This is a genomic window from Methanoregula sp., from assembly GCF_023227875.1.
Lineage (GTDB): Archaea > Halobacteriota > Methanomicrobia > Methanomicrobiales > Methanospirillaceae > Methanoregula.
Genome location: NZ_JALOCH010000006.1, coordinates 111168 through 168353 on the forward strand (window position 1 = coordinate 111168; position 57186 = coordinate 168353).

A 57186-nucleotide genomic window follows, 5' to 3' on the forward strand; every position below is an offset into this window, starting at 1 on the left:
GTATCCAGAGCACCGTCCATTTTTCTGATTTAATTGAGCTCTCCAGGTTTTCCTGGTGCCGCATCACCGAGATGATCTTCCCCATCCATTTGCTCCAGAAGAAGAGGGTTGCCGAACCCCCGAATGCAAGGATGATGATGAAGATGAGGCCGAAGGGTGCCTGGATGAAGGCCTCGATCGCCGCCCACTTGGAGATGATCATACCAAACGGCGCAAGGAACATGCCGGCCATGCCGATGAACATCATGATGGCGAGCTTCGGCATACGCTCGATCAGCCCGCCCATGTCCTCGATGTCCCTGCTGCCGATACGGTGCTCCACGGTCCCGACACAGAGGAAGAGGAGCGACTTGGCTATCGCGTGGAATATGATCAGGAGAATCGCCACCCACATCAGGTTATAGGTCCCCACGCCTGCACAGGCAACGACAAGCCCGAGGTTCGCGATGGTGGAATAGGCCAGTACCTTCTTGGCATTGCTCTGGGATATTGCCATGCAGGAGGTGAGAAGGAACGTCACGCCACCGACCATGGCTATCATCATGCCCTCGGTAGTGCCGGTCAGCACCGGGGCGAAACGCACGATGATGTACACCCCTGCCTTGACCATGGTGCTGGAGTGCAGCAGTGCCGAGACCGGCGTGGGGGCAACCATTGCGCCTACAAGCCATGACGAGAATGGCATCTGGGCGGCTTTCGTGAGACCGGCAAAACAAATGAGCACGGCGGGAACTATGGCAACTGCATATCCCGAGTTGATCAGGGCACCAAGGTCAAGCAGCCTGCCGGACGGGTCTATGGTCGTAATATAGATGAGTGCTGCAACAAAAGCCACCCCGCCCAGCATGTTCATGGCGAGTGCAAGGAATGCATTATTGGTGGCTTCTGCCGTCTGGGAATACCCGATCAGGATGAACGAACAGAATGTAGTGATCTCCCAGAAGAAGAGGATCCACATCAGGTTGTTGGAAAATACCAGCCCGAACATGGCGGAGAGGAAGACAAACATCCAAAAAAAGAACATCCCGCGGCGGTCTGCGATATCCTTGTGGTGCTCGTGATAGGTCTCCATGTACCCCAGGGCATAGACACAGATCAGGCTCCCGATGATCCCGATGATCAGTGCCATGATGATCGAGAACTGGTCGAAGAAGAGGTTGTTCGGCAGTTCGACGATGGTGTGACCGTACGTGGCCTCAAACCAGAGGAGCAGGGCCGCCTGGATCAGGACCAGAATGACAACAGAATATTTCCTGTGCCGGAGACCCAGCCAGAGCAGGTAGACCGCAATCACCAGTTCGATGACCAGCATGGCGAGATCAAAGATCCTGCCCGAGATAGTATACGTGATCAGGCCCTTGTCAAAACCGGCAACAAGAAGATACAGCGATACCACCCCGATGGCAAGTGCGGAGATTTTCACAATCCAGCTGCGTTCAACGCTTTTTTTGGCAAAAAGCAGGAAGACTGCAGCTATTAACGGAAAAAGGATCAGATATATCAATAACTGAACAATTTGCACCAGATACCCTCCCTCTCTGAATATGGGAATTTTTCATTATTAATCATATTGAATTGTGCCCAGGTTCCCATGATCAGGTAAGAAAAAAGAGATTATTGTCCGGGACAACAAAGGCAGGATTGATGCCAAAATGTCATAATTCCCGTTATGCGGGACTGGATTCCGCCGTGGTGCAGGCGGGGTTATAAGATAAAAGTTTAATGTTTCAAAAATGCACTAATGATCTCTTAGGATGGGTTGCATACGTGTGCGGGGCGATCCCGGAAGCATAGAGTGCCCTCCTTTGGGTCATTTGAGCAGGTCTCTGCTGATGCCAATAAAACATGCCTGTAGTGTCTCGTAAGTATCCGGACGGGTCTCGTATCTCTGGTTCTGCGGTTAACAACAGGACCATGGATCCCCGGGAAGGATTCTTCTGACACCGCAGGGAGGTCATGGAATGATCGATCAAGTATTACTCATCGTAATTGCAATATGCATCATCGCTCTGGCTCTTGCCGCGATTCTGACGCGTAACCTCCTCTCTCAGGATCAGGGTACGCCAAAGATGCGCGAGGTCGCGGATGCGATCCGGGTGGGTGCGGAAGCATTCATCAAACGCCAGTACTCGACTATCGCCCTGCTGACCATTGTGTTTGCCGTGGTGATTTTTGCAGTGTATTATCTCACCAACCAGCAGCCGCTTGCCCTGGCAACGGCGCTTTCCTTCATCGTTGGTGCAACCTGCAGTGCCGTCGCTGGTGTTGTCGCCATGTGGATTGCCGTCAGGACCAACATCCGAACGGCAGCAGCAGCCCAGACCAGCGACGGGAAGGCACTTGACTTCTCGTTCCGCGGCGGGGCCATTTCCGGCCTGATCATCACCTCGATGTCGCTCCTCGGTGTCTCGCTGACGTACATCGCGCTCGGTGCAGACCCGACGCACACCCCGTTCGTTATCATCGGGTTCGGTTTCGGTGCCTCGTTCGTGGCACTCTTTGCCCAGCTCGGTGGCGGTATCTACACCAAGGCCGCCGATGTCGGTGCAGACCTTGTGGGCAAGGTTGAGGCCGGTATTCCCGAGGACGATGTCCGGAACCCGGCCACTATCGCTGACCTCGTCGGTGACAACGTTGGTGATTGTGCCGGCCGTGGCGCTGATCTCTTCGAGTCCACCGCAGCCGAGAACATCGGTGCGATGATCCTCGGTGTTGCGCTCTTCCCGATCTTCGGTGTTTACGGTATCCTCTTCCCGATCGTCATGTGTTCCCTCGGGCTCCTTGCGAGCATGATCGGTATCCTCTCTGTCAAGGGTAAAGACGGTGCCGACCCGATGGACGCCATGAACCGCGGGTATTACATCACCGCGATCATCTCCGCGATCTTCCTGTATTTCGGGGTCCAGTGGCTCCTTGGGGCAACCGCCGGATGGATCTGGTTCTTCTTTGCAGGTCTCGTTGGTATTGCACTCTCGGTTGCCTTCCTCAGGGTCACCCTCTACTACACTGACCACCACTACCGGCCGGTCCAGGAGATCGCTGACGCCTCCGAGACAGGAGCAGCAACCAACATCATTACCGGTTTCTCGGTCGGTCTCGAGACCACCGCGATCCCCGCAGTCCTCATCGGCATCTCCCTCCTGCTCTCCTACTGGCTCGGTTCCATGAGCGGTATCCCGAGTGGCGGCCTCTATGGTACTGCCGTTGCAACCATCGGTATGCTGATGGTCTGTGCCTACGTCCTCACGATGGACACGTTCGGCCCGATCGCCGACAATGCCGGCGGTATTGTCGAGATGAGCCAGGCACCTGACGAAGTCAGGAACCGCATGGACAAGCTCGATGCAGCCGGTAACACCACGAAGGCACTCACCAAGGGATATGCCATTGGCAGTGCATCCCTTGCGGTATTCCTGCTCTTCAACGCCTACATGGCCGACATTGCCAAGCTCACCGGCAAGGCATTCGATGTCGTCAACCTTGCAAGCGTCCCGGTTTTCGTCGGGGCACTTCTCGGCGCGATGCTCGTCTTCCTCTTTGCGAGCCTCGCCATCCGTGCAGTCTCCAAGACCGCACAGTCCGTGATCAGTGCAGTCCGCATCCAGTTCAAGGACCCCGCCATCATGGCAGGCACCAAGAAGCCAGACTATGCAGCGGTCATCGACATCACGACCCAGGGTGCCTTAAAGAACATGGTCCTCCCCGGCATTCTTGTGATCGGGTTCCCGATCGTCATCGGTGTCACCATGAAGTACGAGGCCCTTGCCGGCTTCCTCATGGTCGCGACCATCACCGGCATCCTCCTTGCACTCATCCTCAACAACTCAGGTGGTGCATGGGACAATGCCAAGAAATACATCGAGACCGGTGCCCACGGAGGCAAGAAGAGCGAGGCCCACAAGGCAGCCGTTGTCGGCGACACGCTCGGCGACCCGTTCAAGGACACCGCCGGCCCGTCGCTCCACGTGCTCATCAAGCTCCTCGCGACCCTGACGCTCGTGCTTGCGCCGCTCTTCATCTAAAATACTTTTTTTATTTCACGGCCGGGAGACCGGACAGCCATTTATCGTCCAACATCGGATACTATTCATGGATCCGGAGGAGCATTTTCTCATCATCAGCGCGGGAGACAGTATCCACAAAACCTACCCTGCGGTTCTTGAGGGACTCCGGACCGTCACGCACACGATTGTCTTTGCAGAAAAGGAAGTCTACACCAATTCAGCCCGTGACGATACCCGGAAAAGAATGTGGAAGTGCGCAATCCGCAACGCGGTAGATGAGGTGAATGCCATCTCCATTGCCCGCAATATCTCCTGTGCACTGGTCACGATCAATGCGGCAACGTTCGACGCAATCCGCGACCCGGTCCTCGGGATATTCAGCGATCATCCCGATGCACGGTACTCGTTCGACATCTCCGCCGGGCCAAAACGGCTCTCGCTGGGACTCTTCTCAATGGCGCTCTGGGTGGAGGGGGACTGTTATTATGCATTCGGGAGCTCAAAGGCAAGGAGGGTCCCGCTCCCGACCCTTCCCATAAAATACCTGCCAACGAATCCGCACAACCTCGTGATCCTCACCATCCTCTTCCGGGGACTGGAGCAGGGAAAGAAAACAAGTACCCTGGTACCGGAAACTACGCTGTTTAACGAGACCAGGGCCTGGCAGATCCCGGTCCGCAATGTAGATGAGGAGCCGGCCGGACATGAGCTTCGCCCTGAGGAATTTTCCCGCCTGGTATCAGTACTCGTTGGATGGAACCTTATCCGGGAGGGGACCGATCCGGCCCATGGACAGGATAAGTTCTACAGCATCACCCCGGATGGCGAACTGGCACTCATCGTCTATTCAGCCCGGATAAAAAAGCGGGGTGTCGAAAGTACCCCCGGCCTCACGTAACATTCTGAAGGGAGAGCAGATCGCACGACATCAGGTTATAAAAAACGTGATTACTGCTCTTTGAGGTTCTGCTCATCCTCAGCAATCCATTTCTTCAGTTTCCGGATACCTTCTTCAATATCCCTGATCCGGGCTTCGGTTTCCGTGAGCTGGATCTTTGCCTTTGCGGCCTTCACAGGATCGTTACAGGTGGCGAGAAAGGTGCGGATATGATCCCTGCCTATCTGGAAATTCTCCAGGGCACCCGCAGCTTTGTGCAGCCGCTCATAATTGGCTTCAAGATTCTTCCGGGCACGGAATTTTGTTCCCGTCTGCTGCCTCGGCTTTACCGCTTTTACCGATTCCCATGCCGCATCATGGATTTTGCGGATCGCCTGGATCCTGTCAAAACAGGCTTTCTTGTGCTTTGCAATCATCGCGTGCTTGAATCTCCCGAGCGTGTCACCGGCATTTTTAAGCGCCTGCCCGCGTTCTACCAGTTCGTGGATGCCCGGGACACCGGGCGGGAGTTCTGCCAGATCCGTGAACTTTTGGATCTCATCGAGGTGCTGCTGTGACAGGGTTTCGAGTGTCCCGTACCCGACTTTCTGTTTCTCCTTCACTTCCCCGCAGAGAGTATTGAACTGTTTCCAGAGCAGGTCCCGGTCACTCTTTGCGAGCGGTTTAAGCTCTTTGAATAACGCGGTGATCTGTTTTGCCTTGTTCCAGAAATCCTGGTATTTGGTTACGATCGGGCGGTCTTCCCGGATCGGGTTGGTTAACGACACCAGGGTTTTGATCTCCCGGTCCAGGTGTTCTGCGTTGGCATGGGCGTTTTTAAGCCAGGGATCATCTTCAGATTTCATAAAAAATTCCAATTGTTGTCAGGCTTGTGGATTATGGTGTCTGTATCTGCCCTAGTGGTAATAAAAGGGTATCCGTCCCCTGATCTCCCTTGTAGTACATCCCATGGGATCAGGGGATGGTTTCAGATCGGGAGTGTTGTTACCCGGCCAATACCGGTCAGGTAATTTCTTTCAGGTTAACAGAGACATCGTTTGCAATCCGGGAGTAACGCTTTGGGTTCTCCTCAAACTGCTTCTTGCACCAGTTGCAGCAGAAATAGTATTTCTGGTTCTTGTGCACTGCCGTGAATTTTGCATCCTCTTCATCAACGATTGCCAGACAGACGGGGTCGGTTGCCATAAAAACTCCTTGTACCAGATTCAGCGCCAGTTCCAGATATTCCCTTGCACTTGTAACGGCACCAACCATTATCCCGTTCCATGATACAGGGGTATGTATACATGCCTCCCATTATTCGCGAAGACTGTCCCTGCCCGAATACTGCCTGCAGCCGCCACACGCTCTGCGATGAATGCGAGGCATCCCGTGCTGAATCGGGGGGGCTGCCATTCTGCAGGAGGCCGAAACGATCCCTCTTGGGACGGATCCGGAAGATGCTCGCGGGTGGCAGCAGGTAATTCTCTTTTTTTCTCAACCCGGCTGATTCTGAACAGGAGAGAGGCGGATATCAGCGGTCCTGCGCGTGACCGGTCTTCCTGTATATCCCCATTGGGATATGGATCTCGAACCGGGCGCCCCTCCCGAATTCACCGGTCTCCCGGATCGAGAGACCGGTGATACCGAGCACTTCCTGCACCAGGAAAAGACCAAGGCCGGTATGCTTCCCGATACCTTTCCGGAAGATCCGTTCCTTGTCGTCGGGAGCGATCCCATCCCCGTCGTCATCAACAGTGATGACCAGACATTCCGGTGTTTCGGTTCCGCTCACCGCTATCCGGGTAACTTTTCCGCCATGCATTTCCGCATTTTCAAACAGGTTCAAAAAAACGGTTCTCAACAGGGGATCCGCGTATACTTCCCATGTTTCGAGATGAGGGTCAATGGACACATTGGTAAAGCCGTCATCCATACAGACTGTTGTGACGGCCGCATGCAGGTTCTGCCACCGGGGTTTCTGTACGCCGATGTCCTGATACTGCTGGGTGAACGAGATCTGGCCCCGGATCACGTCACTTGACTGTATCGCTTTGCTGATGAGCCGGCGCTGGTCCGGGTTCGCAATTTCCAGTTCGAGAAGCCCGAGAGACCCCTGGAGCACGGTCAGCTGGTTGAGGATGTCGTGTCGTGTGATATTCGAGAGCAGATTGAGTTTCTTATTCGATTCGTCCAGGGCCTGTTCCACGCGCTTGCGGTCGGTGATATCCCTGCCCACCGACTGGTATTCGATGATCTTCCCGGTACGGTCGAAGATCGCACGGTCGCTCCAGTGCTGCCACCGCACTTCTCCGGAGGGCATGATGATCCGGTGGTCGATCGCGGCCACGGGATTTGCCGGGGACAACTGCGAGAGCTGTTCTTCCATCAGGGGGATATCCTCCGGCGGCAGCACTACCGTGTGCGGTTTTCCGATGCAGTCCCGGTCCAGGTTGAAATACCGGCAGTATGCATCGTTCACGAACGTGAGTTTTCCTTCCGGGGAGAAACGACAGATGAACTCGGTCTGGTCCTCCACTACACTACGGTACCGCTCTTCGCTCCGGATCAGGTCCAGCTGACTTTTCGAGAGCTCGTCGTAGTTCTGGCGGAGCTCTTCCTCCGTGGCGGTCAACTGCTCATAGGCAGAATGCAGTTCGGTCTGGCTGTTTCCCAGTTCTTCGTAGTTCTGGCGGAGCTCTTCTTCCGTTGCCGTCAGTTGTTCGTACGCCACATTCAGTTCTTCGTACGCGAGTTTCAGCTTCTCTTCTGCATTCTTCTGCCGGGTCGTATCCCTGCCCACCGACTGGTATTCGATGATCTTCCCGGTACGGTCGAAGATCGCACGGTCGCTCCAGTGCTGCCACTGCACTTCTCCGGAGGGCATGATGATCCGGTGGTCGATCGCGGCCACGGGATTTGCCGGGGACAACTGCGAGAGCTGTTCTTCCATCAGGGGGATATCCTCCGGTGGCAGCACTACCGTGTGCGGTTTTCCGATGCAGTCTTCCCGGTCCAGGTTGAAATACCGGCAGTATGCATCGTTCACGAACGTGAGTTTTCCTTCCGGGGAGAAACGACAGATGAACTCGGTCTGGTCCTCCACTACACTACGGTACCGCTCTTCGCTCCGGATCAGGTCCAGCTGACTTTTCGAGAGCTCGTCGTAGTTCTGGCGGAGCTCTTCCTCCGTGGCGGTCAACTGTTCGTACGCCACATTCAGCTCATCATGCGCCTGGACCAGTTTCTCCTCGGTTTCCTTGCGCAGGGTGATGTCCCGGACCGACTCAATGGCACCGACAACTTTTCCGGCGGCATCATAGATCGGGGAGGCCGTATGCCAGAAATACGCGCCGTTACCATTACGGAGCGGGGGGCGGTACATCTCGGCGATGAGTTTGTCACCGTTCCTTTTCAGGTTCGGGAATTCTTTTTCAGGTTCTTCATCCGCACGGATAATGTAGTCCGCAAGGCCGGGGCGCCTCTCTTCATATAACGGGAGTGAGTGGGAGAAGTCGCCGGTACCGATCACTGCATCAGGAGGGACGCCGGTCAATTCTTCCATCATCCGGTTCCAGACAATGATCCTGCCCTTCAGGTCAATGGCAAAGGTCGCATCCGGGAGGAAATCGATCAGGTCCGAGAGCTGCTTTTTAGAGTCCTTCAATTCTCCCTGGACTCGCCGCCGTTCAATGGCGGTCCGGATCTTATAATCCAGTTCTGCAAACTGGGATTTTGGCTCGCCGCCTTTCTGGAGGTAGAAATCAGCGCCACTGTTTAAGGCTTCAATGACGATCTCTTCCCGTCCCCGCCCGGTGAAGAGGATAAACGGGAGGTCCTTGAAGTGCTGGCGTATATGCCGGAGAAACTGTATCCCATCAATCTCAGACATCTGGTAATCGGATATGATGGCATCATAGGTCTGCTGCCGGATTTTTTCGATTGCTTCCCCTGCCGATGCAGCAGTATCCACAGAAAAGTGCCCGGTCTTACCCAGATAGATCCTGCCGATATCGAGAAGGGCAGGATCATCATCAACATATAACACGGAATACATATGGTTCCAGAAATTTGGCATAAGGTTCGATGTTAATAAATAAATGTCAACCGATCTGAGTTTCACCTGCACCAGATCCGACGGTCCCGACTATGGCACACGGCATGCCTCGGGGAGATACCGATGAGTCGTAAACAGGAGCCTGGGGGGATGCTTATTTTCAAGCAAGGTACAGTGAAAATATTTGAGTGGAGTCTGCCGAAAAAAATTCAGGCAGGGGCTGAGGAGGTGCCTGAATTTTTTCAGGCAAGGTCCGGTTTATAATTTTTGAGCAGGATCTGGCTAAAATTATTCACGCAGGGTCCAAGCTGTTGCCTGCTCCATGAGTCCCCGCTCTGCTTCTGCTGCGAGAACTATAGTGCTATCCTTCTTTCGCGGGATCCCGATGATGGCTGTTATCTTCATGATCGTATCCGTCTCCGATTCCCGGGTATTCCGGTTCACTGCCATGTGACCACAAGCGGCTTCCTGCGAGGGATCCCGTAGATCTTGTATTGCGGATTGCCGAACATCATCGCATACGCAGACTTCCGTCCTGCGGGAATACCTATCTCCCTCTGGAGCGGTTCATACAGGGTGGCTGCCATCGCAACAAATCCTGCCCAGCAGGTGCCGATCCCAAAGGCCGGAGCAGCGACATCGAAGTGCGTCATGGCGATGATGGCGTCGGTCTGCGCAACCGGGTTGCCCTCCGGGATGGTCGCAATGAGGATATGCGGGGCACCGCGGCAGATGACATCGTTTCCGCGTTCCCAGGACCCGATCAGCACCGGGATATACCCGCTCATCGGGTGATTCGAGCCAATGAGGGTCTTCATCCACTCGATGGTCAGCCCGGCAATCTTCTTCACCTTCTTCGGATCGTGGACCACGACCCATTCCACCGGCTGCCCGTTGCCACCTGTTGCAGCGTACCGGGCAATATCGAGAACTTCGAGAATCTTCTCTTTTGGGACCAGATCCTTTGTGTAACGCCGCACGGAGCGCCGTTTTCTCAGGAAATACACCATTTCCTCCGGTGTGATAGTTCCCGCACTGGTAGGCAGGGCCATCCTCTCATCCGGGCGTTCGTTCAGGAGGAGCGCCTGTGACGGGCAATAGACCTCGCAATGCCCGCACCGGATGCATATGTTGGCTTTTGCCTCCGGCACGTTTGGCAGGGTGTTCTCATCGGCAGGGTCAATGAGCCCCATTGTACAGACATTCGAACAGATCCCGCACCGGGTGCAGAGGTCCTGGTCAACAAGTATCGTAGTCATGGTTATCATCCTCATTTCTTTTTCTTCGTCATCCTCTCATCGGCCTTTGCTGGTTTCTGTACAGGGAGCGGGTACCGGTCCAGGTGCGTGAGGAGTAGTGCCATGGTCTCTCCCAGATTCTTTGCGCGGCCCATGCCCTCCTCGTCCATCCCGACATCGCCGATATCCCGCCCCATCCCGATAACGGGGAGGCCGGCTACGATCATCTCGTTTGCCAGGAAGAAGTGGAGCATGGTGTCCGCGGTCCGGCTGGCCCCGGCACGCCGTACGGCGACTGTTGCGTTCCCGATCTTGTTCTTAAAGAGGAGCCCATTGGCAAACGAGACAAACCCGGCACGGTCGATGAGCGCTTTCATCTCGGAGGTGACATCAAGGAAGTAGACCGGGGACCCAAAGATGATCCCATCCGCGTTGCTCATCTTCTCAATACAGGTGTTCACGAGGTCATCATCGATAATACATTTTTTATCACGGTTCCCGAAGCACTTCATGCAGGCCGTGCAGCCATAGATCTTCTTTCCACCTAACTGGATCGTCTCGGTCTTTATCCCAACCTTTTCCAGTTCTTTGAGAACGGTCCGGATCAGGACGGCCGTGTTGCCATCTTTTCTCGGGCTCCCGTTGATGGCGAGGACGTTTGTCATGATTTCACTCCTGTTTCAGCTTCTTTCCGGCACTCCATGCATCACCGGCATACTTGCCGAGAGTCCAGTAGCGGTTGTCGGGCATGGTCAGGAAGAGCGGGTCGATCTCGGGGAAATCCGGTTTTCCATCCTTGATCACTCTGCCATCAGCATAGGCCCCGACAATCTCGCCGATATAGAGGCCGTGTGTCGGGAGGGACACGGTCTGGACAAGCCGGCATTCAAGGGTGACCGGGCATTCCGTAATCATTGGTGCTGTCTTCAGCGAACCGTAAAAGACGTTAAAGACCTTCGATTTGTCGGTCTTCTCACCAGAGACGAGCCCGCAGTAATCGGTCTTTTCGAGGAGATCCGATGAGGGGATGTTCACCGAGAACGTCTTAGCCGTTGTCATCCCTTTCGGGGTATAATGGTTGTTCGCAATTCCACAGGCAATCATAGGTGGGTTTCCATTCACCCGGGCACACCAGCCCACGGCCATGAAGTTATCCTTTCCGTTTACCTGCGTCCCGACAAGGACAACGGGCATAGGGATGAAAAAGTTGTTTCCAATCTGTTGTTTTTCCATTTTTACTTCAAGCTCCTTTCGCTCAGGTGCCGGAACAGAAAACCATAAGCAGGAGGAATACATACGATTCTTCTGCAAGAGTAATCTGAACCATTAGATTAAAATCCGCCTTAACTGAATATATAGGGACTACAGTTAATTTGGTAACATACTTTCATCGAGGTAACCATAATGTACACGAGGAACGGGAAGAGCTACCACTGCCCGGTCGAGGCGGCGCTGGATGTCATTGGCGGGAAGTGGAAGCCGCTCATCCTCTGGGCGCTGGGGAACAATGTGCTCCGGTTCAACGAGCTGCAGAAGGGGCTGCCGGGAGTGAACACCAAGATGCTGACCAAGCAGCTACGCGAGCTGGAGGAGGACGGGATAATTACAAGAAAGGTATATGCTGAGGTGCCACCCCGGGTCGAATATACCATCACCGATTTCGGAAAGACCCTCATCCCCATCCTGCAGGCTCTCTGCGACTGGGGGGCGGAGTATCTCGGGGTAAACGGGACGGAAGCCTCCCGGTGCCATACGAAGAAGGCCACAAAGAAGAAATAACCAAATCCCATCAAGCTGTTCTTTTTGTATCATCCAGTCCGTGCAGCAACACGAATCACATTCACTCCCTGCACGCCGCATCCCTTATCCCCAATTCCCGCGTACCATTTTTCATGGACCCGGTTATTTCCCAAATCCGGCAGGAACTGGCGGCGCAGGCAGATCCCGATATACAAAAGACCTCAAAGCGGTTTTTTAAGGAAGATATCGTGTGTTACGGCATGAAGACGGCGACCGTGATCGCGATTGCCAAAAAGTACTGGAAAGAGATCAAAGGCCGCCCAAAACCAAAGATCTTCACCCTCTGCGAGGAGCTGTACCAGTCGGGATACATGGAGGAATCATTTATCGTTTCCGAATGGGCCCATGCCCTCTCAGGGAAGTACGAGAGGGAGGACCTCGCGATCTTTCAGCGCTGGATCGATACCTACATCACCAACTGGGCGTCCTGCGACGGGTTCTGCAACCACACGATGGGGGATTTCATCGAACAATATCCGGAATATATCGATGAACTGAAGCGCTGGACGCAGTCGAAGAACCGCTGGATGCGCCGGGCCGCAGCAGTATCACTCATTGTACCGGCAAAACACGGGAAGTTCCTGGAAGAATCCATGGAGATTGCCAGCCTGCTTTTGACGGATAAGGACGACATGGTGCAGAAAGGTTATGGCTGGCTCTTAAAGGAGGCGAGCCGGAAGCACACGGACGAGGTCTTCACCTATGTCATGAAGAACAAGAGGCAGATGCCCCGGACAGCGCTGCGGTATGCAATCGAGAAGATGCCAAAGGATCTCAAGGCAGAAGCAATGAAGAAGGACTGGTAGAAAAATAATAGTTATGGTTAACCGGTGAGGAGGTATTGTCAGGGAGATACATCCACACGAAGACCGCGATCACGGCCCCGAAATGATCTGGGCAAAAGTTCCCAGTAATTTAGCAAGGTACTTTTTCAGATCACTCATCCAAACCGCCCGATATCCGTTGGATCCTTCGGATGTGTGGTTATCAGCTTCTGGGTTTATACAGGTATTGTGAATCCTGACCTTGCACGACAAGTAGGATAACTGCGAGAAAAACCGCAATTATCACCATATTTAACTGAACGGGCTGCCTACGTTGAGCTATGGAAATCACCGCATGGAGAGGGCTGGCCATTCTCGTGCTACTCGTGCTTGGAGTGGTCCTCGCAGGGTGTACCGGCAACTCCGGAACATCTGGTGGGCAGGCCCTGCCCGCCGCTAGTCACTCGCCGTCCACCTCACCCGCTGCACCAGTAACTGGTTTACCGTTATTAGAGAGCGATGCCAGTATTATCGATGCCAACAACAAGTTCTCATCAGACCTGTACCGCCAGCTGGCAGCGAATCCCGCATCATCAGGATCCAATATCTTCTTCTCGCCATTCTCCATTTCATCCGCCCTCGCGATCACGTACGAAGGGGCACGCGGAAAAACAGCTGACGAGATCCGGTCGGTCTTTTACTTTCCTGTAAATGAAACCGTACGGAGACAGGGTTTTTCACGAATAAATGGCTATCTCAACCAGCACGATAGCGGGTATACGCTAAGCACGGCAAATGCCCTCTGGGCCGAGAAAAGCTACGCGTTCCTTCCGGAGTATATCAGTACTGCCGGGACATATTACTCGGCCAATACAACGAACCTTGACTTCATCAGCCAGCCCGAGGTTTCCCGTATCACCATCAACCACTGGGTAGAAGAGAGAACCGCCAACAAGATCCGCGACCTTTTGCCCGCTGATTCCATCGATCCGCTGACCCGGCTCGTGATCACAAACGCGGTCTATTTCAAGGGAACATGGATGAAACAATTCGATGCGAACAAAACACAGGACGCAGAGTTTGAGGTCTCAACAGGTAAAACCGTCACGGTCAGAATGATGCAGCGGACAGATGAAGGGGCCCTGTATTCCTATGCCTCAACCAAAGATCTCCAGATGCTTGAAATGCCCTACACCCATTCCAACGGCAAGGGGCTTTCTATGGTCATCCTTCTGCCTGCGATGAACAACATGTCAGTTGCGGAACAGTACCTAGATCCTGAGAAACTCTCCACACTGGAACAGTCGGCATCATCGCAGCGCGTGATGGTGTACTTCCCGAAGTTCAAACTGGAGACCGAATACCGGTTGCCAAAAGTACTCTCTGCAATGGGGATGCCTACCGCCTTTTCCGATACTGCTGATTTCTCCGGGATGGATGGCAGGAAGGATCTCGTTATCAGTGAGGTTATCCACAAGGCATACGTGGATGTGAACGAAGAGGGCACGGAAGCCGCCGCAGCAACCGCCGTGGTAATGAAGCGGGCAATGGCGCCCCAGAACCAACAGGAAATTCCTGTATTCAGAGCAGACCATCCGTTCATCTTCCTGATCCGGGATAATGATTCCGGAGCGATTCTCTTTGCCGGTCGTGTTGTCAACCCGGCAGGATCATAGAAGGAGAAAAGGGCATATTAGCCCTCTCTTTTTTATTCGGAGACGCCGGCAGGTTCGCAGCAGGTTTCAGGGAATCTCTGAAGAGCGCAATCGCACCAGGCTGATGAGGTCTTCCAGGCTCCGGCACCGGTTGATCTCTTCAGAAGAGGCGAGCATCAGCAGGTCCTTCCCGGTCTGGACAAGTATTGCGGGGAATGAGATGAGGCCGGCCCCGATCTCCGACACAAATTCATTCCGGTTCAGGAACCGGGCCGGTATGCCGAGTTCCCTGACAAACCGTTTCCAGTCTTTCTTCATACCTATTGGACTGTTCGTTATCGCCGTAAGGTTGCAAAATTGTTTTGCGTGAGACGTGCCGGATTTTAAGGAGTAGTCCTTCATCCCTGGCAATACGCCGCTGTCGGCATTATATACGAAAAGGAGGGTCTTCCCGTATGACATGGTTAGTGCAGTTCTCTCTCCCGGCATATATTTTGAGAGGATGGCAGGAGTTCAGGTAATCGGGAAGTATTGTCGAAAAGGAGGTTTTTCAGCTACACCCGGTCCAGCCGCAGTGTTTGCAGATCCCCTTGTTGCATCCTTCCCCAAAGTCCAGCGGTTCCCCGCACTCGGGACAGGGATTTTTCGTTCCCACCTCGCGGATATCCCAGTCCTTTAATGTAGTAATGCTCTGGTTCTTTGCCGAGAGTTCGATACAGCGCCCGACAACATCCGCACAGGAATGCCCTTCTGACGAAGGGTTCTTGATGGCCACAACACAGTTGACCTTTGCGAACTGTTTCACGAATTTCGTGAAGGGGACGCCGTTCTGGAGGCCGGTACTGATTGCCCGGCCAAGGGCGCTGCTGTTCGCTTCGCAGCCTCCGCTCCCGACCGTCCTGATGAAGACCTCCATCGGTTTACCATCAAGGAGATTGACGGTTACATACAGGCGGCAGCAGCCAGACTGGCACAGGTACGTCCGCCCCGAGAGCTCCCGGGGCCGGTCGATCGAGAGTGCCGGGATCTTCTCCGGCACGTTCCTGCCGGCAGCGACTGCGGAGGTGGGGGCTGTCGCGGAATCTTTCTCCTTCAGGGCAAGGACTACATCTTCGCGGCTGCCGGTCCGGTAGATTGTAATTCCCTTTAGTTTCAGGGACCAGGCCATGAGAAGCGCTTCCGCACAGTCCTCTTTTGTTGCGGATGATGGCATGTTGATGGTCTTGCTGATGGAGGCGTGGACATGCTTCTGGAACGCGGCCTGCATCAGGATATGGTCCTTCCAGCTGATGTCAAGCGCAGTCCTGCAGAGCACCCGGAAATCTTCGGGAAGCCAGAGAAGGTCCTGGACCGTCCCGGTTTCATGGACATGGGTGATCACTTCTTCGGTCTTTGTTTCAAGCTCGTTCCCTGCAAGACCCCTCTTTGAAAGAGTGGTTACAAGCCGGTCGCGGAAGACCGGGTTCACGATGACAAACGTCTTGCCCACGGTGTTCTTCCGGGTGTAGGCAAACGAGAAAATCGGCTCGATCCCGCTCGAACATCCTGCGAGGAGGGAGATCGTGCCGGTGGGGGCGATGGTTGTCATCGCTGCGTTCCTGACCGGGAACTCCTTCCAGATGCTGCCCTCCCATGCCGGGAACGGGCCGAGCTTTTCTGCACGCTGCCGTGATTCTTCAATGGCAGTATCGGTGACGAACTGCATGACCCGCTCGCACCAGGCACGGCCCTCCGGAGCGTCGTACGCAAGCCCGGCCATGAGCAGGGCGTCGTGGACGCCCATCAGCCCGAGGCCGATCTTCCGGGTCCTCTTTGTCGCTTCCCTGATCTGCGGGATCGGGAAGACATTCTTATCGATGACAAGGTCGAGGAAACGCGTGGCCAGGCGGGCTGTCTCCTGTAATTTCTTCTCGTCAAGCACACCCTGATGCATGCAGGCCGCGAGGTTGATGCTCCCGAGCACGCAGCTCTCAAAGGGGAAGAGGGGCTGTTCGCCGCAGGGATTGGTGGTGTCGATCTCGCCAAGTTGCGGTGTCGGGTTTTTACGGTTGATCTCATCAAAGAAGAGGATGCCCGGCTCCCCGTTCTTCCAGATCCCTTCGACAATTGCGGCCCATATCCTACCTACCGTCACCTGATCTCCGGTATGGGGATGGGTAAGCCAGACCGTTTCGAACTGTTTTTTGGAGACGAGGTCCATGAACCGGTCATTGACCATCACGGATATGTTGAAATTGGCAAACTCGCCTTCTTTTGTCTTTGCGGTGATGAACGGGAGGATGTCAGGATGCCAGACATTGAGGATCCCCATGTTTGCCCCGCGCCTGCGGCCCCCCTGCTTGATGACCTCGGTTGCGGCATTGAAAACCCGCATGAACGAGACCGGCCCTGACGCCACACCCTCGGTTGACTGGACCGGTGAGCCCTCAGGCCGGAGAGGGGAGAAATTATACCCGGTCCCTCCTCCGGTCTTATGGATGATCGCCCCTTGCTTCATCGCATCGAATATCCCGTCAATGGAATCGGAGACCGGCAGCGTGAAGCAGGCAGAGAGCTGGCCGAGTTCGGTGCCGGCGTTCATCAGCGTTGGGGAGTTTGGGAGGAAACGCAACGAGTGCATGGCCTCAAAGAAGCGGGCTTCTTCCTCGCTGTCTTCAGCAAGGGCCACTGCGACACGGTGGCAGATATCCGTATAACTGGTCTCGCCTTTCCGGAGGTACCGTGCCGAAAGAATACTGTCAACAACTGGTTGTGTGCTCATGGAAATCCCTGAATTATCCTTTCCTGTTTTGAGTTTTTTGACCCGGGACCTTCTTCCACAGATAGTGAATATCATGGACGATCCCAAGCCGATAATCAACATCCTCTTTTAACATTGCGGAATTAAAAGCAGTTTCCAAAGAGGCACCTGTCGCAAGGTTTAAGGAAACCGCACTTATTTTTTGATCGCTGCAATTCCGAGCTGGTTCAGGAACCGTTCGTGAAGCCGGGTATCATTGCCCAGCTCAGGATGGAACGAGAGGGCCATGTGGTCTCCCTGTTCCAGGGCAACAATACCCTGAGAGGCCCGGGCAAGTACATGAACCGCATTTCCGGCGGTTGTTGCTACCGGGGCCCGGATAAAGACCGCATGGAATGGCCCGCCGTTCAACCCGTCCATCTGGATATCGGCTTCGAAGGATTCCCGCTGGCGCCCGAATGCGTTCCGGTCCACGGCCATATCGATGAGACCAAGCGGGTGGATCCGGGGATCATCAACACGGGTTGCCATCAGCACCATGCCGGCACAGGTTGCAAAGATTCCCCCCCGGAAGCTGCGGAGCGGTTCAAAGAGCCCGTTCTTGTCGATCAGGCGGGAGATGGTCGTCGACTCCCCGCCAGGGAGGGCAAGGGCGTTGCAGTCCGCGAGATCGGCAGGGTTCCTCACCTCGAAGACCTCGGACGAGGGGCCGTGTCCCATTCGTTCGAGTGCCAGAAGGAACGCGTCGATATGCTCGCTCACGTTTCCCTGAACCGCAAGTACGCCGATCTTAGCGTCCACGGGTCTGGAGCACCTCGTCATCACGGAGCGTGTGGACATCAAGTCCCGGCATTGCGTCGCCAAGGCCGTTGCTGACCTTTGCGATCACATTAGCATCATCGAAGTGGTTGACCGCCTCGACAATTGCTTTTGCCATTCGTTCTGGACTTGAGGACTTGAAGATCCCTGACCCGACAAAGACACCGTCAGCTCCGAGCTGCATCATGAGGGCTGCATCCGAGGGGGTGGCAATGCCTCCGGCCGAGAAGTTCACGACCGGGAGCCTGCCGCGTTCTGCACACTCAAAAACAAGTTCCGCCGGGGCTTCGATCTCGCGGGCATAGTCCGTCATTTCCTGCTTGTCGAGCCCACGGAGCATCCGGATCTCACCCATGATGTTGCGCATATGGCGGACCGCTTCAACAACGTTACCGGTACCGGCCTCTCCCTTGGTCCGGATCATTGCTGCACCTTCATTGATCCTGCGGAGTGCCTCTCCGAGGTCGCGTGCACCGCAGACGAAGGGTACCTTGAACTGTTTCTTATCGATATGGTATTGCTCATCTGCGGGGGTCAGGACCTCGCTCTCATCAATCATATCAACGCCAAGGACTTCGAGCACCTGGGCCTCGACAAAATGCCCGATACGGACCTTTCCCATCACCGGGATGGAAACTGCTTCGATGATCTCGATGACCTTCTCGGGATCCGCCATGCGTGCAACCCCGCCCATTTTCCTGATATCGGACGGCACACGCTCAAGCGACATGACTGCGACTGCCCCGGCGTCCTCGGCAATCTTTGCCTGTTCGGCATTGACAACATCCATGATCACGCCCCCTTTCTGCATGGATGCAAAGCCGCGCTTGAGGAGCTCGGTGCCGAATCTCAGTTCTTCCAGCTTCATATGCCAATATTATTGATCAAGGCTCCCAATAAAAGCAGAGTACAACAAGCAATTATTGCATACATCAGCGTGACTGCCCGGGTCGCTTTAAGGATTTCCACTCCCCCTTCATCAAGAGTCCGGAAACCGTCGCCGATTGAATACACACCAGGCTTCTCGAACCGGGTCCCGGTGCCACCTGCCATTGCGGCTATCACGATGCCGCCGTTGAACCCGGGTCGCAGGTGACCGTCGCGGCGCATGATCTGCCAGGAACGGGAGAAGGTGCCCCTGGCGGCAAACCAGATAAGCAGCAACAGGACGGTAATCCGGGCCGGGATAAAGTTGACCAGATCATCCATGCGTGCGGCACACCAGCCAAGCCGCTCGCGCTCGTCCCGGTAACCGAGCATCGCGTCCATGGTATTGATAGCCCGGCAGGCTGCTGCACCGGGAAGGTTGAGGAGGGAGAACCAGAAGAGCGGTGCGATGATGCTGTCGTTGAGGTTCTCGGTCATGGACTCGTACCCTGCCGAGAGGATATGACCCCTGTCAAGGTCTGCCGTATCCCGCGACACCAGCAGCCGGACTTTTTCCCTGCCGGTCTCAACACCCTCGTCCAGTGCCGATATGACAGCCTGTGTATGTTCCTCGAGCGATCGCCAGGCAAAACAACACTTCAGCAGGAACGGAGCGAGGAGGAGGTAGAGATACCACGGGGCACAGGTAGAGACAAGGAAGAACGGAAGACAGAAAAGGAAGACGGTAAGTGCCCAGAGCAGGACACCGGCCGCACGCTGGAGTCGCGGGGGATAGTATCCGGGTCTGCCCCACATTCCAATGAACGTGCCAAGGAGGGCGACGGGGTGATATCGTGAATGAGGATCTCCAACCAGCCTGTCGACAACAAGCGCAGCGCAGAGCGTGATGGCCGCAAGAGTTACTGCTGGCGGTACCATGTGTAGAGGGCCCCGATGATGAGGATAATGAACGAGGCGATATTCAGGAACTCGATGGTGGTATAGAGCCAGCCGCAGTAAAGGACGAGGGCAATACCCATCATGATCATCAGGAAATGGGGGCGTCCGTGTGCCACCGGCTGGAGGGGATATTCCACGAGAATGGCTGGCCTTGTGGCCTGCGGGAGGACGATATGGACCTGCAACTGGGCCTTCATCACCCCATACCCTGAGATGACCTCAAGATTGAATGACCCTTCCCGGCAGTCTTTCCGGATCGGGATGGTGAGTTCGAACTCATCCACCACATATTGGTTCTCATGGAAAAATCCGGTATACATATCAGCGTTTGAAGAAGAGATGGTAATATGGATCGGTGCGCCCCGGTTCAGGAAACGGAGGCGCAGGCTGGTACCCGGTTCCGCAGTGATCTTTTCCCGCGGGATGTCAATGGAGTTGATCCCGCTGCGGTTGAGATGGATCTCATAGCCGGCATTTTTCCCGTCCCCACCGGCCGATAAAAGAACCGGGACGGGAAGAGGGAATATCATGCTGGCACCTTTGGTTCACTGTCCTGCGGGGGGCAGGAGGTTGGGGATACCCTCGTGAATGGGATAGTCCGCACTGCAGGCAGCACAGCGGAGGTTGCCTTCAAGGATCTCCTTCTCGTCTTCAGTATCTACTCGGAGGGTGAGATCCCCCTTGCAGACCGGGCAGCAGAGGATATCCATGAGCGAGCGTTTCATCTCAATTCATTCCTAATGTCGATGATCTGGGTGATCTCAGGGCCGGTGGATATAAGGGCCACGGGGCAGCCGATGTCTTCCTCTGCCTGTTTGATAAAGTCCTTTGCTTTTTTAGTCAGCTTTGCATAGTCCGTGATCCCGAAACAGTCCTTGTCTATTCGGTCGATCCCGGTGATGGCGGCCTGGGTGCAGCCGTTGATCATTGCCGAATACCGGGCCATGTCCCCGTCCCAACCGCCGATACGACGCTTGCGGTGGGTAACGGTCCCGAATTCCTGAATCCCCATTGCATCGGATGTGTCTGCGGTCATCTCTGTACTGAACGGGCCTTCCCCGACTCTGGTCGGGTAGGCCTTGAAGACTACGATCACATCGTCGACCTTTGTCGGTCCGACACCGTTATCTGCAGCGATCTGCGAAGCTGAGGTGTCCTTGCTTGTGACAAACGGATACGTCCCGTAATACAGGGAGATCCCAAAGCCCTGGGTTCCTTCAAGGAGGACGGTCTCATTCATTTTTAGTGCATCGTCGATCGCTTTCGGGACATCGAGAAGATATTCCTTCAGTTCGGGAACATCCTTTGCCTGCGGGGAGAGCCGCATAACCCGGTCGGAGTTGGCCGGACCGCACCCTGAGCCGGTGCTCCCGATCTTCTGGGAAAGGTGTGCACTCCCCTTGTCGCGGGCAATATGGTCTTCTGTGATGATGCCACAGCGCTTGTCCACAAAGACGCGTCCCCTGACACCGAGCGTCTCGACTTCATGTTCCAAGACACGCGGATCGACAAGAACGCCACTCCCAATACAGAGCTTCGCATCCTTGTATACAAAACCGGACGGAACCATCCGAACGCCGTATTCCTTGGTTCCAACCTGGACAGTGTGCCCGGCATTCGGGCCAACACCGCCGCGGGAGATGATTACGGGTTTGTCCTTGTGGGCAATGTGAGCAACAACCTTGCCCTTCCCTTCATCCCCAAAAAATCCACCAACGATGATTGTACAACTCATTGTCTTTCATGTAGTATTGCACGAGTTTACCAATAAACTATTCCTTGCAGGGGGAACAAAAGAGTGCTTTTTTTAAAAAGGGGGCAGATAATGCCTTCAGTTACAGGGATTAGAGGATCTGGAGGAACTGGTCCATCCGTTCAAGTGCCCCGGCCAGCTCCTTTCTCGAGACGGCATAGGCACACCGCACATGACCTTCCCCACCGGCACCAAAGACGCTGCCCGGGACGACCGCTACCCGCTGTTCCTTAAGGAGGCGTTCAGCAAATTCCACATCGGAAAGACCGGTCTTTTCTATGGATGGGAAGGCATAGAACGCACCTTCCGGCACATGACAGGGGAGGCCGATGCGGTTGAGACCGGCCACGAACAGGTTGCGGCGCTGGCGATATTCATTGACCATGCTGTTCTTGTCTTCTTCTGCTGAACGGAGCGCCTCAAGGGCACCTACCTGCCCCATTACCGGTGCACAGAGCATGATGTACTGGTGAATCTTGAGGGCCGCATCACAGAGATCCTCCGGGGCGCAGAGATACCCGATCCGCCACCCGGTCATCGCATAGGCCTTGGAGAACCCGTTCAGGGTGATCGTCCGCTGCCAGAGATCACTGACTGTTGCCGCGGAACAGTGGCGTCCCTCATAGGTGAGCTCGGCATACACCTCATCGCTGATAAGGACGAGATCGTTATCAATGACGATATCGGCAATTCCCCGGAGGTCACTCTCGCTCATGACACCGCCCGTTGGATTGTTCGGGAAACTGATGACCAGCGCCTTGGTCTTTTTTGTCACCAGTTCTGCCAGCGAGTCCGGATTGATCCTGAAGTGGTCCTTCTCTGTACACCGGAGCGGGACCGGTATTCCCCCGGCAAGGGTGACACAGGGGCCGTACGAGACATAGCTGGGCTGGGCAACAAGGATCTCGTCACCCGGATCGGTAATCGCCCTAATGGCAATGTCAAGAGCTTCCGATACACCGGTGGTGATGAGCATCTCCGTATTGCTGTCATAATTCAGGTTATAATGCTGGGCAAGATACCGCGAAAGGGTATCCCGCAGGGTCTGCAGGCCCCGGTTTGAAGTGTAGGATGTAACGCCCTGCTCGATCGAGTAGATACCGGACTCGCAAATGTTCCAGGGTGTATTAAAATCCGGTTCCCCGACACCAAGGGAAATCACGTCCTCCATAGTCAGCACGAGATCGAAAAATTTCCTGATACCCGATGGAGGAATCTCCTGCGCACGTTGAGAGACAAAGTTCCGCATTATCGCACCTCACGGGCTGATGGGGAGACGTTCCGGTTCGGGTTGTTCAAAGAACGTGTTGCCGTTTTCCTTGTACGACTTCATGATGATGTGTGTCGCCGTCTCGCGGATCCGGTCCATGGGGGCCACGTGTTCCGAGACAAACCGGGAGACGTCCTGCATATTCTTTCCCGTAACAATGAGCTGGAGATCGTAGGTACCGGTGATGAGACGGAGGCTTTTTACCTGCCGGAACCGGGAGAGTCGTTCTGCGATACGGTCATAGCCGAAATCGCGTTCGGGGCTGACCTTCAGTTCGATGATTGCGGAGACCTCGCCGTTACCGGTCTTCTCCCAGTTAACAACCGTGGAGTATCGCTTGATTACCTGAGTGGCTTCAAGTGCTCCGATACGGCGTTCAACCTCTGCTTTGGCGAGGCTGGTCATCGTTGCGATTTCTTCTGTCGACAGCCGGCTGTTCTCCTCCAGGATGCGGAGGAGATCGAGATCCTTATCATCCATGTTATTTCACCTGAACCAGGTCTTCAACCACTTTGCTTCCATCTGGGAGACATCGAGATCCTTGAGTCCGTTCAGACGTGTGTCCTTGAGCACAACCTCGCGGATCTTCCCCGTGTTCGCATCGAACCACATCTCCTTTGTCCTGCCATACCTGCCGCGGCTCACAACGCGTGTGTTGATCACGCCGAGCATGTTCAGCTCGGAGATCAGGTCAGTGATTCTCCGATGGGTCAGGATATCGAGCTCAATGGTCGGGGCAATGTCCTGGTATATGCGTGAGACTTCCCCGCTCGTAAAGATATTCTGTCCCAGCTGCTCAAGGATCAGCATCGAGAAGAGGATCAGCTTGCTCTGCGTTGGCAGCGTGGCAATACATTCGATCATGCTGTCCGTTTCGATCTTGGCCTGGGCCTGCTTGACATGCTCTTCTGTCACCAGGGAAGATTCGTCACGATCCGCAAGCTCCCCGGATATCCTGAAGAGATCCAGTGCACGGCGGGCATCCCCGTGTTCCTGTGCTGCAAGGGCAGAACAGAGCGGTATGACGCCTTCCGCGAGGGCGCCGGGGACAAAGGCTCCCTCGGCTCGTTGAGCAAGGATATCCACCAGCTGGGGCGCGTTATACGGGGGAAAAACAATCTCTTCCTCTGACAAAGAGGACAGGACCCGGGGGTCCAGGAAATCCTTGAAGCTCAGGTCATTGGAAATACCAATGATACTGACCTTTGAATTTTTCAGGTCGGAATTGATCCGCGTGAGGTTGTAGAGTGTGTCATCACCACTCTTCTTTACCAGCTTATCGATCTCATCCAGCACGATAACGAGGACGCCCCCGCCAGCCTCCAGCTGGTTTTTCAGCTCCGCGTACACCTGGTCTGTCGGCCACCCGGTCATCGGGATGTGGGTCCGGGTCTTGTCACTGGACAGTTCATCGACAACATCAAGGCACTTGGCAATCTGGGCAAGGACCCGGTACTGGGTGTCGATCACTTCGCAGTTCAGGTGGACAATCCGGCAGATCGTTCCCATCTTGCTGCTGGCTTTTTCAAGTTCAAATCCTACGTATCGGACGCACGCGGTCTTGCCGGTCCCGGTCTTACCGTAGATGAGGATATTTGAGGGAGTTTCATTCCGGAGAGAGGGGGCAAGAATTGAGGCAACTTCATCGATCTGGGGTTTCCGGTGGGGGAGGATCTGGGGACGGTACGAGTGCCGTAATACTTCCCGGTCCTTAAATATCCGGTTATTGGTGAGGTATTTCTTGAATAGTCCCGTTGAGGGGTCTTCTGGTTCAGGCATGGTGACACAGTGGAGCTGAGAGTTAGCGAGACTAGACTAAAAAACGATCGGTTTACCTGACCCCATATAAACCCCTTTATTTCGTGTGGAAACTCGATGATTTGCACATTTTATTTGAAATGGCTGGAGATTTGATGCTTTTGTTATTTCGGTTTTTTCCTTTGTCAGACATATCAACTCACACTGTTTACCTCATTATATCTCTTGATATTGCCTAACAACACGAGAAAAGGTTTAATAATAACATGGGGGGCACCCCTTTGTTTCGTGTGGAACAGAAATAAACATCATATGGTTCTTTTGTTTATTTCAATAAAACAGCCATTTTAATATATAACATTAATAATATATAAAGTAATTGAAATCGTTTTTTTTAAATTATTTTTTAATTGATTGTACATTTTACGATAGAAGAAAGAAAAAACCAGAGAATAATCTGGAGGAGTATGAAAAGAAAACTCCAAGCGAAACTAAGGGGTGCCCGGTCCACGGATCAAAATCAAACTATCAAAATCCGGAAATCTCTGCTCTGTAGAAATCATTTCGAAATGCCAACGCTTCCGGGCTTACGTTGCACTCATTGGGGGGGTCGGACGGTGTACAAACAGGGGGAGTAAGGAATGTTATTTCAAAAAAGGTTTTCAACAGAGCAGAATTCTCTTAATCCATTACAAACAACATCACACCATTATGAGTCATGCCCATGTCCGGTCCCTTGATATAACTGCAGCAATTATCACCGTTTCAAGTACAAGAACAGAGGAAAATGACACGAGTGGAAAAGCAATTGAAGGGATTCTCAGGGATAACAATATCCCGGTAACCTATTATTCAATTGTCCCGGATCGGATCGACAATCTCAGGGAAGCCTGGTTTTTGGCAATGAAAAAAGCAAACTGCATTATTTTCAACGGTGGCACCGGCCTCACGCATGATGACTGCACGATTGAGGCGATATCCCCCCTTCTGGAGAAACGGATCGAGGGATTTGGTGAATTCTTCCGGATGAAAAGCATCGAGCAGATTGGCATGGCAGCCATGCTGTCCCGTGCTGTTGCCGGCACTTGCAATGGAAGAGCAGTGTTTTGCATCCCGGGCTCAACACCGGCAGTTACGCTTGCAACAACAGAACTGATCGTTCCGGAGATTGCCCACATCCTTTCTCATGCAAACATATGAAATTGTAACTTTTTTAAATTAAAAAGAGCAAGAAGTCAAGGCCCCCCTCAATAGTCCATCCAGACTATTTATCGCAGGACATCAAGCAGGGCAACTCGTTCAAGGACAAGATCTCCAATCCGGTCTTCATTATCAAATGAACCACATTCTTCCGGGGTAATATCAAAGATCTTTACCAACAGTTCTCGTTTTGTCTGATCAATCGTGTCCCCGGCACACACCTCCTGAAAATGCAGGACCGGTGTCAGGGCCTCCCATATGCCATCGACTGGTGGATAACAACATACCCAGAGGCAGTTTTCTCCCTCATGAAGACCGAACGATGCGGCAATACTGCACTGCCGCGATCCGGCAGCATATAACAATGCCTCCATCTCAAGGGTTTTGGATATGGCCGTTCCGGCCTCAAATGAGCGGATGGCGTGTATCATCGCCATCTCAGCATGTCTTCTCCCAGCAAGCATGTCAGCATTGAAACAGACAATGTGGGTATTGAACCGTTGTCCGGCATCCTTGAGCATGCGGAGAAAGCCGGGTTTATCATCAATATGGCACCCTGCTGCCCGGATCTCGCATGTGACTGAACCAGCAACCATCAGATCACCCGAACCGGGAGAGTGTTGACTGTCCCGGCATATCATCTTCACCGGCCGGTTGCCCGGATGTTTTTTTACCTCCCCTCTCCAGCTGGGCAAACACCTGTTCGGCGATGCCATGGCCGATGAGTGTTGTCACCGTCTCAATCCCGGCGGCTAAAACCGCTTCAGGAGACGTGATCGTATTGTTGAAGAGACGGCGTGCACGGACCCTGCCGATACCACGCAGTTTTACGAGCGGGAGGAGCTCGCGCCGTATGCCGTTCTTCATGCAGATCTCATACTCGCGGATCTGTGTATGGAAATTCCCTGCAAACATCCGCGAGAGCTCCCCGCTTGCATGCAGCAGCCAGTTCACGCTCTCCACCATCCCGTATACATCGCCGGGTCCCACCGAGTACCGCTCGCAGATCTTCGCATCCGGTAGTTCGTCGGCCCAGTTGTTCAGGAGCATTGCGGTCTTGAGCGCACGGTAATAATCCTCCTGGTCCTCCTCCTCGCAGGGCACGGTAAGCCACAGTTCATCTTCATGTGCCTCAATCATGCGGTCAAGCGCACACCGGTCCGTGTTGCGGACATAGAGCTTGGGCATATCCGGTGTGCTGCAGATGAGGTGGAGGAGCCCGAGATCCGCGTACTCAGACCGTGTACGGAGCGTGGTGACAATCATTGCTGCACTCCGGGGATCGATGTACAGCCGTGAGACCAAGGTGCCGAACTCCGTTGATGCGAGATGGTCGCCGACCTCCAGCACCAACTCGGCCCCGGTGAGAAATTTGAGGGCCGCATCCACCGCCCTCTTCATAAGGCGTCCCTGGCGGTGCTCGTGGACATAGTAGCTCCTGTCCATGAAAGAGGCCAGTTCGCCCCGTGTTCCTGCGAACCCGGATGCAATCAGGGACAGCACGTGCGTATAGAGGGCATTTGGTTCGGCAATTTTCGAATGGATCTCTTCCGGCGGGGCCTCGATATACCAGTCGAACAGTTCCTCGACCTGCCCCTCATCTTTGGCGATGAGCACGGCCTCTCCATAGGGGTCCAGGCGCGGCCTCCCCGCCCTTCCTGCCATCTGGTGGTATTCGCTCGCCGGGATCGGCTGCATTCCCTCGCCCGCGGTGAACCTGTGGTAATCACGGATGATTACCCGCCGTGCAGGAAGGTTCAGCCCGGCAGCGAGCGTCGGGGTGGAAGAGATGCTTTTTATCAGGCCCTTCCGGAACCCCTCCTCGATAATTGCCCGCTCCGGGCGGCTGAGGCCGGCATGGTGGAAGGCAGCACCCTGGGAAACGCACGCGGCAAGCGTCTTTCCCATCTCGGTCTCCGCGGTTTTTTCGAGCTGCGAGGCGTAGGTTTTGAGTTCCGGCTCCTCGCTTTTGATGGCACCGGCAGCCCGTTTGGCAAATGCCTCCGCATTGCGGCGGGATGAGACAAAGACGAGGCACTGGCCCCCCTCAGCGATGGTGTCGAGGCACAGGTTGAGGTCATCGTAATTCTTTGACACGGCCTTGACGGCCCGCTCCCCATCCCTGAAATGGATCCTGTCTTTACAGAATACACCCTGGCGGAGATCGACCGGACGCCAGGTACTGGTGACCAGCTCCGCATCCAGCCACCCGGCCAGGACCTGCGGGTTGCCGATGGTTGCAGAGAGCCCGATCACCTGCATGGCAGGGTTCCGGTACCGCAGCTTTGCAATTACCATCTCGACGACAGGCCCCCTGTTTGGGGAATCGATCAGGTGCACTTCATCGACAACAAGGAGGGATATTTCAGAGATCCACCGGGCATTGTTACGCAGGAGCGAGTCTACCTTCTCGCTGGTAGCAACAATGATGTCATTCCTGCCGAGCTGATCATCGCGGCGGTCGAAATCACCGGTTGCGATGCCGACGCGGACACCCTTGTTGCTGAACTCATCGTATTTCTCGCTTGCCAGTGCCTTCAAGGGAACAATATACAGGCACTTGCCCTTTCGAGCGATGTGGTGGTGCATCGCCATCTCGGCAACCAGGGTCTTGCCGCTTGCAGTTGGTATGGCAACGAGCAGGTTCCTGCCATCGAACATGCCTTTTTCAACGCATTGCGCCTGGGGAGGGTAGAGTTCTAGGACACCAGCTGCCATGTAGTGCTGCTTCAGGTTTTCCGGAACCGGAAGCCCGTTTATCTGCATATTACACCCAAGTTCTGAACCCCTTTAATTCCACTGAAATCCGCTGGTATTTCAGTCCTTTTTGTCAAATCTAATCTAATTATCGAATTATTCTCCACAGGAAATGCAGCATAAGGCATATATGGGGGTTCCTGAATTTGGCCGGACTCAATAGTAATAGCTGATCATATCCTGCTTGGCCTCTTTCTTTTTCCGGTCAAGGAACGCAAAGACGTTTTCGTGGGGAACCCCTTCGATCAGCATGTCGATAGCCGCCCGTGCGGTTTTCATTTGCTCAGGATACCCGATGAGGGCAATGGTCTTGCCGAAAACGGATATCTCAACATCGGTCATGTCTTCAATCTGTTCACGGGCACGCCCGTCTTTGCCGATGATCCTTCCTCTCAGACGGTCCAGTTGCCGGGGGTTGTCGGCCATGCCGCCAAGATCGATCACGTCGAGAAGGAGGTCTTCATCCTCGATCATCTCAAATGCCCGTTCAGGTGAGAACCCCCGGTTGATGGCATTGATGATCTCCACTGCCCTGAGGAGAGAGATGGTGTTCTCTTCTGTCGCCTCCACCTTGACGAGCCCCTCCTTACTGTCGATGGTGATGGTCGTGTGAGTCCTGGTCTCAAGCTCCCTTTTGGTGGCACCGGCCTTACCAATCAGTACACCAATCCTGCTTCCAGAAATTTTAACTTCCTGCATCATGTTATATCTCCCCTTGGTATTTCGTGCTAATTCGTTATTTCACTCGAGGACCCGTGTCACGGCTTTGCCTCATTCAGCCCGGTCACGGCATTGAAAACATCGATGTCGTCACGCACATCGCAGCGGTTCCTGAAAAACCGGTTGATGTTCCTGATATCCCTCATGAGGAACGGGAGCGCACGGGGATGATCGCGGGTGACGGACTGTCCCATATCTATGAGATATGGTTGGTCGCAGTATAATATATTGAACTCGCTCAGGTCTGCATGCACCAGCTCGGCTTTCTTATAGAGGATGTTGATCGTACTCATGATCTTGGCGTATGTTTCTGCGGGTTCTTCCAGTTCAACATTGCGCAGCTGAGGGTAGGGAATCTCTCCCTCACCAAGGAAGGACATGATCAGGATGTTCCGGTCCCAGACCAGAGGCTCAGGAACCGCAATCCCGGCATCCCGGGCCCGGACAAGGTTGGAGAACTCCTTTTTCGTCCAGGCAAAGATCAGCTCCTTTTTTGCCTTCTTGACATGGGAGAAGCGCCGGTCACCCACGATATAAGAGCTCATTGTGGTGAAATTGGCAGTCCGGATCCGGTAGATCTTGATGGCAACACCGACGCCGTCCCGTTCCGCGTAGAAGACATTGGCCTCTTTACCGGTGCTGATCGAACCGCCCAGAACGGAGAACCATTTCTTGTGCACCAGTTTGTAGAGTGCGAGGAGGGTAACATCATCAAAGACATCCTCCCGCACCTTGAAATTGTTGGCATCCTTGATGCGGATACCCATCTCCTCAAGCCGCTGATCGAACCGGTCCAGTTCTTTATCAATGTTGGTTTCCTTTTTCACGCAGTGCCACCAGGAATTCAGGGATAATCCGGCAGGTTACCGGATGTAATCGCGGACGGGGGCAAGAATCTCGATAAGACCCTCACCACAGGCCTTCTTGAGATCCATCGGGTGAACCTCACTTTTACCATATGCAGCTTCCAGCTCAGCATAGCTGGCAAACACCCGGTCGCCTCCGAACTTCTCCGGTCTCCTGATGGTTATCTCCGGTAGCCGGGGGAAGACGTGGTGCTGGAAGATCTGGAGAATGGGGTTCTCCGCAATCTCGGGAGGACAAAATGCTTTCTGGCATTTCTTCCGGATCTCATCTTCTGTGTCAGCCACAGAGATATAATTGCCTTGTGATGAGGACATCTTCTTCCCGTCGAGCCCGTTTAAGATCGGCGTATGGATGCAGACCGGTGCCTTGTACCCGAAGTGGATCAGGTGCTCGCGGGCGAGCATATGGATCTTCCGCTGGTCGATGCCACCGACCGCGGCATCGGCGCCCAGAAGAGCGATATCGGCCATCTGCATGATCGGGTACACCATTTGTGAGACCGTCGGGTTGTCCATCTGCCGCCCGACCTCGTCCATGCTCCGCGTTGCCCGGTTCAGGGTGATCTCCTGCGCAAGCCGGAGCACCAGCAGCTGGTATTCCCGGTCAAGCTGGAATTCTGATCCCAGGACATACTTCACGTTCTTGAGACCAAGCCCCTCGAAGCAGCGCTTGTTGTACTCGGCAAGTTCCCCGACCTTCTCCATGGTCCCTTTCCGGTTCAGGAAGGCATGGAGATCGGCAAGAAGTACGGTTACCTCAAAACCGGCAGCCTGGAGATCTACCAGTTTGTTGATCGTGACGAGATGGCCGAGATGGATCTCGCCGCTCGGTTCGTAACCGGCATATACCCGTTTTGTGGGCTGTAAAAGAAGCGCCCGGAGATCGTCATCGGTGACGATTTCGACAGTGTTCCGGGTAACACGCTCGTATGCGTCCATCAAAAAATATGGGTGATGCCGGGAGTTAATGGTTATTCTGGATAGTTTTGAAATTGAGTGCGGCGTTCGTTGCGGCGATGGATTTGGCTGCATCCTTTTCGTTGCCCATCATGGCACGGATCGCGTCAACATTCTCGACAACAACATCGGCCTCCTGGTGGATGGCCTGGAAGAAGCAGAGCTCATTCTTGTTTGCGTAGATTGAATCCTCGAAGATGCAGTTCTCCCAGAGATCGGAACGTGGACGGCCGAGGTCCATGGCAAATTCCTTGAGTTCGGCGGTGCTCTTGAGACCTGCACTCTTCTTGATGAGCCCGAGGCGGGGGTGCTTGTTAATGAGTTCGAGGACCCGTTCCTGGGAGACAGGTTTTTTCGTAGTCATCTGGATTGCATGCATGTGCATCATGGTCGTTGGCACGATCATCGCCATCGTGGTGATGGAGATGTGGGGCAGCACGGAGAGAACATCCGGGCCGTGGTGGCTTGGAACCGTGACCGGATCGAGAACAATGGCATCGATGGGCCCCTTCTTGATCTCGCCCGGGTCGGACCCGCGGCGGACCATAATGGCGTGGACGTGGGTGACCCCGAACTCCTTGTCGATCTCATTGATGATCCGGCAGAGACCGGTGGTGTTACAGGAGACCACCCGGACAAACTGCCGCCCGATGGCATCCTTGTAGTTGCAGGACGAGTTGAAGGAGAACCCGGCCAGTTCGTGCTCCTCGCCACCCTGCCAGAGCGCCTTCTTGCCGAGTTTCTCGTACATCGCCTTGTTCGTGGCCCCGACTTTTCCGGGGGTCCCATCCACCACGACATCTGCTGCCTTGCACATGTCCTCAACACTGCCGGCAACCGTCAGGCCGACCTTCTCGAATGCCGCTTTCTTCGAGATATCAGCGATATACAGCGGGTATCCCCGCTGCTTTGCAACAAAGGCCTCCGCGTTCGGGCGCGTCTTGGAGACACCGATCACTTTCATGTCTTTCTGAGCAGCCACCGCATCGGCGACGCGTTTGCCGATGGTCCCGTACCCGTTAATGGCAACCTTGATCATACAATCGTACATTGCGCCGGAATGGAAAAAGCTATGCGAAATGTTTGCATTGCCCGAAAGGTAAAAAATGCAGGATGTGCACCCATGAAAATCATCTCACTCCAAAGAATGGTTGATGGGGGTCGTATAGGTACACTTCTCCGGCCCGGATCCTGGGAGGTGATATGATTTTACGTCATAAATTTTTAATCCTGACCTTCAGTCGCGGACTGCAAAAACACAAATGTACCCGTGCGACCCCCCTCAGCTGTTCTTGATCTTGAGCTAAAAGGTATAAATTTCACGTCATAAAATGTAAACTGGCGTGATGTTGAAGGGTGGGGGGGTCGCGTGGGTACAGAAAAATTTTCCCGTGCGATGGGATACAGCACCACCCATCTCGGATTTTTCCGGTGAACTTCTTCGCGGGAACACGGAAGATTACCCTAAAATACACGAAACAATCCCGCTTTTTTAACCGGCAAAATCCGGTGGTTTGATCCTTACGCGGGAATTATTCCCTGGCTTTTCCCATGGAACGCAACAACGGTGGGTTAACCATTCGGGTAATTTTCATGGTTCAGGTATGAACCTTCGTTCATGTGCGTTTCTCCAGAACAGAAAAAGAAAAAATTTGCATGGACTCAGATGAATAGCGCCTGGTACTTGACAACTTCCGTGCTGTCCTTTGCCGAGGCGTAGAGTTCGAGCGGCTCCCTGTTCACCTCAAGGAACCGGATCCCCCAGTTCACTTTCGAGAGCAGCTCGCCCGCCCGCTCCTGTTCGCCCATGATATAAAGTGCCGCTGCAACCGCTTCAACCGAGGTAAGTTTGCAGGGCTTGCCGAAATTGACGGGATTTGCGGCCATCAGGAAGGGGAGCGCCCTGCGTATCCGCCACGAGCTGATCGCACCGGTGTCGAGCACCTCCCACGAGCAGTCCAGTACGGTAAGGGATTTCACGTACCGGTCTGCGGGAGAGAGTGCCTGCTCGGCCGTGGGATCAAGAATAAGGGTATTGCGCGGGATCTGTGACAGGATCTTGAAAATTTTGAGAAAACCGGCCCGCTCAAGCTTCTTGACCGTACATTTACAGGGATCGCAGCTGTTGTCCCGAAAGGCGTACAGGGGGATCATTGATCATCTGTGCGTGCACACACTAAAATAATGTACGTGCTGTGCAGCCCTTGTATACTCAACCCGGCCCTCCGGGCGGAGGGCATTACCAGACCCTCGGATCTCGATGCATTTGACCGCACGAAAGCCCGGTGCAAGGCGTTCGGGATCGAAATGGTCCCCCTGCCGTGCCCTGAGACGCTCTTCCTGGGACCCACCCGGAAGCCGGGCATGTTCCTTGAACGGCTGGACACCCCGGCATTCTCCCGGCTGCTGGAGACCCTGGAAGATGCGGTATGCAAGGTTATCTCTGAACGGGGACCTCCGCTCTGCATGATCGGGGTCAATTCTTCACCAACGTGCGGTGTCACAACAACATATTACGGGAGCCGGGGGGACGAATCTCCCAAACGGCCAGGACGGGGAGTGTTTCTCTCACGCTTCCCCCGGGTCCCTGCAATGGATACGATCACGTTCTCCCGGTACAGAGTGTACCTTGCAGCACCACTCTTCTCTGAGGCGGAACGCTCCTATAACTCCCTCCTTGCAGGACTCATGAGGAAGAACCTGTTTGAGGTCTACCTGCCGCAGGATGCCGGTGACGATTCAGCGGTCAGAGGGAAAAGCGAGCACAAACGGCTCTTCTCGAAGAACAAAAAGGTCCTTGAACAGGCAGATATCGTTGTCTCAATCATTGATGGTGCCGATGCTGATTCCGGCACGGCCTGGGAGATGGGATATGCCTATGCGCTGGGTAAACCGGTTTTTTCTCTTCGGACCGATTTCCGCTGCGTGGGAACCTCAGAGAAGGTCAACCTGATGCTCGAACAATCTTCAAGGGTCGTCACTTCCACAGACGACCTGATTGACGCCATGGGATCCCCGTTGTTACTGCAACATGATCGATAATGATGGTTGAAAAGAAGACCTGAAAAATCCTCGGAAACGCTGAAGCGATAAACTATATTGGACGTGTTACGCAATAGTACTGAGTTGCTATGGCGAAAAAGCGCGAGGGCCGGAAAGACCGGAAGAATACAACCGGGGTGGTTGTCTGTGATTTGGATGGGGACTATACCAGCCCTGTCCTCTCCTGTAAGGACATCACACCCGCCCATGTGAAGTCCATGGTCATGAACAGCCGGTATGTGCAGATCCTCCTCTCTCTCACGCTTATCGGCGCTATCCTGCGTTTTTTCAACCTGGGATTCAATTCTCTCTGGCTTGACGAGGCCTCGACATACACCTTTGCAAAGATGTCGATCCCTGAGATCTGGCAGGCAACCGCAGCCGGGGAGTTCAACCCCCCGCTCTTCTACTGGATTGAGCACATCATGCTCTTCTTCGGGAATAACGAGGTCATTTTAAGATTCGTCCCGGCCCTTTTTGGCGTTCTGACCATCCCCCTCGTATATTATGTGGGAAAGGAGTTCGCTGACAGGAATGTGGGGATTATTGCTGCAGCGATCTGCACGTTCTCACCATTTCTTATCCAGTACTCCCAGGAGGCAAGGGCATACTCCATGGGGCTTTTCTTTATCGCGTTTGCCATGGTCTTTTTCTTAAAAGCGATCAAGAGCGATAACCTGACCCACTGGATCCTCTTTGGTCTCATGTCCGCCCTCGCATTCTGGTCTCATTTCTATACGCTCGTGATCATCGGGACCCTGTTCCTGTATGCCCTTGCCGTTAAAATCCCTGAGGTCATGAAAGATATCAGGGCATTCAAACCAATTGTCGGGGCGGGAGCGGTGTTTGCCATCGTCTGCCTGCCGCTGCTCCTTGCCACGATCCAGCTCTTTGCAAAAAGGACTGCCGGAGGTCCGACGTTCGGGATCCAGGGACTGGGCATCATCCCCGAAACATTCTGGCAGTTATCCGGGTTTTCAATATGGGTAATGTACCTGTTCCTGTTCCTGTTTGTGATTGGGATTGTCCAGGCATTTCTCCTTGACAGGAACAAGGGAATCCTTCTCGTTGTCCTGATGTTCCTCCCCTTTGTGATCAGCTGGTTCCTCTCGTACCGGATCCCGATGGTGCCCCGGTATCTCATTATCCTTGCCCCGGTATTTTTTATCGGGATCGCTCTTGCCTACAAACCCGTTTATTCCTTTATTAACAACCGCGGGGTTGTGTACGGGTTCATGGCTGTGCTGGTCCTGCTCAGTGTCGCCACGCCGTTTTATATGAGTTATTATTCGGGATACTCCAAGGAGGACTGGCGGGGTTTTTCAGGGCAGATCAACCAGATCACCCGGCCGGGAGATTTCATTGTCCTCGTTCCCGGATATATGGCCCAGCCGTTTGACTATTATTACTCCAATTCTTCCGGGCAGACATTTGAATATGGGGCATCAACGGCAGACCAGCTGGCAGCGATTGCATCATCCGGGGCCAACAATACCGTTTATTACGTGGTTACCGCCGATATCAGCTCGGCAGACCCTTCCGGCAATGCAGTCAAATGGCTTGAAGAACACACAAAAGGGGTAGAAACAACCCCCGGCATTTACCTGTTCACATCGGGCTAAAGGAAATCCCTCATCCATCATGTACGACCTGACGGTTATCATTCCCACGTTCAAAGAAGAGGCGAATATCCGGAATATTATCACTGAAGTGGACGCGGTTTTTCAGAAGAACACCCTGAACGGAGAAATTCTTGTCGTGGATGACGACTCGCCGGATAATACGATTGTCATCGTCAACGAACTGAAAAAGACGATGGCGAACGTCGACCTGTTGGTACGGACAACGGATCACGGGCTCTCGCAATCCGTTGCTGACGGATTTCTCCATGCGTCCTCAGATGTTTTTGTTGTCATTGATGCGGATATGTCCCATCCCCCGGCTCTGATCCCGAAGATGTACGAAGAGATCAGGGCAGGTTGCGATGTCGTCATTGGAAGCCGGTACATGGAGGGTGGCGGGATAAAAAAATGGCCCCTGAAACGAAGGATAATATCCTTAGGGGCAACGTTCCTGGGCCGGCTCCTCTTCCCCGACATCACCGACCCGGTGAGCGGCTTCTTCGCCGTCAGGAGGAGTGTTGTGGCAGAGGCGAAACTCAAGCCCCGGGGATACAAGATCCTCCTTGAAGTGCTGGGGAAGGGCACGTGGGAGAATGACAAGGAGATACCGTTCGAGTTCAGTGACCGGGAGATCGGGACAAGCAAGCTGAAGATCAGGACGATCATCGAGTATGCCGAGCAGGTTGCCGACATCACCCTGTACTCATTCACCCATCACCAGAGCGCTGCCTGGCGGGAATGGAAGAAAGTGTTCAAGTTCGGCATTGTGGGGATTTCCGGCATTATTGTGAATCTTGGAATCCTGTTTCTCCTTGTTGAATATACCTGTCTTAACGAATATACTGACAATTTTATTGCAATTGCTATTGCAGGTGCTGTTGCAATAGAAATTTCTATCCTGAATAATTTTATCTGGAATGATCTCTGGACGTTCCATTCTCAGGAGAACAGGAAATATTCCAGCAGGTGGCACCGCCTGGTTGCATTCAATATCGTTTCAGCCGGAGGTGCTGCAATCAACTGGGGGGTTTTACTGATACTGACTGGCAGTTTTGGATTCTATTATATGGCCGCCCAGTTTATCGGGACACTCATCGGGTTTATCTGGAATTTTACAGTAAACCGCCGGTTCACGTGGGGAAGGACCAGCGAATAACCTGTAGAAATATATTTTTACTAACCTCTTCAACGAATATTCGATGGATCTCATCGGATCGATAAAAAAAAGGACAAATGATCTCACACACTCTCATTTGATCTATTATGTATTTCCCGTTCTGCTGATCGCAATCCTCTATTATTCGGTATTCAGTTCACCATCGGCATATATTGGCGAATGGCACGATATCATCTCCAACTCCCTGCAGTATACGCAGTTTGAGACAAATCTGTTCTCGCAGTGGAACAACCTCTGGTCCGGCGGGTTCCCCACCACGGCAAGCCCCGGATCCGACAAATACTATATCCTCACGTTCCCTTTCTACCTCGTCTTTCACGACCTGACCATCGTGAACATCGTTATCCTGCTCCATATCCTGATAGCGTATTTTGCCTTCTTCAAGCTCGGTTCACTGGTCTGTAAAAATTACGATCTCCTGACAATCTTCTCCCTGATCTTTGCGTTTTCCGGTATGATCCTTGCGAGGATCGATACCGGTCATCACCTCATCCTTTACGGGCTGGTCTGGATCCCTCTCCTGTTTTATTTCTTCCTGAAGATCATGGTGTTCGACCGCCCCACGATCCTGAATGTGATCGGGCTCTCGGTCGTCTCCATGCTGGTTTATTTTACCGGGAACATCTACCACTTCGTCTTTGCCTATCTCATCATCCTTGTCTTTTTCCTCTATTACGTTGTGCAGGGAAAAGTCTCCCGGAAAATTCTGGTATTTTTATTTCTGTCAGTTTTATTGACAACGCTCCTTGCTGCGATAAAAGCAGTTCCGGACCTGATTGTATCGAATTCTCTTGTCAGGATCGATCCGATCAATCCATTTGAGGGAGGTGGGTCCATTGGTACTGACCTGGCGGCCTTTATTTTCGGGACGGCAACCTCTCCCAGATTCTCTGTTGAGGAAACCTGTATCCTCATTGGAGTACTTCCCCTCCTCCTGATGATTCTTGCCTGGGTATATGGTAAAAGGGAGATTGCGATACCCTCTTTTTTTGCAATGCTCTTCGCCATGATTTGGTCAGACGGGGGAAATAACCTGCTCTCGTTTATTCACCTGTTCCCGATTGTCAGTGGATTCAGGGTCCCCGGACGGATTTTCGGTGCATTGTTGCCCATTGTGCTCCTGATGGCGCTCTATGGAGCCTGGATTGTTTTCAATAAATTGAAATCCGGCGAATCGTTCCTCTTGTCCCAGGACCAGCGACGATCTGTTCGGATCGGTGTCGGTCTCGTGGCCCTCGTCTTTTTCTGTGAACTGCCCTATTTCAGCCTCCCCTCGTCCGAGTCCATCATCTCCGTCATTCTTATTGGTGCCTTTATCCTCCTCCTCTATCTCCAGAAAGCGACAATTAAGAATCTCCTGTATTTTTTTATCTTCGCACTTGCCCTGAATCTCCTTATTCTTGTCATGCTGAATGCGGCAACAATTACCGATGACGTAATCAAGCTCCTCATTATCGGGGGTCTCCTCTTCGCCTTTTTTTTCATCACCAGGAGAAAATACCAGAAAAATCCCCGTTGCCATGCATTCTATTGCCTTCTTGTACTCGGGATTTTTGTGATGATGGCCGGTTCAATCTCCTTCGTGAACACATACACCCCCCCGTTTGATAACAGTCCGGCAATTGACGTAATATCGGCAATCAATAAATCCGGGTCAGAAAATCCCCAGGTATGGGTTTATGAGAACGGCTGGGCGTTTCAGCACATGGATTTCACCTATTGGGATGTCATGAATGGTCTTCATCCTGCAAGCCTGTATCTCCCGTACTACCTCGATACGGCAATCCCGGTTGCCATTGGCATCGGAAACGTGACATATTACACATCTGATTATCTGGTTGATACCGCGTATCTTGAGAACGGAAACGAGAATCTTCCCGAAGTGACATTCAAGGTCAATAATATCTCAGTATTCAAGCCGGATCATGTTCTGCCGAATGCATTTGTTGTCAGGAATGAACAGCTGATTCCTGCCACGATTGAAAAATTCACTCCTGATGAAGTGACACTTTCCGGGCAGTTCCGGACCGGGGATGTTGCAGGTCTGAAGACCTCCTATTACCCGGGATGGATGATGAACGGGCAGGACACATCGAATAGCGGAAATCTGGTCAGTGTACGGATACCTTCGGAGACATCATCAGTCACCTTCAGATACGATCCTCTCGATGTAAAATTCGGTGCGCTTTTAAGTGGAATTGGACTCCTTCTTGTAATTGTGATTATCATGAAGCGCAGGAACATTGAACTTTATCTTGATAAGACCGGCAGGACACCTGTTCAGGATTCGGAGAGAAAAAAGAAGAAACGATAATCAAGAACGGGACGTCCCGGTTTTGAGGGGAGCACGCGACCATTTCCCGATTCCGAATCATTTTTCCTGACATGGGTCTGCTGTTAAAAAATCCTCATATTCTCAGCCAACCAACTATCAGGTATCATGTCCAACCTCACGGTCGCGGTCCTCGCCCCCCCGGATTATGCCAGGGATCTGGGAAAGAAGGGGACAACGAGCGACATCACCTTCTATAACCTGAAGAAAGGCGAAGCAACGGTCACCTTCATCGAACCGACACGGTACCCGGAAAAATTATCCTCGCTGTTCTACGCGGTCTCCCTGTCGGATCGTATCATCCTTGTCGTCGACGAGATCAATGCCACGTTCGGCGAGTGCGTGCTGATGCTCCAGTCAGCCGGCAAAGCCGATGGCTGGCTCATCCTCAAGAACTACATCTCCCCGGACCAGATCGCCCCGTTGATCAAGGGCACAGTACTTGAACATTACGAGGTCCTCGAAGAGGACATGGTTGGTCTCCGGGAGAAGATGCTCGAGATCTCGACAAAACAGACCGCCCACCAGAAAGCCCATGAGACTGCGGGAAAGGGAGTCGTGCCGGTTGACGCCCACTTCAATGTGAAAGGGGTCGGGGTCGTTGTCCTCGGCTCCGTTGCGCAGGGAAGCATCAAAAAGCATGATACCATGAAGGTCCTCCCCACCGGAAAGACCGCACAGATCCGCTCCATCCAGAAGCACGATGACGATGCCGAAACAGCGGTGACCGGAGACCGTGTCGGCCTTGCCCTGAAAAATATCGAATCCGAAGACCTCGACCGCGGCTTTGTCCTCACCACCGACCCTGCAATCCTGCACGCCACGACCATCTCCGGGAAAGCCCGGCTGGTAAAGTACTGGCCCGCCCCGCTCAAGGAGGGCATGGTGCTCTATGCCGGGCACTGGATGCAGTTCCTTCCCACCCGGCTCGAAAAGACCGTGGTCGAGGGAGACTGGCGGATGCCGGTCCTGACCCTCACCATGGAAAAAGCGCTCGTGTATCTCCCCGGTTCGCGCGTCGTGCTCCACTACCTGGAAGGCGGTAAGCTCCGGGTTGTCGGGTCGATGATCATACAATAACCCGTCCTTTTTTACCCGTCCCCGGTGTTGCCATGCCCGCCCAACACCACACCTTATCTTTTGGAACGTGCATCAGTACTGCGAGAAATCATGCTGGAAGGTATTTTTGGAGCGATTGTTCCATGGATTATCCCGGGTATCATCGTCCTCGTCATCATTGGACTGATCTTCTGGATTGTCGGTATCTATAACAGGTTTGTCAGCCTGAAGAACTCATCCGAGGCCACGCTCGGGCAGATCCGGGTCGCGATGAAGAAGCGGCTCGACATGATCGACCAGCTCCTCGGCTCTGTCAAGAGCTATGCAAAGTTCGAGAAGGAGACCCTTGAGCGGGTCACCGCGATGCGGGCGAGCGTTGCTACCGCGGGTCCCGGCGACCTCAACAAGGTTGAGGCAGAGTCCCGCTCCATCTTCGGCAGGCTGCTTGCGGTGGCGGAGAATTATCCCGACCTCAAGACCTCGACCACGGTCACAAGCCTCATGGACTCGGTCAAGACCCTTGAGGACGAGATCGCCCGCCAGCGCTATACGTTCAACAACATCTCGCAGGAATTCAATACCATGGTGGATACGATCCCCTCGAACTTCGTTGCCAGGATGATGCACCTTGTCAAGCTCGAGTACCTCCAGTTCGAGGACGCGATCAAGACCCCGCCGAAGATCGAGTTCTAAAAGGTAATTCCCGTGGGCGAAACACGACAACTGGCTTGGGTGGTGGGGGCAGGTCTCATCATCGGGTTTGCCACCCTCCTCCTCCCCGTAATTGGCCCCCTTTTTGACGGAAGCCTCACTGCCAGTTCCTACGAAGCAGTCCTCCAGGAAGACGGGACGCTCTCCGAACAGTACGTCTATAATGTCGGGAACAGCGGGGAGTACCGTATGCTCTACCACACCTGGGAGGTACCGCTTACACTGAACACCAGTACAGAGCCGTATATCCGGCTGGTGTCGATGACCCCTCCCTCCGGCACGGTTGGTTACATCCGGGACAGTACCGGCACGGTCACCGTCTATGGCCCGTCCGCCACCGGGTCATCCCGCAGCAGTATCGGCAAGCTTGCCGAATACAATGAAGTGGGGATCTACAACCCGTCATACTACGATGCAGGGGAGTATACCGCTCAATATGCATACACGATCCACCCCCCGCTTGAATATGATGCGACAACTACGCATCTCAACCTGAAATTTGCCGGCGAGACGCATATCCCGTACAGCAGCGTGATGATCACGGTCCCTGCAACGGGGATCGACCAGGTGTATGCCTATCCCCCCTCACTGCACACCGAAAAGGCGGGGGACCGGTATGTCATCACCGGCAGCCTTGCGGCAAACGAGATCCTTGCAGTCGAGATGCTCGGGACGCCTGAGGCATTCAGCCGGTTCCCGGGGTTCCGGACTGCGGTGGATGATGTGAGGGATAAAACCGCGTCGGCGGCGTTCTGGTACGACCTTCCCTACTATGCTGCGGACCTGCTGAATCTCCTCGGGAAGATCGCAGTCATCCTTGTCCCGTTCCTCCTCCTCGTTATTTACTACCGGTACGGCAGGGAGAAGGAGTTCACGGTACCGGCGTACCTGAGCACGATGCCCGCCACGAAGCTTCTGCCCTGGCAGGTGAACCTGCTCTTCGCCAGGGATGCACTGGATTTTGATAAAGACGGGTACTATGCCACCCTGCTCGATCTCCACCGGAGGAAAGTGATTGCCATCCGCGAGAAAGAGGACGGTAAGAGTATCGAAATACGAGTCCTCTCCCGGCAGGTGAGCGATCCTTACGAGCAGCGGGTCATCGCCTTCATTGGCATGCTCTCGGAAAACGGCGTGCTGGACACCGGTCAGATCGATGCGCTGGCAAAGAAGGCGCAGACCCTCAGCAGTGCCGAGGAGACCACCCTCCGGTACCAGCGTTCGCTCACCGATGTCACAAGCAGGGTGGATACCGCGATCTCCGGCCAGTATATCGTTGACGGCAGGGACCACCTGGTCCTGCCCCTTCTGGCCAGCATCGTATTCCTCGGGGTCACCCTCATCCTCCTCTTCGTCGCACCGATGGTGAGTTATATTACCGGCCCGGCCCTCGTGATGTGGATCGTTGTGCTGGTGCAGGTCGCCATCGCCTTTGCCGCCCCGTCCACTCTCTTCGGGCACTGGAAGGACGACCGCTACCGGGAGAAACTCGAATGGGATGCATTCGCTCATTTCCTCTCGGATATGGCGATGATCCAGAAATATGCCCCCGCGGACCTCTCCATGTGGGGCGACTGGCTCATCTACGGGACGGCCCTCGGGGTTGGTGAAACGGTGGAGAAAGCCATGCAGTCCCTCAACATTCAGATTGCGGATACCGGTCTGCCCGTTGGGGCGATGGGGATGAACCATGCCTTTGTCCCGCTGATGGTCTTTACGCCACCCAGCCACGGCGGTTCCGGCAGCGGAGGGTTTGGCGGCGGTGGCGGCTTTGGCGGGGGAGGAGGCTTCGGTGGCGGCGGTGCCGGTGGACGCTGAGCCGGGAAACACCCGCCAGCCCTCCCGCAAACTTCGTGTCGTCTCCGGTAACGGGGGCAAATCCTGCCCGGAACGGGTCACAGGAGATATAAACCCGCACAAACCATATGAGTACCAGAGGGAAATCTGATCGTATGCAATATACGGAAGGTCAGCTCGGCAGGGTCTTTGTCGTGAGGATCGATGACGGGGAGGACATGCTCGTCTCGCTCCGCCAGTTTATCAGCGACAAGGGTGTAAAGGCCGGTTCGGTTGTCTTCCTTGGTGCCCTGAAGGAGGGGCGGATGGTCACCGGCCCGGAAGAACCGGTCATCCCCCCGGTCCCCCATTTTGTGATGTTTGAAGGCGGATGGGAAGTGTTCGGCGTGGGCACGATCTATCCCGGCGAGGATGGTCCGGAGATCCATTACCATGCCTCGGTAGGCCGGGCCGGCCATGCCCTGACCGGCTGCCTGCGGGAGAAGGCGGTCACCTACCTCATTGTCGAGGCGGTCATCTACGAGATCACCGGGCTCTCTGCCCGCCGGGAATTCGATGAGAAGACCCGGCTCCACCTCCCTGTCCTCGGGGGCCAGGATAAACCGGATCACGGCGCACCTGAGGGAGCAGGCGAGAAGGAGGGCCCGGTTGCCGGTGGTGAGACCGATGAAGAAGAACATGAAATACCCGAAGGTCTCGCCGATATGATCCGCGACCTGACCCGGCGACCGCCGATGTAACCAACCGGCGTGCCACTCACTCATACTGATAACCAGACCCGTCGTTCTATGATCCGCCAGCCCCCGTTCCTCCCGGTATCGCGTGAAGAAGGGGAGCGGCTGGGTATCGACCGGTTCGATATCATCCTCATCACCGGGGATGCCTACGTGGACCACCCCTCATTTGGGACTGCCCTCATCGGCAGGGTCCTGTGGGATGCCGGCTTTTCTGTTGGTATCATCTCCCAGCCGGACTGGAAGAGCGGATCGGACTTTTCCCGGCTCGGAGCGCCCCGGCTCTTTTTTGGCATATCGTCCGGTAATGTCGACTCGATGGTGAACAACCTCACCCCGAACCTGAAGAGGAGGAGCGACGATGTCTACTCTCCCGGATCCGTCCCGAAACGTCCCGACCGTGCCGTGATCGTGTACGCCAACAAGGTCCGGGAACTTTTCCCCGGCACCCCCGTTGTCCTCGGGGGCATCGAGGCCAGCCTCCGGCGGTTCGCCCACTATGATTACTGGCAGGACCGGGTGCGGCAGGCGATCCTTGCCGATGCCCCGGCGAGTCTTCTTGCCTTTGGCATGGCCGAGACGCAGATGGTGGAGATTGCCTGCCGGCTCCGTGCAGGAGAACCGGTTTCATCGTTGCGGGATATCCGCGGGACCGCTTACACCATGGAACTCGCGGAATGGCGCAGCCAGCGGCCACCGGGCATTGTTGAGATCCCTGGTTTTTCTGACGTGTCGCAGGACAAGGCCGCTTATGCCCGGGCGTTCGCCCTCCACTATTACGAGCAGGACCCGGTCCGCGGGAAACCCGTTGCCCAGCTGCACCCAAAGACGGTCGTCATCCAGAACCCGCCCGCCCGGCCGCTGACCACGGAAGAGCTCGACCTTATCTATGAACTGCCGTTCTCCCGCGAGGCGCACCCGGCTTACAAACAGCCGGTACCCGCACTCGAACCGGTCAGGTTCTCGGTGACCAGCCACCGTGGCTGTTTTGGCGGCTGCTCGTTCTGCGCCCTTACCCACCACCAGGGCCGGATCATCCAGGGCAGGAGCCCGGGATCGATTGTCCGGGAGGTGACGCGGATGACGACGATGCCGCATTTCAGGGGCATCGTGCACGATGTGGGGGGTCCGACGGCAAACATGTACGGTCTCTCCTGCGATCTCTGGGAGAAGACCGGGGCCTGCCGGGACAAGCACTGCAGCCCGGCCTGTAGGACCCTGCACACCAGCCACCGCGCCCAGTGCGATCTCCTCACGGCGCTCCGGAATATTCCCGGTATCCGAAAAGTCTTCATCGGTTCCGGCATCCGGTATGACCTTGTCATGGCAGACCAGAGCGGGTACCTGGAACTGATCTGCGACCACCACGTCTCCGGCCACCTGAAGATCGCCCCGGAGCATATCGCAAAAAACGTTACCGGCATCATGAACAAACCCCCGCAGGATGTCCTTGACCGGTTCCGCGAACAGTTCTCCTCCCTGCAGACAGGCAAACAAAAGAAACAGTACCTGCTGCCTTACTTTATGTCCGGTCACCCGGGCTGCACGATTGCGGATATGGTCCAGCTTGCGGAATATATCCGGGACAACAACCTGTACACCGAGCAGGTCCAGGACTTCACGCCGACACCCATGAGTGTCTCGACCTGCATGTTTTACACCGGGCTCAACCCGTTCACGATGGAACCGGTACACGTGGCAAAGGGGCGCGAGAAGCAGGTCCAGCGTGCCCTGCTCCAGTACCGCGAACCGCGGAACCGTACGCTGGTGATTGAAGGGCTGGAGGCAGTTAACCGAAAGGACCTGATCGGCAGCGGGGCCCGGTGCCTGGTACACTCCGGTCCCGGGAATACCTACGGGTCCTTTGGAAAATTACGGGGATCAAAAAAATAAGCACCACTACCAGAAAACCCTGTCCTGGTGTGCAGGTCTGAATAAAAAACGGAAGTGCCGGTTCACGTCCGGCCGTACTCGTCATCGAACCGGACAATGTCGTCTTCTTCAAGGTAATCCCCGAGTTGCACCTCGATCACTTCAAGGGGGATCTGGCCGGGGTTCTTCAGCCGGTGCATCGCCCCGCTGTGGACATACGTGCTCTCGCCTTTCCGCAGGAACCGTGTCTCCCCGTTCAGCTCGACCTCCGCGGTACCGCTGACCACGACCCAGTGCTCGCTCCGGTGGTGATGGAGCTGGAGGGAGAGTTTCTCGCCGGGTTTCACGGTTACCCGCTTGATCTTGTAGGTTGCCCCGCCTTCAAGGACCGTGTAGGAGCCCCACGGGCGGTGGACCTGGCGGTGGAACCGGGTCACCGGGTCATTGTCGGCGTTATACCGGTTCACCAGGTGTTTGACCTGCTCGGTCTCGCGGTTATTGCAGACCAGGAGGGCGTCCGCGGTGTCCACGACAATGAGATCGCTGACACCGATAAGGCCGACGTGTTTCCCGGGGGCATGCACGTAATTGTTCCGGGATGAGAGGTATTCCGCGTCCCCGACATTACCTTCCCCGTCATGGGATTCCGTGTCGTAGAGTGCCCGGAACGTCCCGAGGTCGTTCCATTCCGCGTCCAGCGGCACGACCGCGACCTTCTCCGAGTGCTCCAGCAGGCCATAATCGATCGAGATCGCGTCAAGGGCCGGATAATCCGGGTCGCGGTTTCCCTTCAGTGCGGCATACATCGCCGGCTGGTATTTTTTGAGTTCCGCAAAGAAACAGTCCACGGAGAGGAGGAAGATCCCGCTGTTCCAGAGATATCCCCGGCGGACATACCCTTTTGCAGTTTTCTCGTCCGGCTTCTCTTTGAATTCCTCAACAACCGAGCCGACAGCAATCTTCCTGCCCGGCCGGATATACCCGTACCCGGTATGGGGCGATGTGGGTTTTACCCCGAAGGTTACGAGATAGTCCTTTGCAATGGGCTCAGCGGCACAGATCTGGTCGAGCGCATCATCCCCGAGGACATGGTCGCTCGGGAATACCACGGCCGTTGCATGCCGATCGGTCTTCCTGATCCTCTGCATTGCCCACCCGATGGCAGGCAGGGTATTTTTTCCCTCGGGCTCTACGAGGAGATGTGATTCGTCAAGGGTGTACCCGAGTTCATCGATCTGGTTGCGGACAAGGTACCGGTGGATCTCGTTTGTGACAATGTAAATGCCATCCTGTCCTGAGAGAAGGATCGCCCGCTCGTACGTCTGCTGGAACAGGGAATGGCCGTCGAGCTGGAGGAACTGTTTGGGATAATATTCCCGCGAGAGCGGCCAGAGCCGCGTTCCGACACCGCCTGCGAGTATGATCGATCTCATTCAAAAACCTTCAGGAGCCCCGGCCCGGCACTGGTTTGCACCCCTCATCCGGGAATCGTCATATAAATCTCGTGGGATAGACCATTTATAGGATTCGATCCTGTGAACTGCCAGCGGAATAACAACCAATCCCGCTCATCGCGGCCCGGCAGCACTGCGCTGGTCGAAGAATTTCCGTAGCCATAACTCCGCACAGACAATCCTCCAGATCTCCGGCGAATAATCCGATTGTCCCTCGAGGAACGCGAGGTAATTCTCTATGACCGCATCCGCATCCCAGTACGGGCGGGCTTTGAAGGCGTCCGATGAGAGTACGTCCAGCACGAACGGGCGCAGGTCTTCCCGCATCCAGACCTCTTCAGGAGTGACAAAGCCCATCTTGTCCCCGCGGCAGCGTATGGATTCGGGCACGATCCCCCGGATCGCGTTACGGAGGGCGCACTTGGTGACCCCACCCCGGATTTTCTGGCCGAGGGGGAGGGATGCGACGTATTCCACGAACCGGTAATCGAGGAACGGGACTCTCGACTCGATCGAGAATGCCATCGCGTTACGGTCCTCGTAATGGAGGAGGGACGGCAGGTTGGTGGACATCAGTTCCCGGTACAGCACGCTGTCCAGGGTACCGTTGTACCGTTGTATCTGTTCCCCGGTACACTTCAGGAGGTTCCTGCGCTTTTTTCGTTCCCGCAGTTGCCGGGCTGCGGAACGGAAGAACCCCCCGTGGTGCCTCAGGCTGCCGGTGATCTCCCTGAGGGCGGTCCACCAGCGGAACGAACGGAGGAGCGTGCTGATGTAACTGCCCTGGTACGCGAGGTACCCGGCAAGGAGCTCGTCCGCCCCCTGCCCGTCCAGCACCACCTTCACGTGCTCCTGCGCGAGGCGCATGACACAAAACTGGGCATAGATCGAGAGCGACCCGAACGGCTCGTCCTGTATCCAGACCAGCCGGTCGATGTCCTCCCACAGTTTTTCCGGCGTGGGCTCGACCCGGTGGGCGTCGACCCCGGTTGCGGCGACGATCTCATCGATATACCGGCTCTCGTCGAACCGCTTGTCGGTAAAGACCGCGGAGAAGGTCTTCTGCCGGGTCCCGACACCGGCCGGCGCCTCGTCCCGGATAAGGTCGTTGATGAGCACCGTGAGCGTCGATGAATCGATACCTCCGGACAGGCAGGTCCCGACCGCGACATCGCTCCGGAGGTGGATACGGGTCGCATCGCGGAGGACCGCGAGGAGCCGGGATGCAGCCTCATCGTCCCTGGTACCGGAACGGACCGCAGGACTGACCGTCACATCCCAGTACCGGAATGGGGGCTCTGCACCGGCAGGGGTTACAATCATCGCATGGGCGGGCTCCAGCTGGAAGATCCCGTCGAACATCGTCCGGCCGGAGTGATCGAGCACGCCCCACGCGAGGTAGGTACCGAGTGTCCTGTCATCCGGGCGGGCCCCCGCGCCCGGGTGAGCAAGCAGGGCCTTGATCTCTGAGGCGAAGAGGAACGAGCTTCCCGCCTGCGTGTAATAGAACGGCTTGATGCCCAGGCGGTCCCGGGCACAGAAGAGCCGTTGCCGGCGGTCGTCCCAAAGGGCGAAGGCCCACATGCCGTTGAACCGGCCGAGGCACCCGGTGTCCCACTCCTCGTACGCGTGGAGGATCACTTCGGTATCGGAACGGGAATGGAACCGGTGGCCTGCCCTGACCAGCTCTTCGCGGAGCTCGACATAATTATAGATCTCGCCATTGAAGACCAGCCAGAGCGTACCGTCCTCATTGGTCATCGGCTGGAGGCCTTCATCGGTCAGGTCGATGATAGCAAGCCGGCGGTGCACAAGGCCGGTGCTCCCGCAGGTCCGGGCGCCCTCGCCATCGGGCCCGCGGTGGGTGAGCCGCTCTGACATCGCGGCAAGGAGCGTTGCATCCGGTGTCCTGCCATCAAGACAGTACTGGCCTGCGATCCCGCACATTATGGTAAATGTGGGTACCGGTGGTTAATAGTCCTGAGGGTCATCAGGGTCGAAGAAGAGAAGAGCCGCAGGCTCTTCGAATCAGTCGGAGTGTTAAAAAACCGCATACTGAAATATGATCGCGTATAAGGTCTGTCAGGTATAAAGATCACCGGGAGAGTGCGATGACTACCGAGACCCGCGAACTGAAGCCGGAGGAATTTGGTCTTGCAGAAAAGCTCTGGGTAGAATACCGGGGCCAGAAAGCGGACAAGGAACATGAGCGGATATTCGGTGTCTTCGATGACGGCACCCTTGCGACAACGGCCCGGTGCACCCGCCACCCTGACGGCCTGGAGATGGACTGCGTCTTTGCGTCTGAAAAGTACCGGGGGAAAGGGTATGCGAAGATGGCGGTCGGGCTGCTCCTGCAGGTATGCGGATGGGAGCAGATTTTTATTCACTCGACGCTGGTCCTGATCCCCTTTTACAAGAGAATGGGATTCGTGCCGATCCCCGAGGACAAACTCCCCCGGACAATCCGGGAACGATTCCTCTTCTGTTTCGGGGAGATGCAGGGATGTAATGTCTGCCCGATGACAAGGGTTTGACCGGCTGGAGCCGCTGTTGGTCAGGTTTTTTTCCACCAGGATCAGACAACACCTGCATATTAAAAGGGGGGATTCAGAGATGGATGTCATTGAACCCTTCTTCCTTTTTTCGGGACAGCATATTACTATCCACACTCTACCATATGATGAAGGGTTATAAGCGATTTCTCGCTCAAAGCTCTACACGTTCATAAAAACAAGCAGTGGCGTGATCATTAAAAATGCCGATCAGGGATCCCCGGGGCCTTGGCTCCTCCAGCGTCCCTCTCGTGCGTCCCCCACCTGTATATGTGCCTGTCCGAAAATGGGTACGGTATGAAAGAGGCGCCATCGGCACACCGGTCCGCATACGATCCGCGAACAGATCATAATCCTTTTTTTATCGTCCGGGATATATTCAGCAATGAAGGGAAGGGTCCTGTTCGCCATACTTTTGATCTTCTCGCTGCTGTATCTCTTCCACGCACTGCTCCCGCCCAATATCGAGATGAACGGGTATGTTGTTGAACCGGTACCTCCCGGCACGGACCCTGCCACCCTTGGGGAACCCGTGGAAATGGAACAGGTCGAGTTCTGGGACCTGCCCCCCAAGATTATGCTGATGTCCATTATTCCGGCCATCCCGTTCATTAAATTTCCCGCAGAGTTGATATTCGCCGCAAGTATCTGCCTGTTTTTTGGTTTCCGGATCATTGCCCGGCACAATATCTTTGACAGTGCGGTCCGGAAACGGGTGTATACCTGTATCCGGGAGAATCCCGGGATATCTTTCATGGCACTTGCCCGGGACACGGAGATAAAACCGGGGACCCTCCGCTATCACCTGGCCCTCATGAAGATGACCGGAAAGATCACCCTGCTGGAGACATACGGTCATACGCGGTACTTTGAGAATTCCGGGAAATATCCGGAACTTGAACAGAAGATCCTGAAATACTTAAAGAAGCCCACAGAGCGGACCATCTTCGATCTCATCCTCAAAAATCCGTGTGTGTCCCGGAAGGACCTCGAAGAGCAGCTGGGAATATCCGGGTCTTCGGTTACCTGGCACATGAACCGGCTCGCCAATGACGGGCTCATCACGGTCGATAAGATCGGGAAGAGTTCGCAGTACGTGATCGAACCGGAAGCGGCGGGGTACCTGAAGAAATATCTCGCGCCCCCTCACGAGGAGATCCCACATCCGGTTCCTGACTGCGGGTAAAGAGGAGCCGGAACTCCTGAAAGCAACCTCTCTTAAAAAAACAGATTTACGGCAGGATGCCGGATGAAAAAAGCAGGCCGGCGACAATCCCTGCCACCACCAGCATCAGGAAAATCCGGGCCCAGAACCTCAGGCCACAGATCCCTGTCGGGTCAGGGTCCCGCGGGTGTACCAGCGTATCGATATAATCCCGTACACACGGGCGGCCGCATTCCGGGCAGGTCGCATGGAATACCTTATCCTTGTACCCGCAGTGCGGACACATTATGGGAGGTTTCAGGCACATGGTATCTCCGGTTTTCTCCCGTGTTGTCATGTTGAGGTGTCGGTACTACCCTGTACCACGGCGTCCGGTGACGGGAAAAGGTTCAGGGAAGGAATACCTGCAATCGCTTTCCCGAGGGTGATCGTATATTCAAAGCTCTGGGCATTCTTTGGCATGACGGAGAGCTGCCATGCGCCGGGCCTGCCCTCGGCCGTATAGGTAACGATATACTGGGTGTTCACTTCCTGATAGGTCCCTTCCTGAGAAGCTGCGCTGAGGAGCTGGTCGCTGCTGAGGCTGACGGTACCTTTGATGACCTTCTGGACCGGACTGATCGGGACGATCCCCTCCGGCCCGGTGAGCGTGGTTTCAAACGAGGGTTCCCGGACCGTAGCCGCGGTAAGAGGGTTAGCGTATCCCGAGTACCCTGAAGTGAGTTCAATCGAGATGGGTTCTGCAGCATCGAGGGTAAATTTCCTGACGTAGGGTTCCGGGGGTTGCCTCCAGATATTGAAGTTCATCGATACCCGGCCTTCTCCCTGCAGGAGCGACGGGTCATCGATACCGAGATCGATATAGCCGTTATAGTAGCCGGTCGCCGTTGCCGGCACGTTCATTACAACCTCCAGGGACCCGGTTGCACCCGGCGGGATGGATGAAGGGGCATTCAGCTTAAAGGCACTCCCGGTCAGCCCCGGCTCTACAGGGCCGTACGGCCCGTATGTCATGAAGCTGTCGCTGCTGATCTCCGGGTCAAGCTGGACCGTAGTGGTCCCGGTGTTTTTTATCTCTATGGGATACCTGTACTCCTTTCCTGCCTCAACCTGGTCAGATATATACATCGGTGAAATCTGGATCGCTGGGAGGGAAACAATATTCACATTAACGTTCATCTGGTGGATGTAGTTCGGGTACGGGGTTGGATATGCCGAGGGGTACTGCTCATCGGTGAATGCAATTATGGTACTTGATGAGCCCCGGGAAGCATCCGCGGGAGCTGCCACCTTCACCGTGAACTTTGTGCTCTCGCCTGCCGGAAGTTCGAAAGACTCCGGCGTAATCGTTATCCAGGAACTGTCAAGTGTATACGGCCCGTTATAGGGGAGGGTTTTGACCGCTGGCCGGAGGTCAGCGGCTTTGTTGTCCCGGTTCCTTACGGTTACTGTCATCTCTTTTGACTCGCCCGGCTTGAGGGCGAACTGCATGTACGTGGGATTGATCTCCAGTTTCGTGTAGTTGCCTGCCGTGTCAGAGCCAGCGGCCGGTGTGGGTGCCGGCAATGGAATTGCCTTCACCACCTGCATGGCCTGGCTGCTGTATGCTGGTTGCTCTTCTGCTGCGCCAGCTGCTGCAATGAGGAAGAAGAGCATCACGGCAGCAATAAGGAGGGTTGTGACAGTTCGGGTCATGGAATCTCTCTCGTATGTGGTTATCGGTCAGGGCTGTGGTAATAAACGATTTCTCGTTCAAAGCTCTACTGATGGCTCTGGTCAGCATCCGGCATTTCCTGCCGAAGAAAAGAGTCTTTAAAAAATGGGCAGGGGAGAGTCCCCCGCCCGGTGAAATCGCACCACATGGATTTCTCTAAAAGGTGGTTGTGCGGGAAATGGATTGAGAGATGTCGGTATTGTGACGGGCATCATGCATCCCTGTGAACATGACAAAAGAATATTGAAGCGAGAGAGCATAAATCTGAAAAGATATGAGTGGCAAAATAGAATCCCGCCGGCAAAAGTTGTTTCAAAGAGAGATGAAAAAGAAATTTGCTGAAACGACACCTCCCGACAATACAGTACGTGGAGTGTACGAATCCGCCCTACCTGTTCCTGCAACGGAGAACCGGGAGGTCAAGGTGATGCTTGCCGATATTATTTCCCGGCTCGACCGGATTGAAGAGAAGATCGACGAGAATGTCTATCCTCCTGAATCGGCAATCAAACCGGCGTTTGTCAAACGGATAAAAAAAGCCCAGGCCGATATCGCTAAAGGAAAAGGGAAGACGTACGAATCGATGGACGCTTTTATCAGGGCCATCTCTGAATGACGTACACGATTGTCGCGAATCCTGAGGTTGAGGCGACCTTTGGGAAGATGGCAAAGAAGGACGTTGCCCGGTTTGGGCAGATAATCAAAAAACTCCAGGAACTTGGCGAGAACCCGGCAATCGGTAAGCCGCTTCACCGGCCAATGCAGGGACTGCGGCGCGTGCATATCGGGCACTTTATCCTGACGTATAAATTTGAAAAGAAGAAAGGGCTGATTACTCTCGTGGATTATGCACACCACGATGAAGCGTATAGTTAGGGTTTGACCAGTCCTTTTTTTGTCCGGTAAACCGGACTGAAAAGGCCGGGATGCCAGCAATACAGCAGGGAGGCGAGCTACGTTCTTCCGGATTTTTTCACAGCAGCTTTCTTCCCCGCCGCCCGCTTTTTCCCCACCGGGCAGGCGTCCCGGCTATCCCTCAGGACAACTGCCCGTTCCGCATGCATTGTTACGACTCGCTCTCCAAAACCTCCCCGCATGCATCAGGTGCACGATCCCGACAACCGGCATTCCCAGCACCAGGTAGAGCATAGACCACCCCTCGTAAACAGAATGTCCGTTCCGGATCTCCCCGGGTGCATAGGATGCCTGAAAGAACATCGCAACAATGAGGAGCAGCGACAGCACGCCAATGACGAGGGTGACGGCAAAGAGGGTATTCACCCGGTCTCCTGCCTTTTTCCGCGAGAGGAAGAATAGTGCGCTGCAGAGGGGGAGGAGGCTGATGGCAACAAACGCCACACTCCCGATCAGGTATCCCGGGTCAACGATGAGTTTTGACAGGATCGATAAGACCGCGGCGACCGCGAGGACAATGCCGAGCGGTACTCCAAGAGACCATGCGGGGTTCTGCGTCCGGGTGGTTGCAAGGAACACGGTACATCCAGCAAGCGAGATCAGGCCGAGGATCCCTTGAAGGTGGTAAGGAAAAATCAGTTGCAGGCTCTCCCGGAGGCCGGAACCTGTTGGGATGGATGTGACCAGCATATTTGAGATTATGGCAGCAACAAACCAGAAGAATACGGCCGATACGGCGACAAGCGAGAGTGTGGGAATGACAGGCCTCATGATAACACCATCACCGACCATGTCGGTTATCGGGAAGCATAGCCGGGTATCCCACCATATTTAATTACAATCCTGTATAAAATAATCGAAATGAATCCTGGGAACACCCTATAAAAAAGGATTACCGGGCCAGAAGGTCCCGGGAGATCAACGGTAACAGAGAGAGGGCTGTTACTGGTTTGCAGTCTGTTTTCCTTTCCCCCGCACTGTCTTCTTCTTCGCCACTTTCGGCTTTGCCACAACCCCCGGCACATCGCACGGCATGCACTTCTCCAGCTTCTCGTCAACGATACGATAGGCATTCGCAAGAACGGACGAATTGGAGATCATGCCGGACAACAAAATAACCTCAAGGATCTCGTCGCGGGTCGCCCCCATCTTCATCGCCGCCTGCATGTGGTAGCCGGTACAGTGCGGGCACTTCAGCGCAGCCCCCACCGCCATGCTGATCAGCTCCACGTACTTCGGGTCGAGCGGGCTTGTCTGCGCCACCGTCCCCTTGTACAGGAGGTGGGAGATGAGCACCTCGGGGCGCTCGCCCATCCTCTTGAAGATGAGCGGGATCTTCCCGTACTCCTCTTCGATTGCCTTCATCCACTCTTCTGCGGTTACGTCAGCGCCCTGCGCGACGATCCGTGCCAGCTTCTGTTCAAACGTGACTTTCGATGACCTTCCCATAATAACAGCCTCATATCACCGTGTTCGTCTCCGAGAACGGGAGTACCCGGACAAGGATGTAGTCCCGCATCCGCGAAGGAAGTACTTCCGCAATATCCCCGAGCTGGATCCCGTCCTCGATCTCGATATGCCTCAGCCGCTCCGCGAATGTGTCGTAGGGCAGCTTTACCCGCAGGCCGGCCATCTGCACGGTCAGGGGCGTGGGCGACGTCACGTCAAGGATCTCGGGGATCTTCTCTTTGATCACGCCCATGAGCCGGGCCGGCGAGACCGAGAGGGGGTCCTTTGCAATCGAGTCCCGCTTCTTCTCGAGCACCCGGGTGATCTCCGCCACGATCTCGTCCAGCTTGTCCAGCTGGTCGGCCTCTTTTGTCCTCCGCATGAACCGGCCCACGTTCCCCACGTACCCGTCCACCGGCGGGTCGATGATCTTTTTGAGCACCTCAATGTCGGGGCCCCCGCAGAGCACGATCGGCACCTCGATCCCGCGCCGGAGCGTGGGCATCTTATACTCGATGCAGGTCTCGAAATTGCCGAGGAGGTACACTGCGATGTCGTGCTCGTTGATCACGTCCCGCTCCTCGTCGTTCAGGCCCGCGATCCGCTTCCCGGGGCCCCGGGCAAGGCTGACCATGTTGCTCTTTGCCCCGAGGCGACGGACGTACTCCGCGATGTCGCAGGACGGGTGGGGCAGGTGGTGGATCTCGAGGCTCATGCTGACAATCGCGATCTCCGTCCCGACCAGCGGGGAGTCGGTCACTTCCCCGAAGAGCGGGCGGGAGATCTCGCGGATCAGCCCGATGTCCTCCCGCGGTACGAAGCACTGGAGCACGACCTCCTGCGCGAGGATGTGCTTCTGGACGATATAGCCCCCGAGGTCCTCGATCAGATCCTCGACAATATCGTGCTGGTAGATCCCGCCCTTGTAGGTGACCGGCACGAGCATCATGGCGGCACCTCGCCCATCAGCGCAAACTTCTCAGCAACAAGCGTACTGATGTCCTCCGCGAGGGTGTTCTCGCTTGCCACGAAGAAGAACTTGCTGCCCGTGAAGACCTCGCTCCTGAGCCGGAAACCCTCGGGAGCAATGCACCGGAGGGCGTAGATGAGGTCCTTGTGCACCGACTCGCTCGGGTCGGCGACCACGATCTCCTCGATATCCTTTGGCTGGGCAGGGACATCGTAGAGGATCACCGTGAACCGGTCGGGCTGCTCGACTTTCTCCTTGCCGAACCGCTCCCAGAAGATCTTCAGCATCGGCGCCAGGTAGGTCTCGTCCGATATGACGAGCGTCATCCTGCCCTCCTGCGGGTTGATATTGGCAAAGTCCCCGACCCGGACAACAGTCGTGATCTTCCGGAGGATCCCGACAGCGACAAAGACCGGCACCTTGGGGTCGATGAAGATATGGAGCTTGTCCACGACCTTCAGCAGGTTGTGGTCGAGCAGGACGTCGTTTGCGATCTGCTTGTAGATCTCGCCACCCAGCGGCTCGGGGCATTCCACTTCAAAGTACTCGACAGCCAGCATCTTATTCGTCCTTTATGAATCCTGATGCGAGGAGTGCTGATCCGACGGCACCGATGTACTGGGAGTGGTGGGGCACGACGATCTTCGTCTGCAACAGCTCCCCCATGGCATGGACAAGCCCCTCGATGAGGGACGTGCCCCCGACCATGATTACCGGCTCCTTGATGTCCACTTCCTGCAGCTGCTGCTCGAAGACCTGCTCCGCAACGCTGTGGCAGGCCGCGGCTGCAACATCCTCCCGGGTGCTCCCGGCAGCAAGGGCGTTGACCAGGCTCTGGGTGCCAAAGACGATACAGTAACTGTTCATCGGCACGTGTCCGCCGAACCCTTTCATGGAGAGCGGGCCGAGCTCGGTGATATCGACGCCGAGGCGTTTCGCCGTCATCTCGAGGAACCGCCCGCTTGCACCGGCGCAGATCCCGCCCATCGTGAAGACGCCCGGGATGCCGTCCATCACGGTTATCGCCTTGTTGTCCATACCCCCGATATCGATCACCGTTGCCGGCCCGTGCTGCCGGTCTGCGAGGTAGACCGCTCCTTTCGAATTGACGGTCAGTTCTTCCTGGATGAGGTTGGCGTTGAGGTCTTTGCCGACAAGGAACCGGCCGTATCCCGTGGTGCCGATTGCCTGGATATCTTTCATGGTCATGCCGGCTTCGGCAAGGGCGGTCTCGATCACGCCGTGGGCGCTCGTGAGCACCTCCGTAGTGGGCTGCCAGCCCGTACCGATGATCTTGTTGTCCTTCATCACGATCGCTTTCGTTGTCGCGGATCCGGAATCGAGACCAAGGGTGATCCCCTGCTGGGTCTCGCGGGCAAGGAGGGCACGCCTCCGGGCGATGGTGGTCAGGGCCTCCATCCGTGTCAGGAGCGTCCCCGAGGTAGTCCGTTCGGTGAAGGAGTAACTGACCACCGGCAGTTTCGAGTTCTCGTGGATAAAACGCCGGAGTTCGTTTCTCACGATTGCGGCCTCGGCACACCGGAAGCAGGTGGCGA

55 protein-coding genes (2 of these 55 running past the window's edge) are annotated in these 57186 nt (G+C 55.1%); 20 read left to right on the forward strand and 35 right to left on the reverse strand.

Annotated elements, in window-relative coordinates; all coding sequences use genetic code 11:
* Positions 1-1423, reverse strand: the 5' portion of a protein-coding gene (locus M0R30_RS08065) for a proton-conducting transporter membrane subunit (protein ID WP_366513120.1). Its footprint begins 395 nt before the window's first position; 1423 of the gene's 1818 nt are visible here — the first part of the coding sequence; its start codon is at positions 1421-1423; the stop codon falls past the left edge of the window.
* A gap of 538 nt (positions 1424-1961) precedes the next feature.
* On the opposite strand from M0R30_RS08065, the gene M0R30_RS08070 reads away from it, so the two are divergent.
* Both M0R30_RS08070 and M0R30_RS08075 read left to right on the forward strand, forming a co-directional pair.
* On the forward strand, positions 1962-4022 hold the full coding sequence (locus M0R30_RS08070; RefSeq protein WP_292545673.1) for a sodium-translocating pyrophosphatase: 2061 nt from the start codon (positions 1962-1964) through the stop codon (positions 4020-4022).
* Between the two features lie 67 nt (positions 4023-4089).
* A complete protein-coding gene (locus M0R30_RS08075) occupies positions 4090-4902 on the forward strand; it encodes a hypothetical protein (RefSeq protein WP_292545675.1) in 813 nt (270 codons plus the stop codon).
* A gap of 50 nt (positions 4903-4952) precedes the next feature.
* On the opposite strand, the gene M0R30_RS08080 is transcribed toward M0R30_RS08075, so the two are convergent.
* Both M0R30_RS08080 and M0R30_RS08085 read right to left on the reverse strand, forming a co-directional pair.
* Complete coding sequence (locus M0R30_RS08080; RefSeq protein ID WP_292545677.1) at positions 4953-5747, reverse strand: hypothetical protein; 795 nt, start codon at positions 5745-5747, stop codon at positions 4953-4955.
* A gap of 157 nt (positions 5748-5904) precedes the next feature.
* Positions 5905-6087, reverse strand: coding sequence for a YHS domain-containing protein (locus M0R30_RS08085; RefSeq protein WP_292545679.1), 183 nt, complete (start codon positions 6085-6087; stop codon positions 5905-5907).
* 101 nt (positions 6088-6188) lie between these two features.
* Between M0R30_RS08085 and M0R30_RS08090 the strand changes: the two genes are divergently transcribed.
* The gene (locus M0R30_RS08090; RefSeq protein ID WP_292545681.1) at positions 6189-6365 is read left to right on the forward strand and encodes a hypothetical protein; all 177 of its coding nucleotides are present in this window, start codon (positions 6189-6191) and stop codon (positions 6363-6365) included.
* A gap of 50 nt (positions 6366-6415) precedes the next feature.
* Here the strand turns inward: M0R30_RS08090 and M0R30_RS08095 are convergent, their stop codons facing one another.
* The 5 genes from M0R30_RS08095 to M0R30_RS08115 form a co-directional block, all read right to left on the reverse strand.
* Entirely contained in the window at positions 6416-8938 is a 2523-nt protein-coding gene (locus tag M0R30_RS08095) for a PAS domain S-box protein (protein WP_292545683.1), read from the reverse strand.
* Between the two features lie 288 nt (positions 8939-9226).
* Positions 9227-9388: a hypothetical protein gene (locus M0R30_RS08100; RefSeq protein ID WP_292545685.1), complete on the reverse strand. Its 162-nt coding sequence runs from the start codon at positions 9386-9388 to the stop codon at positions 9227-9229.
* A complete protein-coding gene (locus tag M0R30_RS08105; RefSeq protein ID WP_292545688.1) occupies positions 9379-10197 on the reverse strand; it encodes a nitroreductase family protein in 819 nt (272 codons plus the stop codon). The genes M0R30_RS08100 and M0R30_RS08105 overlap by 10 nt, the downstream gene beginning before the upstream one ends.
* A gap of 11 nt (positions 10198-10208) precedes the next feature.
* Positions 10209-10841, reverse strand: coding sequence for a flavodoxin family protein (locus tag M0R30_RS08110; protein ID WP_292545690.1), 633 nt, complete (start codon positions 10839-10841; stop codon positions 10209-10211).
* 4 nt (positions 10842-10845) lie between these two features.
* On the reverse strand, positions 10846-11409 hold the full coding sequence (locus tag M0R30_RS08115) for a flavin reductase family protein (RefSeq protein WP_292545692.1): 564 nt from the start codon (positions 11407-11409) through the stop codon (positions 10846-10848).
* 171 nt (positions 11410-11580) lie between these two features.
* Between M0R30_RS08115 and M0R30_RS08120 the strand changes: the two genes are divergently transcribed.
* The 3 genes from M0R30_RS08120 (at position 11581) to M0R30_RS08130 (ending at position 14416) form a co-directional block, all read left to right on the forward strand.
* Positions 11581-11955: a helix-turn-helix domain-containing protein gene (locus M0R30_RS08120; RefSeq protein ID WP_292545694.1), complete on the forward strand. Its 375-nt coding sequence runs from the start codon at positions 11581-11583 to the stop codon at positions 11953-11955.
* 113 nt (positions 11956-12068) lie between these two features.
* The gene (locus tag M0R30_RS08125; protein ID WP_292545696.1) at positions 12069-12782 is read left to right on the forward strand and encodes a DNA alkylation repair protein; all 714 of its coding nucleotides are present in this window, start codon (positions 12069-12071) and stop codon (positions 12780-12782) included.
* Positions 12783-13081: 299 nt separating this feature from the next.
* Positions 13082-14416 (forward strand): serpin family protein, encoded by a 1335-nt coding sequence (locus M0R30_RS08130; RefSeq protein WP_292545698.1) that lies wholly within the window; start codon positions 13082-13084, stop codon positions 14414-14416.
* 66 nt (positions 14417-14482) lie between these two features.
* On the opposite strand, the gene M0R30_RS08135 is transcribed toward M0R30_RS08130, so the two are convergent.
* From M0R30_RS08135 to M0R30_RS08185, 11 genes are all read right to left on the reverse strand, one after another.
* Entirely contained in the window at positions 14483-14857 is a 375-nt protein-coding gene (locus tag M0R30_RS08135) for a hypothetical protein (RefSeq protein ID WP_292545700.1), read from the reverse strand.
* A gap of 88 nt (positions 14858-14945) precedes the next feature.
* On the reverse strand, positions 14946-17156 hold the full coding sequence (locus M0R30_RS08140) for an adenosylcobalamin-dependent ribonucleoside-diphosphate reductase (RefSeq protein ID WP_292545702.1): 2211 nt from the start codon (positions 17154-17156) through the stop codon (positions 14946-14948).
* A gap of 174 nt (positions 17157-17330) precedes the next feature.
* Positions 17331-17936 carry a pyridoxal 5'-phosphate synthase glutaminase subunit PdxT gene (gene pdxT, locus M0R30_RS08145; RefSeq protein ID WP_292545704.1) on the reverse strand — a complete coding sequence of 202 codons (606 nt, stop codon included), beginning with the start codon at positions 17934-17936 and terminating at the stop codon, positions 17331-17333.
* Positions 17926-18822 carry a pyridoxal 5'-phosphate synthase lyase subunit PdxS gene (pdxS, locus tag M0R30_RS08150; RefSeq protein ID WP_292545706.1) on the reverse strand — a complete coding sequence of 299 codons (897 nt, stop codon included), beginning with the start codon at positions 18820-18822 and terminating at the stop codon, positions 17926-17928. The genes pdxT and pdxS overlap by 11 nt, the downstream gene beginning before the upstream one ends.
* Positions 18819-19760 carry an adenosylcobinamide-phosphate synthase CbiB gene (gene cbiB / locus M0R30_RS08155; RefSeq protein WP_292545708.1) on the reverse strand — a complete coding sequence of 314 codons (942 nt, stop codon included), beginning with the start codon at positions 19758-19760 and terminating at the stop codon, positions 18819-18821. The genes pdxS and cbiB overlap by 4 nt, the downstream gene beginning before the upstream one ends.
* Positions 19742-20311, reverse strand: coding sequence for a hypothetical protein (locus tag M0R30_RS08160; protein WP_292545710.1), 570 nt, complete (start codon positions 20309-20311; stop codon positions 19742-19744). Before M0R30_RS08160 ends, cbiB begins: the two co-directional genes overlap by 19 nt.
* Positions 20312-20326: 15 nt before the next feature.
* Positions 20327-20506, reverse strand: a complete 180-nt coding sequence (locus M0R30_RS08165; protein WP_292545712.1) for a methytransferase partner Trm112 — start codon at positions 20504-20506, stop codon at positions 20327-20329.
* Positions 20503-21516 carry an adenylosuccinate synthetase gene (locus tag M0R30_RS08170; protein WP_292545714.1) on the reverse strand — a complete coding sequence of 338 codons (1014 nt, stop codon included), beginning with the start codon at positions 21514-21516 and terminating at the stop codon, positions 20503-20505. Before M0R30_RS08170 ends, M0R30_RS08165 begins: the two co-directional genes overlap by 4 nt.
* Before the next feature lie 109 nt (positions 21517-21625).
* Positions 21626-22783, reverse strand: coding sequence for an aminotransferase class I/II-fold pyridoxal phosphate-dependent enzyme (locus M0R30_RS08175; protein ID WP_292545716.1), 1158 nt, complete (start codon positions 22781-22783; stop codon positions 21626-21628).
* Positions 22784-22792: 9 nt separating this feature from the next.
* Positions 22793-23284, reverse strand: a complete 492-nt coding sequence (locus M0R30_RS08180; protein WP_292545718.1) for an Lrp/AsnC family transcriptional regulator — start codon at positions 23282-23284, stop codon at positions 22793-22795.
* Between the two features lie 6 nt (positions 23285-23290).
* Positions 23291-24583 (reverse strand): ORC1-type DNA replication protein, encoded by a 1293-nt coding sequence (locus tag M0R30_RS08185; protein ID WP_292545720.1) that lies wholly within the window; start codon positions 24581-24583, stop codon positions 23291-23293.
* Between the two features lie 690 nt (positions 24584-25273).
* Here M0R30_RS08185 and M0R30_RS08190 point away from each other — a divergent pair.
* Positions 25274-25762 (forward strand): MogA/MoaB family molybdenum cofactor biosynthesis protein, encoded by a 489-nt coding sequence (locus M0R30_RS08190; protein ID WP_292545722.1) that lies wholly within the window; start codon positions 25274-25276, stop codon positions 25760-25762.
* Between the two features lie 68 nt (positions 25763-25830).
* On the opposite strand, the gene cgi121 is transcribed toward M0R30_RS08190, so the two are convergent.
* The 7 genes from cgi121 to M0R30_RS08225 all read right to left on the reverse strand — a co-directional run bounded on the left by cgi121 (position 25831) and on the right by M0R30_RS08225 (position 33216).
* Positions 25831-26358 (reverse strand): KEOPS complex subunit Cgi121, encoded by a 528-nt coding sequence (gene cgi121, locus M0R30_RS08195; protein WP_292545724.1) that lies wholly within the window; start codon positions 26356-26358, stop codon positions 25831-25833.
* 4 nt (positions 26359-26362) lie between these two features.
* Positions 26363-28528 (reverse strand): ATP-dependent DNA helicase, encoded by a 2166-nt coding sequence (locus M0R30_RS08200; RefSeq protein WP_292545727.1) that lies wholly within the window; start codon positions 28526-28528, stop codon positions 26363-26365.
* A gap of 147 nt (positions 28529-28675) precedes the next feature.
* Entirely contained in the window at positions 28676-29221 is a 546-nt protein-coding gene (locus M0R30_RS08205) for a KH domain-containing protein (protein WP_292545729.1), read from the reverse strand.
* A 56-nt stretch (positions 29222-29277) separates the two neighbouring features.
* Complete coding sequence (locus M0R30_RS08210) at positions 29278-30006, reverse strand: serine protein kinase RIO (RefSeq protein WP_292545857.1); 729 nt, start codon at positions 30004-30006, stop codon at positions 29278-29280.
* A gap of 96 nt (positions 30007-30102) precedes the next feature.
* On the reverse strand, positions 30103-31044 hold the full coding sequence (locus M0R30_RS08215) for a tyrosine--tRNA ligase (RefSeq protein WP_292545731.1): 942 nt from the start codon (positions 31042-31044) through the stop codon (positions 30103-30105).
* A gap of 25 nt (positions 31045-31069) precedes the next feature.
* Positions 31070-32101 (reverse strand): type II glyceraldehyde-3-phosphate dehydrogenase, encoded by a 1032-nt coding sequence (locus tag M0R30_RS08220; protein WP_292545733.1) that lies wholly within the window; start codon positions 32099-32101, stop codon positions 31070-31072.
* A gap of 623 nt (positions 32102-32724) precedes the next feature.
* Entirely contained in the window at positions 32725-33216 is a 492-nt protein-coding gene (locus M0R30_RS08225; RefSeq protein WP_292545735.1) for a DUF367 family protein, read from the reverse strand.
* 30 nt (positions 33217-33246) lie between these two features.
* Between M0R30_RS08225 and M0R30_RS08230 the strand changes: the two genes are divergently transcribed.
* The 9 genes from M0R30_RS08230 (at position 33247) to M0R30_RS08270 (ending at position 45429) form a co-directional block, all read left to right on the forward strand.
* Positions 33247-34104, forward strand: a complete 858-nt coding sequence (locus M0R30_RS08230) for a nucleoside 2-deoxyribosyltransferase (protein WP_292545738.1) — start codon at positions 33247-33249, stop codon at positions 34102-34104.
* An 89-nt stretch (positions 34105-34193) separates the two neighbouring features.
* Positions 34194-35726, forward strand: coding sequence for a glycosyltransferase family 39 protein (locus tag M0R30_RS08235; RefSeq protein ID WP_292545740.1), 1533 nt, complete (start codon positions 34194-34196; stop codon positions 35724-35726).
* Between the two features lie 19 nt (positions 35727-35745).
* The gene (locus tag M0R30_RS08240) at positions 35746-36882 is read left to right on the forward strand and encodes a glycosyltransferase family 2 protein (protein ID WP_292545742.1); all 1137 of its coding nucleotides are present in this window, start codon (positions 35746-35748) and stop codon (positions 36880-36882) included.
* Between the two features lie 43 nt (positions 36883-36925).
* Positions 36926-39217, forward strand: coding sequence for a hypothetical protein (locus M0R30_RS08245; protein WP_292545744.1), 2292 nt, complete (start codon positions 36926-36928; stop codon positions 39215-39217).
* A 126-nt stretch (positions 39218-39343) separates the two neighbouring features.
* A complete protein-coding gene (locus tag M0R30_RS08250) occupies positions 39344-40315 on the forward strand; it encodes an EF-Tu/IF-2/RF-3 family GTPase (protein WP_292545746.1) in 972 nt (323 codons plus the stop codon).
* 90 nt (positions 40316-40405) lie between these two features.
* Complete coding sequence (locus M0R30_RS08255; RefSeq protein WP_292545747.1) at positions 40406-40987, forward strand: LemA family protein; 582 nt, start codon at positions 40406-40408, stop codon at positions 40985-40987.
* A gap of 12 nt (positions 40988-40999) precedes the next feature.
* Positions 41000-42823, forward strand: coding sequence for a DUF2207 domain-containing protein (locus tag M0R30_RS08260; protein ID WP_292545748.1), 1824 nt, complete (start codon positions 41000-41002; stop codon positions 42821-42823).
* A 134-nt stretch (positions 42824-42957) separates the two neighbouring features.
* Positions 42958-43542, forward strand: coding sequence for a DUF296 domain-containing protein (locus M0R30_RS08265; RefSeq protein ID WP_292545750.1), 585 nt, complete (start codon positions 42958-42960; stop codon positions 43540-43542).
* A gap of 48 nt (positions 43543-43590) precedes the next feature.
* Positions 43591-45429 carry a YgiQ family radical SAM protein gene (locus M0R30_RS08270; protein WP_292545752.1) on the forward strand — a complete coding sequence of 613 codons (1839 nt, stop codon included), beginning with the start codon at positions 43591-43593 and terminating at the stop codon, positions 45427-45429.
* Between the two features lie 62 nt (positions 45430-45491).
* Here the strand turns inward: M0R30_RS08270 and M0R30_RS08275 are convergent, their stop codons facing one another.
* On the reverse strand, positions 45492-46841 hold the full coding sequence (locus M0R30_RS08275) for a mannose-1-phosphate guanylyltransferase/mannose-6-phosphate isomerase (RefSeq protein WP_292545754.1): 1350 nt from the start codon (positions 46839-46841) through the stop codon (positions 45492-45494).
* 135 nt (positions 46842-46976) lie between these two features.
* On the reverse strand, positions 46977-48809 hold the full coding sequence (gene asnB / locus M0R30_RS08280) for an asparagine synthase (glutamine-hydrolyzing) (protein WP_292545756.1): 1833 nt from the start codon (positions 48807-48809) through the stop codon (positions 46977-46979).
* Between the two features lie 164 nt (positions 48810-48973).
* Between asnB and M0R30_RS08285 the strand changes: the two genes are divergently transcribed.
* Both M0R30_RS08285 and M0R30_RS08290 read left to right on the forward strand, forming a co-directional pair.
* Positions 48974-49399, forward strand: coding sequence for a GNAT family N-acetyltransferase (locus M0R30_RS08285; RefSeq protein WP_292545758.1), 426 nt, complete (start codon positions 48974-48976; stop codon positions 49397-49399).
* A 403-nt stretch (positions 49400-49802) separates the two neighbouring features.
* Positions 49803-50603: a winged helix-turn-helix transcriptional regulator gene (locus M0R30_RS08290; protein ID WP_292545760.1), complete on the forward strand. Its 801-nt coding sequence runs from the start codon at positions 49803-49805 to the stop codon at positions 50601-50603.
* A gap of 46 nt (positions 50604-50649) precedes the next feature.
* Here the strand turns inward: M0R30_RS08290 and M0R30_RS08295 are convergent, their stop codons facing one another.
* Together M0R30_RS08295 and M0R30_RS08300 are read right to left on the reverse strand one after the other, a co-directional pair.
* Entirely contained in the window at positions 50650-50889 is a 240-nt protein-coding gene (locus tag M0R30_RS08295; RefSeq protein ID WP_292545762.1) for a hypothetical protein, read from the reverse strand.
* Positions 50890-50915: 26 nt separating this feature from the next.
* On the reverse strand, positions 50916-52277 hold the full coding sequence (locus M0R30_RS08300; RefSeq protein ID WP_292545764.1) for a hypothetical protein: 1362 nt from the start codon (positions 52275-52277) through the stop codon (positions 50916-50918).
* A 341-nt stretch (positions 52278-52618) separates the two neighbouring features.
* Between M0R30_RS08300 and M0R30_RS08305 the strand changes: the two genes are divergently transcribed.
* Together M0R30_RS08305 and M0R30_RS08310 are read left to right on the forward strand one after the other, a co-directional pair.
* On the forward strand, positions 52619-52912 hold the full coding sequence (locus tag M0R30_RS08305) for a DUF2683 family protein (protein WP_292545766.1): 294 nt from the start codon (positions 52619-52621) through the stop codon (positions 52910-52912).
* Positions 52909-53172: a type II toxin-antitoxin system RelE/ParE family toxin gene (locus tag M0R30_RS08310; protein ID WP_292545768.1), complete on the forward strand. Its 264-nt coding sequence runs from the start codon at positions 52909-52911 to the stop codon at positions 53170-53172. The genes M0R30_RS08305 and M0R30_RS08310 overlap by 4 nt, the downstream gene beginning before the upstream one ends.
* A gap of 153 nt (positions 53173-53325) precedes the next feature.
* Here the strand turns inward: M0R30_RS08310 and M0R30_RS08315 are convergent, their stop codons facing one another.
* The 5 genes from M0R30_RS08315 to M0R30_RS08335 form a co-directional block, all read right to left on the reverse strand.
* Positions 53326-53982, reverse strand: coding sequence for a hypothetical protein (locus M0R30_RS08315; RefSeq protein WP_292545770.1), 657 nt, complete (start codon positions 53980-53982; stop codon positions 53326-53328).
* Between the two features lie 171 nt (positions 53983-54153).
* On the reverse strand, positions 54154-54660 hold the full coding sequence (locus M0R30_RS08320) for a carboxymuconolactone decarboxylase family protein (RefSeq protein WP_292545771.1): 507 nt from the start codon (positions 54658-54660) through the stop codon (positions 54154-54156).
* Between the two features lie 10 nt (positions 54661-54670).
* The gene (locus M0R30_RS08325) at positions 54671-55609 is read right to left on the reverse strand and encodes a methanogenesis marker 7 protein (protein ID WP_292545773.1); all 939 of its coding nucleotides are present in this window, start codon (positions 55607-55609) and stop codon (positions 54671-54673) included.
* Positions 55606-56190, reverse strand: a complete 585-nt coding sequence (locus M0R30_RS08330; RefSeq protein WP_292545775.1) for a methanogenesis marker 17 protein — start codon at positions 56188-56190, stop codon at positions 55606-55608. Before M0R30_RS08330 ends, M0R30_RS08325 begins: the two co-directional genes overlap by 4 nt.
* A gap of 1 nt (position 56191) precedes the next feature.
* Positions 56192-57186, reverse strand: partial view of a methanogenesis marker 15 protein gene (locus tag M0R30_RS08335; RefSeq protein WP_292545777.1) — the 3' portion only. The gene runs 244 nt beyond the window's last position; only the last 995 of its 1239 coding nucleotides appear in the window; its start codon lies off the right edge, out of view; its stop codon occupies positions 56192-56194.

Coding starts and splice junctions, on each gene's coding strand:
- M0R30_RS08070 (WP_292545673.1), top strand. CDS start 1,962: ATGATCGATCAAGTATTACTCATCGTAATTGCAATATGCATCATCGCT.
- M0R30_RS08075 (WP_292545675.1), top strand. CDS start 4,090: ATGGATCCGGAGGAGCATTTTCTCATCATCAGCGCGGGAGACAGTATC.
- M0R30_RS08080 (WP_292545677.1), bottom strand. CDS start 5,747: ATGAAATCTGAAGATGATCCCTGGCTTAAAAACGCCCATGCCAACGCA.
- M0R30_RS08085 (WP_292545679.1), bottom strand. CDS start 6,087: ATGGCAACCGACCCCGTCTGTCTGGCAATCGTTGATGAAGAGGATGCA.
- M0R30_RS08090 (WP_292545681.1), top strand. CDS start 6,189: ATGCCTCCCATTATTCGCGAAGACTGTCCCTGCCCGAATACTGCCTGC.
- M0R30_RS08095 (WP_292545683.1), bottom strand. CDS start 8,938: ATGTATTCCGTGTTATATGTTGATGATGATCCTGCCCTTCTCGATATC.
- M0R30_RS08100 (WP_292545685.1), bottom strand. CDS start 9,388: ATGGCAGTGAACCGGAATACCCGGGAATCGGAGACGGATACGATCATG.
- M0R30_RS08105 (WP_292545688.1), bottom strand. CDS start 10,197: ATGACTACGATACTTGTTGACCAGGACCTCTGCACCCGGTGCGGGATC.
- M0R30_RS08110 (WP_292545690.1), bottom strand. CDS start 10,841: ATGACAAACGTCCTCGCCATCAACGGGAGCCCGAGAAAAGATGGCAAC.
- M0R30_RS08115 (WP_292545692.1), bottom strand. CDS start 11,409: ATGGAAAAACAACAGATTGGAAACAACTTTTTCATCCCTATGCCCGTT.
- M0R30_RS08120 (WP_292545694.1), top strand. CDS start 11,581: ATGTACACGAGGAACGGGAAGAGCTACCACTGCCCGGTCGAGGCGGCG.
- M0R30_RS08125 (WP_292545696.1), top strand. CDS start 12,069: ATGGACCCGGTTATTTCCCAAATCCGGCAGGAACTGGCGGCGCAGGCA.
- M0R30_RS08130 (WP_292545698.1), top strand. CDS start 13,082: ATGGAAATCACCGCATGGAGAGGGCTGGCCATTCTCGTGCTACTCGTG.
- M0R30_RS08135 (WP_292545700.1), bottom strand. CDS start 14,857: ATGTCATACGGGAAGACCCTCCTTTTCGTATATAATGCCGACAGCGGC.
- M0R30_RS08140 (WP_292545702.1), bottom strand. CDS start 17,156: ATGAGCACACAACCAGTTGTTGACAGTATTCTTTCGGCACGGTACCTC.
- pdxS (WP_292545706.1), bottom strand. CDS start 18,822: ATGAAGCTGGAAGAACTGAGATTCGGCACCGAGCTCCTCAAGCGCGGC.
- cbiB (WP_292545708.1), bottom strand. CDS start 19,760: ATGGTACCGCCAGCAGTAACTCTTGCGGCCATCACGCTCTGCGCTGCG.
- M0R30_RS08160 (WP_292545710.1), bottom strand. CDS start 20,311: ATGATATTCCCTCTTCCCGTCCCGGTTCTTTTATCGGCCGGTGGGGAC.
- M0R30_RS08165 (WP_292545712.1), bottom strand. CDS start 20,506: ATGAAACGCTCGCTCATGGATATCCTCTGCTGCCCGGTCTGCAAGGGG.
- M0R30_RS08170 (WP_292545714.1), bottom strand. CDS start 21,516: ATGAGTTGTACAATCATCGTTGGTGGATTTTTTGGGGATGAAGGGAAG.
- M0R30_RS08175 (WP_292545716.1), bottom strand. CDS start 22,783: ATGCGGAACTTTGTCTCTCAACGTGCGCAGGAGATTCCTCCATCGGGT.
- M0R30_RS08180 (WP_292545718.1), bottom strand. CDS start 23,284: ATGGATGATAAGGATCTCGATCTCCTCCGCATCCTGGAGGAGAACAGC.
- M0R30_RS08185 (WP_292545720.1), bottom strand. CDS start 24,583: ATGCCTGAACCAGAAGACCCCTCAACGGGACTATTCAAGAAATACCTC.
- M0R30_RS08190 (WP_292545722.1), top strand. CDS start 25,274: ATGAGTCATGCCCATGTCCGGTCCCTTGATATAACTGCAGCAATTATC.
- cgi121 (WP_292545724.1), bottom strand. CDS start 26,358: ATGGTTGCTGGTTCAGTCACATGCGAGATCCGGGCAGCAGGGTGCCAT.
- M0R30_RS08200 (WP_292545727.1), bottom strand. CDS start 28,528: ATGCAGATAAACGGGCTTCCGGTTCCGGAAAACCTGAAGCAGCACTAC.
- M0R30_RS08205 (WP_292545729.1), bottom strand. CDS start 29,221: ATGATGCAGGAAGTTAAAATTTCTGGAAGCAGGATTGGTGTACTGATT.
- M0R30_RS08210 (WP_292545857.1), bottom strand. CDS start 30,006: ATGGGTATCCGCATCAAGGATGCCAACAATTTCAAGGTGCGGGAGGAT.
- M0R30_RS08215 (WP_292545731.1), bottom strand. CDS start 31,044: ATGGACGCATACGAGCGTGTTACCCGGAACACTGTCGAAATCGTCACC.
- M0R30_RS08220 (WP_292545733.1), bottom strand. CDS start 32,101: ATGATCAAGGTTGCCATTAACGGGTACGGGACCATCGGCAAACGCGTC.
- M0R30_RS08225 (WP_292545735.1), bottom strand. CDS start 33,216: ATGATCCCCCTGTACGCCTTTCGGGACAACAGCTGCGATCCCTGTAAA.
- M0R30_RS08230 (WP_292545738.1), top strand. CDS start 33,247: ATGTACGTGCTGTGCAGCCCTTGTATACTCAACCCGGCCCTCCGGGCG.
- M0R30_RS08235 (WP_292545740.1), top strand. CDS start 34,194: ATGGCGAAAAAGCGCGAGGGCCGGAAAGACCGGAAGAATACAACCGGG.
- M0R30_RS08240 (WP_292545742.1), top strand. CDS start 35,746: ATGTACGACCTGACGGTTATCATTCCCACGTTCAAAGAAGAGGCGAAT.
- M0R30_RS08245 (WP_292545744.1), top strand. CDS start 36,926: ATGGATCTCATCGGATCGATAAAAAAAAGGACAAATGATCTCACACAC.
- M0R30_RS08250 (WP_292545746.1), top strand. CDS start 39,344: ATGTCCAACCTCACGGTCGCGGTCCTCGCCCCCCCGGATTATGCCAGG.
- M0R30_RS08255 (WP_292545747.1), top strand. CDS start 40,406: ATGCTGGAAGGTATTTTTGGAGCGATTGTTCCATGGATTATCCCGGGT.
- M0R30_RS08265 (WP_292545750.1), top strand. CDS start 42,958: ATGCAATATACGGAAGGTCAGCTCGGCAGGGTCTTTGTCGTGAGGATC.
- M0R30_RS08270 (WP_292545752.1), top strand. CDS start 43,591: ATGATCCGCCAGCCCCCGTTCCTCCCGGTATCGCGTGAAGAAGGGGAG.
- M0R30_RS08275 (WP_292545754.1), bottom strand. CDS start 46,841: ATGAGATCGATCATACTCGCAGGCGGTGTCGGAACGCGGCTCTGGCCG.
- asnB (WP_292545756.1), bottom strand. CDS start 48,809: ATGTGCGGGATCGCAGGCCAGTACTGTCTTGATGGCAGGACACCGGAT.
- M0R30_RS08285 (WP_292545758.1), top strand. CDS start 48,974: ATGACTACCGAGACCCGCGAACTGAAGCCGGAGGAATTTGGTCTTGCA.
- M0R30_RS08290 (WP_292545760.1), top strand. CDS start 49,803: ATGAAGGGAAGGGTCCTGTTCGCCATACTTTTGATCTTCTCGCTGCTG.
- M0R30_RS08295 (WP_292545762.1), bottom strand. CDS start 50,889: ATGTGCCTGAAACCTCCCATAATGTGTCCGCACTGCGGGTACAAGGAT.
- M0R30_RS08300 (WP_292545764.1), bottom strand. CDS start 52,277: ATGACCCGAACTGTCACAACCCTCCTTATTGCTGCCGTGATGCTCTTC.
- M0R30_RS08305 (WP_292545766.1), top strand. CDS start 52,619: ATGAAAAAGAAATTTGCTGAAACGACACCTCCCGACAATACAGTACGT.
- M0R30_RS08310 (WP_292545768.1), top strand. CDS start 52,909: ATGACGTACACGATTGTCGCGAATCCTGAGGTTGAGGCGACCTTTGGG.
- M0R30_RS08315 (WP_292545770.1), bottom strand. CDS start 53,982: ATGAGGCCTGTCATTCCCACACTCTCGCTTGTCGCCGTATCGGCCGTA.
- M0R30_RS08320 (WP_292545771.1), bottom strand. CDS start 54,660: ATGGGAAGGTCATCGAAAGTCACGTTTGAACAGAAGCTGGCACGGATC.
- M0R30_RS08325 (WP_292545773.1), bottom strand. CDS start 55,609: ATGATGCTCGTGCCGGTCACCTACAAGGGCGGGATCTACCAGCACGAT.
- M0R30_RS08330 (WP_292545775.1), bottom strand. CDS start 56,190: ATGCTGGCTGTCGAGTACTTTGAAGTGGAATGCCCCGAGCCGCTGGGT.